Here is a 57,671-nt window from a genome sequence, read left to right as displayed (position 1 = left end):
GACCTCGCCGGGCGCGGGGGTGAGAAAGGCTGAAAAATATTGATGTGGCGGGTTCAGGCTGGCCACAGTCTCGATTGCTTGCCTCACTTCGTCTTTTTGCGCGGCGCGATCAACATGCCGAAGCCATTTGGTAAAAGCAGGATCGCCCTGTCTCCGTAACACCTGACTGCTTAACGCAATCTCCCAGAGCAGATCTGGTTGGTCTATGAAATGTGTGCGGGCGAAATCGGCTGCCTCGAAGTGGATTCTGAGCATAACGCGTTCCCCCCATGCGTTGATCAGATGCGGATGTATCCCAGCCAGCCCGGCGATCGGTCCGCTGTAGGCGGGCCGTCACCGAGACGCGTGCCGTCGGTCGCTCTCGAATCCTTGCTATTTGTCTGCGCGAGCAACTTCCGTAGCCAACTGGATAGACTATTGGACCTAGTCTTATGGTGGTGCGATAGCTGCGAATTGAATCGATGGTGTACCGACCCGAACGTTGGTCCAGGTGGGGTGCTGCCCGTCTATATTGACGTAATAGCCGAGGGGGTTTAATTCAAGGTTGCCGGAAATGCCGCCTTGCGCAGGGGTGAATGTCAGCCCGCCGTCCTTGCTGATCATCGGGGGGATCTGGCTGGTCGACGTACTGATGATGCTTGTGCCAGGACCTGGCAGGATCTCGCCGCTAGGCGGATTGGCGCTGTGCCGTGTAATGAGGGACCAGTTGGTCCCTCCGTCGCGGGTGCCGAAGATTGCCCACTCGTTTGACTCGTCGCTGGTGACTATATAGCCGGTGCGTCCGTCGGTGCTGGCGATGCCCGTGACGTCGGCTGCCTCGAACGGCTTTGGCAGGATGACCGGATGCCAGGTGTCGCCGCGGTCACGGCTGATGCGGGCACTGCCATAGTCGAGGTTAGAACGATCGATTAGCCACACAGATCCGTCGCTGGCCATTGTTCTGCCGGTAGCTGAGGTGAAACTGCCAAAGCGGGCTTGGTGTGCAAGGGGCGCTTCTTGCCCGGTAACCGGATTGATAGCTGTGAGCACCGAATAGTTTTGATCAGCCGGCCTTGTCGTCAGCAACCAACCGGGTGGTATGGCCCCAACCGGGGTCTGCGCTGCCGGTCGGCGAGCCCATGTGCGGCCGTCGTCGTGGGTGATCAATTCACACGCCACAACGGCATGGGCGCCAACTGGCGTAATGTCCACGCAGGCACGAATGGGCATGCTGTAGTAGCGCCAGGTGCGGCCCGCGTCGGTGGTGACCGCGTAGGTCGTTGTCGGCTTGCCGCCCTCGCCGCACGGACCGTCAAAGTAGGTGTAGTACGCCACTTTGTCGGTCGCGTAGTTCAATCCACACACTGACAGCTGGGTCGGCTTGCTCGAGTGCTCGGCAACAATCGGACCGTGCAGCCTTACGTGGCCGTCGGGCGCGATCGGATCGTTGTGATGGACCGTCAGGAAACCGAGGGCGGCGACTATCACGGAGGCAGCCGTGACGACGGCGGCGACGGTGAGGATGCGGTCGCGGATCGAGCGACGCTGGCCTGCACCTCGCACGGCCGTCCAGTCAGGAAGCGTCATCTCCTGGAAGAGCGCGGACCGACCCGCGGAAGCCTGAACATGTACGGATTCGGAGTCAGTCATTCCTGGCCTCCGTCATTGAGACACTTTCCTCGCTCAGCAGGACTGATAGCGCGGCTCGTCCACGTCGGAGCCGCGACTTGGCAGTGTTGACGGATACGCTTGTCAGCTCCGCGATCTCATCTACCGCGAGGTCGAGGAGATAGTGCAGCGCGACTGTCTCCCGCTGCCCGGCCGGCAGGACACGAATGGCGGTGAGAATCGCGACCCTATCCGGCGTCGCCGCAGGTACCGGGTCGGGTGTGGTCGCCAGGAGCCGATGCAGAACCGCAAATCGACGCTTGCGCCGCATCCGGTCACGGGCGATGTTCACGGTCACGATCCGCATCCACCCGACAGGATTTTCGGTCTGCAGAATCCGCCCGGGGTGTGCGTACGCGCGCACGAACGCCTCCTGCATGCACTCCTGCGCCTCACCGAGGTCACCGGTGAACGCATATGCCGCCACGACCAACCTCGGCGCGGCAGCTCGATACAGCTGCTCAAGCACCATCCGCGGGTCGCCCGCCGTGGCCGGATCTGTAGACGCCATGGTTCCTCTCGTCCTCGAGGGCCCGATACCTATTCTTGACGAACGAACAGGCCCTCAGGGTGCATCGCGCATACCCAAGCCGCGCGCACATATACCGGACGTGCACCTCTCAGCCCTACGAACCGGCATGACCAGCACTCACCTCGGCATGAGACTGCGCTCACTCCACAACGGCGACGAATAGATGCAGGCTTCCAATAGGTGCCCACACCGCCGTACGTCCCTCGGCGCCGCCCTAATTGGCACCGACGACCATTCACGAGAGTGACTGGGGCGGAAATCGACTACCAAACCTCGATCACGGAGATACGCTTTTCGGCTGACGCCGAAAAGCGTTGCTATCCGGTGGCACGTCCGAGAGCATGACCACCCTGAACCAACGCTCGCGGGCGGTACTGTTCGGATCCGGGAGACAAGGCCGGTCTCTGCGGACAACCTCAAGAATCGAGTCCAACGATGGGGAAAACCGGCGTGTCACAAATACGACGACTAACGTCCGCGTCTGTGTGCGCGGTAGCTCTGATGGCAGCGTCAGGCTTTGTCATAGCGACGGCGTCGCCTGCTTCCGCAGGCATAGCCGCCACAACAAGCGCTACCAATACGATCATCAATGGCACGACCATCAATATCGGTGTCATCCATGTCAAGGATGGCTCATACGCACACGGTCAGTACGATGTCGCCCTCCCGCCAGACGACGACACCGCTGGAAATCTCGGCTGGTCGACGACCGCCGGATGGTATACAGGGCCCGGATACTGCACCGTGCAGTACCGCTGGGACGCGAACTACCCTATTTGGCGTGTACAGAAACCCGATCTTGGTCCAGGGCAGCACTTCATCGGCCCTGACACGTCCTACCAAATAACAGCGGTATACAAGGCCGCGCATTGTTCCACCACATGAGCACGTCGGCTCCCATCCGGACGTATGGGAGCTGTTCCGCTTTTGTCCTCCCGGTTCCTCTTACCATCCGGACTGGTGCAGTCCTACTAAACCGAATTCACTGGTCCACCTGCGATTGCCGGCCGACCGCAATCTCAGCTCTGGTTGGATCGGGTTTTCTGCGCCGCTGCCTGGAATCTACGATTACAAGGGGGTGTAAAATGGGGATGAAATCAACATTTGCCACGATCGCGGTGGCATTGACGGTTGCTGCCTTGGTCATGCCGGTGCCCGCCGAAGCCGCTCCTCGGATGCTGTATGTCGACAATACCGATGGATCCGGGTGCAGTGACGTCGGGCGAGGCACTCAACAGCAGCCGTTCTGCACAATTCAGGTGGCCGCGGACACAGTGGTGCCGGGCACCACGGTCGACATCACCGGCGAATACCAGGAGAGCGTGACGGTCGGGAGGTCGGGCACACCCCGAGCACCGATCGTGTTCCAAAGCGAAAACCGCAACTTCACCTGGGTGGATGGAACATCGGGCGGGCCTGCCTTCACCATGCACGGCGTGCATGACGTGGTCATCCGAGCGCTCAGCATCGCCGGCGGATCGGTGGACCATGACGCCATCTTCATCACTGGGTCTCAGCGCGTCATCGTTGACAGCAATGCGCTGAGCATTCCGTCACCGGAAGCCCAGGGCTCCGTCGTTCGGGTGACCGGGGCGTCGCGCTCGATCACGGTAAGCAGGAACCTTATTGATTCTTCGTACGGATACGCGGCGATCAGGATCGACTCCGCCGGTGTTGGCAACGTCGTCTCAGCCAACGATATTTCCGGTGGCGGAAACACTGGAGTACGGGTTGCCGACTCGCCAGCCGCGGCGGTCACGGGCAACACGGTGATCCATTCCTGCAACCGGGGGGTGGAGGTGACGGGCCGATCCTCGGGAGCCAGTGTCCAGAACAACATCTTCGCGTACGTCTTCGGCAGTGAAGTCTATTATCACTGCCCTCCGTCCACAGAGATCACCGAGATCAGCGTCGACAGCGCGGCTGTCGCGTCGGGGATAACCGTCGACTTCAACATCGTCTTTCCGTACTCGGAGAATCCACCCTATCGATGGGCCGGTCGCGGCTTCCAGAGCACCGCTGACTTCACGGCGGCGACTGGCCAGGGACGGCACGACCTGAACGTCGACCCGGGTTTCACGTTCGGCGGCGGACCGGCCCTTGCGGAAGGCTCGCCGGCCATCGACTCGGCGAATGCCCAGGCACCCGGCCAACTGCAGACCGATGTTTACTACTGGGACACCCGCGTGGATGATCCTCTCGTCGCCAACACCGGGACAAACCCTGGATACCACGACCGGGGAGCGTGGGAGTTCCAGGATCCGTTCTCGCTCTGGTTCGAGGCCAGCGATCCCACCGGCCCGCGGCTGAACATGATCACGATGACGGCACACCTGGAGGAGAACGCCTGGTCCAGCGGGCTGACGTACACGTACGACTTCGGCGACGGCTCCCCGCCCGTGAGCACTCCCGCGACAACGTACCTGCACACGTACACGGCCCCGGGCGAGTACGTCATCAATGTCTCCTACGCTGCCACCTCTGGCCGCAAGGGAACCACCTCGCTCCCGGTGACGATCGGCCCGCACTCCTAGCGTCCGCGTACGACCTGATGTCCATAGCGGGTACGACCTCATGTCCAGAGATCTCGGCGCGTTGGGTACGTGTCGGTGTGAGTAGGGATCACCCTTCGGTTCGTGAGCAACCCATGCCAATGATCACCCGAAGACCTTGGACGTGAGGTTGTACGCGCCTCTGCATCTGAAGTCGTACGCGGACACCTAGAAGTACCTTGTTGGGTCGAGTCGGCATATCGTGACGGCTTTTCTGTTTGTTTCCGTGGTAAGTTGCTTTTGAGTCTGGTGGCGCGATACTCGCGAGGATCTTGAGCGACGTGTGTTGGATCGGCGGCGTCGATCATGATCGTTGACGCACCTGGTGGTCGAGCCGCGGCGAGCGTACACGCGGCGGTTGGTCGTTCGGCGTTAGCGGCGGCGGCGTCTTCGCAGTCGTATTTGCCGTTGCCCGACCCGGCATGTACGAATCCTGACGTGAGGCAGTCGACGATCGTCAGCACCATCTGCACGTCAGGATGGACAGCGACGATCCGCCCATCGACACCTACACCAATGCCTTGAAAAACAAGGAATCGTTGACCACGGGTGCAGCGACACCAACATGTCCGAGTACGACGAAGACCACTTCCTCCCGCTGGAAGTCGGTGGCGCGCCGAAGGATCCGAACGAATCCCGGAACCTACCGTCGAGCGGGCCATCAGGTGAGTATCGGGACGAGCGAACGGAGCATCCTGATTTGGCGCTGTAGAGACACAACAGGCTTGCAGCGAACTCCGTTGAGGCGCCTCGCGGCGGTCGCCCGGGAGCGACACAGGCGCGTTCAACCCACCTGTTGAGCAGAGAGCGTACGGCGCTGGCAGCATCGGCCGCTCGATCGCCGAGCAGTGAGCCATCTGAGTATCGACGAACTCTGCAACATCGAATACGTACGCTTCACCGGTAAAGCGAGCGACGTTGTCCCCACGTAGCGGCAGAAACAGCTTCTTCGGCCTCTACCTGAGCGGCTTGCGAAGAAATTATCCAGCTGGCAGCGCCTCGTAGGGCGGCGCCTTCGGTGTCTTGGGTGCGAATGAGGGCGAGCTTTGCTGTGGAGGTGGCCGCGATGCCGTGCTGTAGTGGAGTCGACACCTGGTCCCAGGCCGTGCTTATGCCTCCGCCGAGGACGACGATGGTCGCTTCGAAGAGCTGGAGCCACGGGCCGAGCGTGGTGCCGAGGAGGTGGTAGGACCGCTCGACGACGGACTTGGCTCTGTGGTCGCCAGCATCGGCGCGTGCCATCACGTCGGCGGCGTTTGTGGCTTTGCCGCCGGCTGTACGGTAGGCGGCCACCAGAGCGCGTGCGGAGACCACGTCTTCGAGTGGTACGCCGTTGATCGACAACAGGTCGACACGTCCCTCGGGTGGGACCTTGCCGGCGGTGGTCACCGGGTGGCCGGCGTCCAGGAATGACGATCCGATGCCGGTGCCCAGGGTGATGCCGACCGCTCGGGTGTGACCGGCCGCTGCGCCCCATTTCCATTCGCCGAGACCAAAAGCCGCCGCGTCGTTGAGGAAACGGATCGCGTTTGGGGCAGGGGTGATCCTGGCTAGCAGCTCGGCCCCGACGTCGACGCCGTTTAGCGCGGTGAATTTGCCGACGCCGTGGAAGCGGCCGATTCCGGTGTCGTAGTCGAACGGGCCGGGAACGGCGGCGCCCCAGACCGCGCCGGCGGTGGCGATCTCGCTGGCCGCCTCGGCGATTGTCGCCAACAGTTCTCTTGCCGTGGCATCGGCGATGAGTGGTCGGCGTGCGCGGCGGTTGATCCCGCCGGTGGCTGGGTCCACTAGGGCCGCGGTCACGTGTGAGCCGCCGATTTCCAGTGCCGGTAGGGAATTCACGTCGGCCGCGGGTAGTCGATGACTCGTGTCGGGATGATGACCTGTTGGCGGCCGGCCTTGTGATCGCTGGGTTCGTCGATGCGGCTGAACAGCAATCGTGCCGCCTGCCGGCCCACGTCGACCGCGTCGTACGCGACCACACTGAGCGGCAGCTGCAGCAGGTCGGCCAGCTCGATGTCGTCGAACCCGGCCAGCGCCACCGGGGTGGGGCTGTGTCGCAGGCTGCGCAGTGCGCCGACGGTGTTGCGATTGTTGGCGGTGATCAGCGCGGTCGGGGGCACTGGGAGGGCGAGCATCTGCTGGGTCGCTTGCTCGGCGAGTTCGATGTTCCCGCGGTGGCGGCTCACGTGCTGTTCGTCGACATGCAACCCGGCGTCCTCCATCGCGGCCGCATAGCCGCGATAGCGTTCCGAGCCGGTCCACAGCGACAGCGGCAGTCCGAGAAAACCGATGCGGGTGTGCCCTCGGGCGATGAGCTGCTGGCAGGCCTCGTACGTGCCGTTGAAATCGTCGACGAACACGCAGTCGACCTCGATGCCGCGGGGTGGGGTGGCGGCCAGCACCACGGGCGCGCCATCGAGTTGGTCCGGCGCGAGGTGGCTGTGGTCGTTGCTGGCGGGTACGACGACCAGTCCGGCGATCCGGCGTCCGGCCATGTCGAGGACGAGCTGCCGCTCGCGGTCCACGTCTGCGTCCGTGCTGGCAACGACGACACCGACACCGTGTTCGGTGGCCACTTCCTCCACGCCGACCGCGAGCTGGGAGTAGAACGGGTTCGCCAAGTTGGTGACGACCAGCCCGACCAGCTCGTGCGCCGCGCCGGTACGCAGTTGCCGCGCCAGGTCGTTGCGGCGGTAGCCGAGAGCGGCGACCTCGGCGAGTACGCGTTCTCTCGTCGGCTCGGCGATGCCGCTGTCGCCGCGAAGGGCCCGGGATACGGTCATCGCGCTGACCCCGAGCCGCTGCGCGACGTCGCGCATCGTCACCGCGGCCGGTCGCTTCGGTTTGGCGTTCGTCATATCCCCGTCACGTTTGCTTTCACCACCCGTGCTGGGCTGCCGCCGAGGCCGCGTACGTCGTACGGGCCGACGGAGGCTGGTACGACGATGGTCTCGGCGTACCCGAGCTCATGCTCGTCCCCGTTCTCGGTAACGAGTATCACGCGTTCGCCGTCCACCACGTTCAGTACGTGGAACCGGCCATTCGTGTCTTGTGGTGCGCTCGCGCCCGGTTCGACGTGCAGCCTGCGTACCTCGAAGAACATCTCGGGCAGCTGCCCGATGAGTTCCTCGTGCCAGCCGTTGCCAGCGGCCACGCGTCGTGGCTGCTGGACGAGGTTGTCGGCCACTGCCGCGCCGGCGCGTTCGGGGTCGAGGTTGTGAAAGGCGTGCTCGACGTGCACTGGCCGTTGCCGGTCGGAGCTGTCGCGGCGCAGCCAGTCGTAGAAGCGCAGCGAATACAGGTACGGGGTCGCGCTGACCTCCAGAACGACGTTGCCGCGGCCGCTGCCGTGTGGGGTGCCGCCGGGGATGAGGAACAGTTGGTGTGGGGTCGCGGGGAAGGTTTGGACGAACCGTTCGATCTCGAACTCGACGCCGTCGTGATCTGCTCGGTGGGCGCTCTGGTGGAACTCGGCGATGGACGTTTCTTCCCGTAGGCCGAGGAAAATCGTGTTCTGTTCGCTTCCGACCATCACGTAGTAGGTCTCGTGCTGGGTGTACGGCCACCCGAACACCTCGCGCATGTACCTGGACTGGGGATGGCAGTGTACGGACAGGTTTCCGCCGTCGACGGTGTCCAGGTAGTCGAACCGGATGGGGAACGAGGTGCCGAACCGGTCGTACACGTGCGTACCGAGCAGGTCCACCGGGGCGAGCGTCGCGAGCAGCTGGAACGGGACTTCGACGGCGACCTCCGGCGACGTGCCAACCAGCACGCCGCTCTCCGGGGCGATCAGTTCGTAGCCGAGCGCGCTGTTGTGGGCTTGCGGGTTGTGTCCCAGTTCCCGCTTGCCCCACTGGCCGCCCCACGGGGTGGTGTTGAACGTCGGGCGGGTCCGGTGTGGCCGCCGCGCGAGGGCGGCGCAGGTGGCGCGCAGCGCGTGGCCGTCCAGCCAGGCCGGGTTCTCGGCGTCACGGGTGTCCAGCCACAGGTCGACCCGGTTCACGTACGTGTCCCGGTGCCGGTCCAGCAGCGGCCAGTCGACGTAGAACAGCCGGCGGGTGGTCGGGCGGTGGTTGGCGGGGGCGAACAGGTTGCGCCCGGTGCCGGCCACCACGGCCGCCTCGGCGTGGCGCTTGGGCAGGTCGGCCCACCACAGCACGTCCGGGTTGCCCACGGCGGCCGCGCCCGGTCCAATGAGTACGCGCAGGCCCGCGGCCGGACCCGGCTCCTTCTGATCGTCGAGCAGGTCGGCCAGGGTCCCGTCGGCGAGCATCTCAAAATGCGGGTCGTCAGCGAGTGCCGCCGACTGGGTACGGCGTTCCACTTCGTCCCACGGCAGACCGGCTTCGCGCAGGTCGACCACGTCGACGGGACCGCGCGCGGACAGTTCGGTGGCCACCGCTTTGGCCGCACGGTCCCAGTCGAGCACCGCTGGACCGTCGATCGCGAGGACTCGGGTGGTGGCCGGCAGGGTCGCGGCGGCGGCGGCCCAGCCGAGCCGGACCGAGCCGGTGGCGGGTGGGTAATGCGGCTGGGGGTCGTACGCGGACGAAGTCGACACGGCTCAGAACCTTATCGAAAGTTACCGATAACGCCAAGGCTACCTGTAAGTATTGCGTACCTTTCGTGTTACCGATAACGTGCGTGCGGCGAGCCAGTCGGTGAGGTCATGAGGTGGACTGCCATGAACGATCGGAACGACGAGCCCACGTCGGTGTCCCGGCGCGGCCTGCTCGCCGGCTCGCTGGCCACCGCCGCCTTCGCGTTTCTCGTGGCAAACGGCGGCCCGGCTTTCGCCGCGACCACCGTTTCGCCGGAAACCCCTGACGTCGGTGGGATCACGGTCAGCCCGGCGTCGTACGGGTCGGTGTTTGTCGGCGTACGCACCCAGCGCTTCGCTGTCTCGGTCCAGGCCGACGCGATCGGGTGGACGGTGAGGGACGTTTGGGGTGGCATCGCGCAGACCGGAAGCGCCCGGGGCCATGGCGGCCGCGCGACCGTGGAGGTCAACGCTGGCAACGGTTACTACACCCTCGAGGTGGTGGCGAGTCGCGGGAGGCGGCACACCAGCTCGTTCGCGGTGTTGGCGCCGTACCGGCTGCCGGCCGACTCGCCGTTCGGCGCCAACACCCACCTGCCGCCGCTGGCGTCGGTGCCGCTGATGGTCGCGCTCGGCATCACCTGGGCGCGTACGGACCTGACCTGGACCGAGATCGAGCCACCGCCGCTGGCTGGCTGGACGCCCGACACCTATCAGGCCGACGCGACCGTCGAGCTGGATCCGACCGTCGCGCACTCGGGCCGCGCATCGGTGAAGATCGTCAACCGTTCGCCCATCAAGGACAACTTCTACGCGACGATCTCCCAGCAGGTGACTGTCCGCGCCAACACGACTTATGTGTTCGACGCGTGGGTGAAGGGCGAAAACGTCAAGGCGCTGCAGTTCACCGTACGGCCGGACTGGGGCGCGCGGGTCGACGCGCCAACGGGCACGTTCGACTGGACGCGGGTCACGTTCCGGTACACCACCGGGTCCGAGTCGGTTGTGACGTTCCGACTGCTTTCCAGTGATGTCACCGGTGCCGCGTGGTTGGACGACGCGCGGGTCACGGTTGAGGGTTCGAGCCTGAACCTGCTGACCAACCCGAGCTTCGAGCGCGGGCTGATCACCGGGTACACCTTCGACACGTACTCGCCGTTTTTCGCAGCGCTAGCCCGAAACGGTATTCATCCGCTGCCGATTTTGGACTACGCCAACGCCAAATACGACGGCGGCCGCACGCCATACACGGACGCGGGCCGAGCGGCCTTCGCCGCGTACGCCACCGCTGTGGTCCGGCGTTTCGGCCAGCAGTTCACCGCGGTCGAGGTCTTCAACGAATTCAACGCCGGCTGGTTCACCACCGGCCCAGCCAGTGGTGACCCGAAATATTACGCGGCACTGCTGGAAAAGACGTACACGGCGGTCAAGGCCGTCGCCCCGTCGATCGTGGTCGTCGGCGGCGTCACGTACGGCACCGCCGTCGACTGGATGAAGGCCGTGTTCGACGCCGGCGGGATGGCGCACCTGGACGCGGTGTCGAATCACCCGTATGTCGGTGTCCCAGAGTCGCCGGACCCGATCGACGGGTCCGAACGCGAGGTCGCCGCGCTCACGGCGCAGTACAACGGCGGCAAGGCCAAGCCGGTGTGGATATCCGAGCTGGGCTGGTCGCTGCGGGACGGGCTGACGGCCGCCGGTTATCTGGTCCGCGGTCTAGTCCTCGGATTTGCCGGCGGTGTCGAGAAATTCTTCTGGTACGACCTCATCGGCGACCAGAACTTCGGGCTGCTCAACGAAATCGGCGCCGACTCGTACACTCCGCGGCCGGTCTACGCGGCGTACGCGGTCGCCATCCGGATGCTGACCGGACGTACGCTGCACAGCCAAAACGCCACCGGCGCGATCCGCGATTACGTGTTCGCCGACCGGCGCGACAGCGTCTCGGTCCTGTGGAGCACCGACCCGCGTACGGCGGTCGCGTTGCCGAGCGACACGCCGATCGACGTCGTCGACGTCACGGGCGGCAGGACGCGGCTCACGCCACTCGACGGCAGGGTCCACCTGACTCTCACGGGTGCTCCGGTGTACGTGCGTACGGGCGCGGCGGCTGTGGCCAGCGGCCGCTTCGACGTGACCGCACCGGCGGTGGTCCGTACCGCCGACGAGACTGTGACCCTCGCGTACGTCGTGGACAACACCGCGGGCATCGCGCCGGTCAATGCGGTGTTCACCAGCCTGGGCAAGGAAACCCGCGTCACAGCGGCCCGCGGCCAGCGAGTCGACAAAGTCACCGCCGTACCGCTCGGCTCGCTGGTTGCCGGTCGCAACACCATCATCACTGCGGTGACCGTAGGTAAGGGGCAAGTAGCCCGGCTCGTGACAGCCGTCGTCGTACTGGACGTGCCCGCGGATGCGCTGGCCACTGTCGGGGTCGCGGACTGGACCGACCACGAGTTCGCTCTCGCGCCCGCCGGCTATGCCGACTACTCGATCCGGTTCCCGAACGACGTGACCGTCACTGCCGGCACCGACGACCCGGCGCAGTCGTGGTCGTACATTCACCCCGGTCCGGACGACGGCTGGGCCGGCAGCCGCGTACACCGATGCACCCTGGCCTTCGCTCTCACGGCTGTCCCGGCCGCGGACCTGCGGCTGGTCGTGTTCCTGCTGGACACCCACAACACCGCGCCCGGCACGGTCGCCGTCGCACTCAACGGGGGAGCGGCCACGACCGTCGTGTTGCCCAGCGGCAGCGGCGCCGGCTATTCGGCCGGCAGCGCGCTCGACTCGGGCGTCCAGCCCACCCAGTTCACCGTGACACTGCCGGCCGCGCGGCTGGTGGCCGGCCGGAACACGATCACGATCGACAAGACCAGCGGCTCCTGGATGGTGTACGACGCCGTCGGCATCTATCCGGCCTAGCTCTCCCTCACCTCGTTTTGAAAGGTCCTGGCATGCGCAAACTCCGTCGTCCACTCGGCCTGGCGGTGGCCGCACTCGCCGTCGCCGCGTCCCTTGCCCCGTCCCTGGCCGCGTGCGGTTCGGGCGCCAGCTCCGACGGCACCACGACCCTGCACGTGGTGGGCTGGAAGGGCGGCGGCGCCGAGCCGGCCAACGTGGCGCAGATCAACGCGGCATTCCAGAAGTCCCACCCGAAGATCAAGCTCGACTTCAGTTATGTCCCACCCAACGACGTCTATCAGCAGAAGATCCAGTCGCAGCTGCTCGCCGGCAACGCTGCGGACGTGGTCATGGTCGACCCGCAGAAGGTGCAGATCTGGGGCAAGTCCGGCTACTTCGCCGACCTCGGGCAGCGCAGCTGGGCCGCCAGCATCTCGCCGGCGGTGAAGTCGTTTGTCAGCTACCAGGACAAGGTCCTCGCCTCGCCGATGGAACTGAGCCCGGTCGGCGTCTACGTGAACCTGGACATCCTCGCGAAGGCCGGCGTCACCGCACCGCCCACCGACTTCCCGGCGTTCCTGGCGGCTCTCGGCAAGCTCAAGGCGGCCGGCCAGCCCGGCTATTCGTTCCCAGACGCGCAGGGCTACATGGCCGAGTTCGTGATGCTGATGTCCGCCGCGACCACCGTCTACCAGGACAACCCGAACTGGGATCAGCAGTTCCTGCAGGGCAAAGTGACCTTCCCACAGTCATTCAGGGAGCCGCTCCAGCAGATCCAGCAGCTCGGTACGAACGGATACGTCGACTTCAAGAACGCCGTCGGGACCGACGAGGCGACCACCGGCCAGCCGGACTTCCTCGCCGGCAAGTCCGCGTTTTTCGCGGGCGGCTCGTGGTCCGCGGCCGCGCTCAAGAAGGCGCCGTTCAAGCTGGCGTTCGTCCCGTGGCCAGGCGGCAAAGTGGGCGTCAAGCCGAGCGCACTGCTGTTCCCTGGCACGATGTGGGCGGTCAACGCGCGCAGCTCGCAACAGGACGCGGCCAAGCAGTACGTCGACTTCTGGTCGAGCTCGCAGAACCTCGCGCCGTACCTGTCCGCGGAGGTCGCCATCAGCCCGTTCGGAGCCAGCACCGCCGGGGCCGATCCGCTGCTGGCCACCATGGCCGACGCGTACGCCACCAAGCGGTTCGCGCTCTTTCCGACGAACACCTGGAACCTGGCCGCGCCGGAGACCAAGATCCGGTCGATCCTGCAGAACTTCCTGCTCGGCAAGGCCGACGTGACGGCCACCCTGACCGCCATCCAGAACGCGGCAAAACCCGCCAACTCCTAAGAACGGAAAACACACGTGTTCCGCCGACGCGGTCGACTCACGGCGATCCTGTTCCTGCTGCCGGCGCTTGCCGTGTACGGGGTGTTCGTGCTGTATCCCCTGGTTCGCGGGGTGCTGCTCAGCTTTACCGACAACCTGGGCGGCCCGGTCAGCAATTTCGTCGGGCTCAAGCAATACAAGACGCTGTTTCAGGACGCGACGGCGATGCACGCGCTCGCGCACACCGTCATTTATGCGGCGGTGGTCCTTGTCGTTCAACTGACCCTCGGCCTGCTCGCCGCGTCGGCGCTCGCCTATCGGGTCCGCATCCGACGTACGGTCAGCAGCCTGCTGTTGCTGCCCGCGCTGATCTCGCCGGTGATGGCGTCGTTCATCTGGTCGTACCTCTACCGGCCGGACGGCGGCATCAACACCGCACTCGGTGAGCTCGGGCTGCAGGCGCTCCAGAAGATCTGGCTCGGTGACCCGTCAATCGCGCTCTACGCGGTCGCCGCGGTCAACATCTGGATGTTCGTCGGCTACTCGTGCGTGATCTTCCTGGCCGGCTATGCAGGCATTCCCAGCGAACTACTGGACGCGGCCGTCATCGACGGCGCGAACCGGTGGCAGCGTTTTCGCCGGGTGGAATGGCCGATGCTCGCACCGGCGCTGACCGTGAACGTCACCCTCAGCCTGATCGGCTCGCTCGGCGTCTTCGACTTCCCGCTCGTGCTCACTGGCGGCGGACCCGTGGACTCGACCAACACCCTTGCTCTGGTGATCTACCGGGACATCTTCAACAACAGCGACTTCGCGATGGGTGCTGCGACAGCGATGCTGCTGCTGGTGCTCGTGATGGTCGTGTCGACGGCCGCAAGTGTACTGCTGCGGCGACGGGAGCGTGCGCTGTGACCGAGATATCCGTCCGTGCAGCGGAGAAAGTCGACTCGGTCCGCAATGGACGCAAGCGCCGCGGCAGGCCGCGTGGCGTGGTGTTCGATGTGGTGGTCGTGCTCGCCGCGGTCGCGTTCACCTCGCCTTTCCTGTTCACGCTGCTCGCGTCTTTCCGTACGGCCGCTGACCTTGCCCGCGCGCCGCTGGGGTGGCCAAGGGCGTTCACGATCGAGAACTACGTGATCTCGATCAACCAGATCCACTACGTCAGCAGCGTGCTGAACACCGTCGTGCTCACCGCCGGGTCGTGCGCCGTGGTGTCGATTATCGGGGCGATGGCGAGCTATCCACTTGGCCGGCTGACCTCGCATCTCAGCTCGCTGGTCTACCGGCTTTTTGCGGTCGGCCTGACAATTCCGCTGTTCGTCCTCATCTCGCCACTGTATTTGCTGATGCGCGACCTCGGCCTGCTGAACACCCACCTCGGGCTGATTTTCATCTACACCGCGCTCAACCTGCCGGTGTCGGTGTTCTTCTACACCAGCTTCGTCCGGCAGATCCCGCTCGACCTGGAGGAGGCCGCGGCGCTCGACGGATGCGGCCCGTTCCGTACGTTTTTCGTCATCGTGTTCCCGCTGATGCGGCCGATCACCGGCACACTTCTAACCTTCGTGTCACTACAGGTGTGGAACAACCTGGTGGTGCCACTGGTGTTCCTGCAGGACCCGGGCAAAAGCACGGTCATGGCCAACGCGTACTCGTTCGCCGACCCGCACACCCTGCAGCCGACCCAGCTGTTCCCGGCGGCGCTGCTGGGCGCCCTGCCGCTTTTCCTGCTGTTCCTGATCTTCCAACGCCAGGTGGTACAGGGAATGACGCAGGGAGCGGTGAAATGAGAGTGCTGGTCACCGGCGCGAGCGGCGGCATCGGTCAAGCCGCCGTACGCCACCTGGTCGGCCAAGGCGACACGGTGCGGACGCTGGACCGTGCCGGGTCCGTGGCGGTGGACGCGACGGACGAAGCCGCGGTCGGCGCGGCGGTCCAAGACTGCGACGCCGTGGTGCACCTGGCCGCACTGCCCCATCCCACGCTGGGCACACCCCGCCGGGTGTTCAGCAACAACGTCGTGTCCACGTTCACCGTGCTCGCGCAGGCTGCCGAACACGGCGTGTCTCGCGTGGTGCTGGCATCGAGCATCAACGCGCCCGGCATCGCCCTGAACCCGCACGGCCCGCTCCCAGCGTACTTCCCGCTGGACGAGGACCTGCCGACCTACATCGGCGACGCGTACTCACTGTCCAAACAGGTCGACGAGCTGTCCGCCGAGATGGCCGCGCGCACCTGGGGCCTGGACGTGGTTGCACTGCGGTTCCCGCTGGTCAAACCGCGTACCGAGCTGATCAACATCGCCAAGTCTGTCGCACGGCACCCGGCTCAGATGATGCGCACGGGCTGGGCGTACCTGACGGCCGACGACGCCGCGCGGGCAATCGCCGCCGCGCTGGTCGCCCAGATCAAAGGCGCATACGTCATCGGACTCAGCGCCCAGGACACCCTCCTCGACATGCCGACCCAGCAACTCGTGGACACGTACGCTCCCAGAGTCCCGTGTCGCTGGCCATTCACCGGCACGGAGCCGTTGGTTTACACCTTGCGGGCCCGAGAGCTGCTGGGCTTCCAGCCGCGAGAGTCGATCCACACCGGGAGGCGGGACTGATGCGGATCACCGCCGTCGAGACGTTCGTGCTCACCAACCGGCACGCACTGGTGAAGGTCTCCACGGACGAGGGGGTGGCGGGCTGGGGCGAGTGCACACTCGAGAACTGGGTCCGGACCGTCGCCGCCGCCGTAGAACGCATGACCGACCATCTCCTCGGCGCGAACCCACTCCGGATCACCGCCCTGTGGCAGACCCTCGCCCGCGGCGGCTTCTACCGCGGCGGACCAGTGCTCTCATCCGCGGTCGCCGGCCTCGACCAAGCACTATGGGACATCAAGGGCCGCTGGCACGGTGTCCCGGTCCACGAACTGCTCGGCGGCCCGACCCGCGACAGCGCCCGAATCTACGCCCATGCGAACGCGTCCGACCGGACCGGCGACCCGCGACGGGCACGCGAACACGCCGCCGCCGGCATCACCCTGATCAAGGTCGCGCCCCAGCACCAGATCGGTTTCCTGGAGTCGCCAGACCCGATGCTGGCGGACCTGGCCGCCGTACGCGAGGCCGTGGGCGGCAGCGTCGACATTGGCCTGGACCTGCACGGACGCAGCTCGGTCCCGCAGTCTCGGCGGCTGCTCCCGCTGCTGGCGCCGCTGGGCATCGCCTTTGTGGAGGAACCGCTGCGCCCCGAGCACAGCGACCAGCTCGGCTCACTGGTCAACTGCTCGCCGGTCCCACTCGCCGTCGGCGAACGGCTCTACTCCAGAACGGACTTCCGCCGCGTACTGGAAGCAGGCGTGGCCATCGTCCAACCGGACCTCAGCCACGCCGGCGGCATCACCGAATGCTTCCGCATCGCCACCCAGGCCGAGACGTACGACGCCCAGATCGCCCCGCATTCACCAATCGGCCCGGTGGCGCTGGCCGCGTGCCTGCAACTCGCCTTCGCCGTACCGAACTTCTACGCCCAGGAACAGTCCCTGAACCTGCACCTCGGCCCGAACGCCACCACCTCGATCCTCACCGACTCCGGCCCGCTCACACCAGTCGACGGCCACCTACCCCGACTGACCGGCCCAGGCCTCGGCATCGAGGTGAACGAGGACGCCGTACGCTCCGCCGTCAACCACGGCCCACTCGAACCAGGGTCACCGACCTGGAACTACCCAGACGGCAGTTTCGCAGAATGGTAAGAAAACACCGCGTCTCCGTGTCGGATTTCCATCTACAGCCACAACACCGCCGCCAAAGTACGGATCCGTCACGGGACGAGTAACGCCTCTGGCAAACGCGGCGCGACCACTGCTCGATGTACGCGATAGTCCACACCTCCCACGCCGCAGGCCCAGTGCTGTGGGAGATGGCCAACGGAAACAACTGGTCGAGCAGGGCGGGCACCTCGTCCGGAAAGGTGGTGAGAAACTCCAACCCGACGCTGCACTGCAAGCCATCGGAAGAGGTCAAAGCCTGCTTCAGCCACTCAGCGCGCCCTGGCGCGTGTAACACCTCGGCACGGGCCAGCGCGGGGGCTTTGGCCATTGGTGCCTTTGACCGCTCCCAGGTCTGGTTCGCGCCGATAGCGGCTGCGGACTGGAGCCGGTGCACCAGTTCGGTCAGCGTGTGGCCGTCCATGCCGGTCAGCGACACGGGCGTGGCGGCCAGTTGTGTGTCTACGAGCTTTTTGATCTCCCGTAGCGCATGCACGGCTTGCCTGGCCCAACACCACGCGGCCTGGTCGGTCTGTTCAGTGATGGCCTGCCATTCTCGCAAGACGTGGGCGCCACACAGTGCGTGCACCGCGCTGGTGTGGGTGTCATACGGCGCCCACGCGTCGTGCACGGCGACTCCGGTGAACGTGGGTAGCACGCCAGCGGCGTCCATCGCTTGGACTCCGCGCCGGTCGTGCGCGGTAATCAGTGAGTACATACCGGTGGACGCCGAATGTGGAAGCCGGGCGCCATCGCCGTTACACAACACGAGACCTGCAGGCGCTGCAACACATGCAAAGCCTGGTCGCCGCTGGTACGCCACCGGCGATGGCAGCGGCCACCGTACGCGCCGCCCAACAGTCAGCACCCCAGACCTCTGACAGCGCCGATCAACTCATGGTTCCCTATGACTGGCGGGCCTTGGTCACCGTCGTCTCGACTGCCCCACGACGGGTGGACACGGCCACTGCCGTCGACCTTCTGCAGGATGCTTTCGAGCAGCACGGGGTGGTACGTACCTGGCAACAACTGTGCCTTCCGGCGATGGCCGCCATCAGCGAGCCATCGGCTGACGACGCGGAGTGCATCGAGGCTGAACATCTGCTGTCGTGGGCGATTCAGGCAAGCCTGCACCAGGCGGTGCCGGTCGCACCGCCCCGCGAAAACCAGGCGGCAGCGGTCCTACTTGCCTGCCCGGCCGGCGAGCAACACACCCTGGCCATGGAAGCGGTCCGCGCGGCCTTGACGGAGATCGGGACAGCCAGCCGCGTGTTGGGGGCCAATGTGCCCACCGACGCCCTCGTCTCGGCGGCCGCCCGCGTGGAGATTTCGGCTGCATTGCTCTGGGCACAGACCAGTCGTACGGCACGAGTCGGCGCGTTGCGCGCGCTGCGCGCTCACCTGGACACCCTTGTCGCCGCCGGTCCCGGATGGGACCCCGAGCGACTACCGAACGGCGTCCAACAAGCCACGAACCTGCCCGACGCCATCGACCTGCTCACGCGGGGCCACCAATGAGAAGAACGGCCTAATCGGTAAAAGCGACATATAAAAGGTACGCGTTGAGCGCGATGATCAGGGCCGCGATGACAGCTGCCGCGACGGTGGTGATCCTCCGGTTGACCAGCGCACCCATGATGTCGGCTCTGCGGGTCAATAGCACCATGGGCACCAGCGCGAACGGGATGCCGAAAGACAAGACGACCTGAGACGCCACCAGGCTTCCCGTCGTGGGCAAGCCGACCCCAAGCACTACCAGGGCTGGCAGCATGGTCAGCGCGCGACGCAAGAACAGCGGGATGCGACGACGCACGAATCCCTGCATCACCACCTGGCCGGCATAAGTTCCCACACTTGACGACGACAGCCCGGACGCAAGCAGCGAAACCGAGAACGCCAGCGCGGCGCCGCCGCCGACCAATCGACCAAGCCCGGCGTGGGCCGCCTCAATCGAATCGATATTCGGATGGCCGGAGGCGTGAAAAAGCGAAGCGGCGACCAGCAGCATGCTCAGATTGATCACGCCCGCCGCGCCCAGGCCAATGAATACGTCCAACCGTTGGAAACGCAGGACCTGGCGGCGCTCATTGTCATCGCGCGCCCAGATCCTGTTCTTCGTCAACGCCGAGTGCAGATAGACCACATGCGGCATCACCGTCGCGCCGATAATTCCGCTCGCCAGAAGGACACTGTCTGGCCCTGCTAGCTCCGGGACCAAGCCACGGACTGTCCCGCTCACCGACGCTCCAACATTGAGCAGGTCGTACGCGAACCCCAGAAACACAATCCCCAACAGACCAGCTATCGCCAGCTCAAAACGACGATAGCCCCGCCGCTGCAACGCAAGAATCGCGAACGCAATCACCGCAGTCATCAGCCCGGCGGGGAACAACGGGACACCAAAAAGCAGATTCAGGCCGACCGCCGCACCAACGAACTCGGCCAGGTCGGTTGCCATCGCGATCAGCTCAGCCTGCACCCACAGTCCGACCGAAATCGAACGGCCAAAATGTTCCCGACACAGTTCCGGCAGGTCCCGCCCGGTGGCCACTCCCACTTTCGCCGATAGATACTGCACCAACATCGCCATCGCGTTGGCCACTACGATGACCCACACCAGCGTGTAGCCGTATTTCGTGCCAGCGGCGATATTGGTCGCGAAATTTCCCGGATCGATATATGCGACTGCGGCCACAAAAGCCGGCCCCAACAAAGCCACCGATCCACGCATACGCCCGCGGGCCCGGACCTCGCGTAAGTCGCTCCCGAAGACAGCCGGCCGGACGTCATGGGCAATGTCCAATGACCGCTCCCTTACAACAGCACGTTGGGCGAGCAAAGCTGTCCGTGCTACCCGACCAAATCAGCCAGACCGTCTTACCCAACAGGTCGGCGCCCGACGTAGCGCCGATGCTGGTCCAAGGAAGCCACACCCGATATTCGCGGCTGCGAACATCACGGTTCAGTCGATCGCCGCTCGGAGCCCAATGACGGCTCATCCGCGGCTCTTGAGCGAACAAGCAGCGGAGTTGCACGCTGTGTCCGGTCCCACCGGGAATGAGAATCGACAGGCCATTCCCTGGCAAAACCCGTTCTCTCCAGCCACAACATCGATCTTCCCCCTTGGGCCTCCCGACATGTTGGGTTGCTCCGTCTTGCGCGTGGTGCTACAACTGCTGGAGAGGCGGTGTGCGCGTATCGTTGCCTTCCACCCCAGAACCCGGTGGTCTCTCACCATCTTGGGAAGGCCGGGTGATGGCCAGATCTAGCATCGGCTCACTGGCGGGGAAGCCGACGCACTGGGAGTCACGGGTATTGGGCCGGGCCCAGATGGGCGACCGGGCAGCACAAGGTGAGCTGATCGACCAGTTCTTGCCTATGGTGTACGGACTCGCCCTCACCATCACTGGTGATCGACGCGGGGCCGAATCGGTTGCAACGACAGCCTTCCTGACCGTGACCACACGAACCTCGTATCGGGGCAGGAGTATTCAGCACCCGGGCGACCTACGCGCGCACGTCGCGCTGACGACCCGAAATGCGGCGCTGGCTTGGCGACGCGCACACACTGCCGGGAACGATCGCCACCCCGGCGCAGGTGCGCACCGACGTCACCATCACGGAGTATGTCCCGATCCTATCGAATCAACCCAGGCCGAGCGGGTACGGATTCACCTCACGAATGAGCTCAACCACCTGACCGTTGCCGAGCGCTCACTGATCGAAGAAACATTCCTGAGCACAAGCACCATCCGGCAGATCGCCGCCGAACGCGGCGTGGCGGTCGATGCGGTGGCGGACGAGGTTTCACACGCTGTCCAACACCTCTGGCAGTTGGGTGGCATGCTCCGCGCAGCCGATGTTGACGCCTGACCTACTGTCCGGAAAGCCTTCGTGTTCTATGAAAGAGACCGCCGTGTCACAGTCATCATCGCAGTTCCAGTCTTTCCCGCATGTCTCCTTTGCCGTCCAGCATCTCCGGGGCGATGTGACTGTGTTGTCAGTGAGCGGCGAGCTCGACATGCTCACCGCGCCACGCTTGGGAGAAGCTATCACCCAAGCTCGCGCGGACGGGCCTCACGTTCTGATTACAGATCTGACCGAAGTTGCCTTTCTGGCCTCTCCGGGACTCACCGTCCTGATCGAAGGACATGTCGATACACCTGAGAACAGCCGATTTGGGGTCGTCGCCGTCGGCGCAGCCTTGCGATCCTTGGAAATGACGGGGGTCTGCGAGGTAGTCCCTGTCTTCCGCGACGTTCCATCAGCGATCGAGACGTTAGAACCTCGCAGTAAGCAAAAAGATGCCAGTCCAGCTGCCTAGTGCTCCGTGACAGCCCGAACAGGGTCTGTCGACGACCCAGCGAGCAGAATTGGAGCTGTGAATAATGCCGGTAAATACGGTAGATCAGTCCGCCACACTTCCGGTCGGTGACTTGCTGCACCACGGATCGACTGCGAAAGCGGATCTCACTCGACTGCGCCATAATCTTTCTGACTGGGCCAGCCAAGCAGGAATGACAGAGCGACAGGCCAACGCCGTCGCCCAAGCCAGCTACGAAGCCATGGCGAACGTCAAAGCACACGCTTACGACGGTAAGAGCGGCCTCTTGGACATCCACGCCACGTGTACCCGCGAAGGCAAGGTGACGGTGACCATTGCCGATCAGGGCCGTTGGAGACCGATGACGCGTCAACTCCATCCATCCCGTGAGCACGGCCTGCTCATTATCCAGGGTTTCGCTCCACAGGCGCATATCACGACCACACAGGACGGGACGACCGTACGGCTGAACTGGCAGATTCTTCACCTCGTCCCGACGGACGGGCAGGATTCGCGGACCCAGGATCTAAAAGCGCGTATCCTATTTCGGCAGATCGCCGGGGGATCGACACAGCAGCGACGACCTGGACGGACGTGGACGCCCATCGCGCCGCGTTCAATAGACTGTTGCGCTTCCCAACGAAGAACCCCACCACCATCGACAGGTCGGTCATAAACCGGCGTCATTGGTGTGGGTATCTGTGGCACAGAGCCAGTACGTCCACTTTCAATGCCTCCGACACCGCCTCAACGAAATGTTCCGTCGGTGCTCGTACTCCCTGCTCCACCTTACGAAGAAGCCACACACTCACGTTGGCACGTCGCGCCAACGCCTCCTGGCTCAGTCCACGTTCCCAACGGGCGCGGGCCACACACTTACCAACCGCAGGCATGAATTCGTTCGTCAACGGTGTCCAACTCCCGTCAGGATGGTGCACGACGTCCAGGTACGCGCGCCGCGACATCCACAGGTCGAGGCTGAGCGACGCAGCGGGACAGAGTCATTTAATTCAACATTACATCCCATCCGACCGCTAGTGCCCACCAGCGGAAACATGAATATGACGCATATCTGAAACATCAGAACGTGACCCGTGAATGCAAGGATGGCGAGGCCATACGTCCTGCCATCAGGGCCTGGTCTGCGGCACGCCCGACATGGATGAGGGCCGTTCTGTGTTCGGTAAACCGTTTGTGCGTGACTAAATCAACCGCAGCGCCGAGAACAGTCCGGATCGTCGAAGATTCCTCGCCGCTGCTGGCGCCGCAGGCTTAGGCCTGGTCGGAACCAGCTTGGTCGCGACCGCAGGCGCTCCATTCGCCGCAGCCGCAGTGAAACCGGCGACAGCCACCACAGCGATGTCGGTGGCGATCAGCGACTCGGCTATCCTCAATTTCGCACTCAATCTGGAATACCTCGAGGCCGAGCTTTACTCCTACGCCGTGCACGGGTGCGGCTTGGTTGACAAACTCACCACCGGCACGCAAAGCGGGGTAACCGGTGGCCGAGTGGTCCCGTTCCGGTCCCGGATTGTACGAGCTTTCGCTACCGAGATCGCCGGCGACGAACTCGCACACGTGAAATTCCTGCGCACGGCGCTGGGCGGCGCCGCGGTGGCTCGGCCGGCGATCGACATCAAGACCAGTTTCACCGCAGCCGCCCGCGCCGCAGGTCTGATCGGCGCGCACCAAACATTTGATCCGTACGGAAATGAGAACAATTTCCTGCTCGCGGCGTTCATCTTCGACGACGTCGGCGTCTCCGCATACAAAGGCACCGCCCCAGCCGCGGTGCCTCGTCCGTAATCTGTGGCGGGTCACCGCGTCCGACTCCGGCACGGACGTACGAACAAGACTCAAGGATCGTGGATTTGGATGCTATTCACCTTCGCGTACGGCAGGGCGATCCAGGATGGCGTTGATGTCAGCGCTGCCGTCGGTGACCGCGACGGCGAGCTCGGTGAGTCGTCGGTTGTTGCGCCGGGCGTAGCCTCGTAGCGCGCGGAAGGCTTGTTCCATGTCCAGGTTGCCGCGTTCGGCGAGTATTCCTTTAGCCTGTTCAATACTGATCCTGCTGGTCAGGGCTGCTTGCAACTGCCCTGCTATCAGATCGCCACGGCTGATGGCACGCTCCTGCAGAATCCCGATAGTGGCGACATCCGCGAGTGCTTGCGCGAGGTCCGAGCTGAGTGGATCGACACCGTTGGGTTCGGTTTTAAACATAGCGAGCACGCCGATCACGTCTCGGCGCAGCCGCATGGGAACGGCGTGCGATGCGTGGAACCCCGTGACCAGAGCGGCAGCCGTGAATCTGGGCCACCGATTTTTGTCCGCCTGCAGATCGTGGCTGACCACGGGTTGCCCCGTACGAATGCACTCCACGCACGGCCCCTCATGGGCCTGGACCGCGAACAGCTCCAATAATTGCGCGTTCTCCGACGAAGCAGCGGCCACCTGCAGTTTGCCGTGCCTGTCGGACAAGACCACACCCGCCGCGGAGACGTCCAAGAGTTCGACGCACCGTTCGGTCAGCATCCTCAGGTAGTCCAGCACATCGAAGTCATCCACGAGGGTGTCGGCCAGCGCCACCAGCACACGCGCCACCCGGTCTGAGCTGATCGAGGTTACGCTGTCGTCGTTAGATGCCGGGTCTGGGACCACCCGGGTCTGGCGGACCATATCGATCACACTCCGGTTGCTGACAACTGTTGTTGCCAGTTCGTTCGTCCGCAACCGGCAAACGGTTGGGTCTGCCACGGTTAGCGGTTTGGCCGTGACGCTGCGCTGAGGGTGAGGCCAACTCTTTCTACGATTTCAGGTCTAGGTGATGTTGGTGGGAGAGCTGAGCAGCTCATGAGGATCGCGGACGCCCTTGGCGACATCCCGGGCAACGTCGGACATCCGCAAACCGTGCGCGCGGGCGTAGCCTCGAAGCACCGTGTATGCCTCGTGCATCTGCAGGCCACCGAGTTCAGCAAGGACGCCTTTCGCCTGCTCGATGACCGTGCGGTGATGCAGAGTGACCTGCAGTTGCTCGTAAATGACCGCGTCTCGGTGCGCGGCCCGCTGTTGCAGAATCCCGATGGTCGCAATGTCGGCCAACGCCTGTCCCAACTCGACGCTGGGAGCATCGATCGGGACGGATTGGGTATTGAGCAGCGTCAGCGCGCCGATGACCTCGTCACGCAGCCGCATCGGTACCGAACACACCGCGCGGAACCCCGCGCTGACCGCGGTCTCGACGAACCGCGGCCACCGCGCAGCGTCAGCGACCAAGTTCGTACTGGCCACAGTGACCCCTGTACGAACGCAGTCCATCGACGGACCATGCGTGGTCTGGGAGTCGAACACCCCAATCAGCTCGGCGCGCTCAGAAGATCCGGCCGCCGGGCGCCACCCGCCCCTCTGATCCGACAGAATCACTCCTGCCGCCGACACGTCGAGCAACTCCACCGCCCGTTCAGCGAGCAGCGCAAGGAAGTCGAGCACATCGAAGTCGGCGACCAACGTGTCGGCCAAGGACACGAACGTGCTGGCCAGGCGCTGCTCTCGGGTTGTGCTCATCGCGACCACGACCTTTCCTCAACCTGCATCATTCCGCGTCCTTGTCCTCGGTGAATCGAAGTGAACGCGACACGACCTGCCTAGCGACCTCGGCCAGCGGAACGTCGTGAGTAAACGCGTAACCGCGCAGGCGCATCAACGCCACGTCGGTACTCACATCTAACTGTGCCTGCACCATGCCGGCGGCTTGATGCACCTCGACGTGCGGATCAGACAACCAGCTCACGTCCGCGGTGGCGTGCCCGTCGAGATCCTCCACGACGCCCTGCGCGGCCACATCGGTCAGGATCAACGCGTCGGTAAGCTCCGTCCGGGTCAGCGGCCCTGGGGTGTCGCGGTAGAGATCCAGCGATCCCAGCCGTACGACACCGATATGCAAAGGAAAAGAAAACACCGCCGCCGCACCCAGCGCACGGGCTGCAGGGGTAAACGCCGGCCATCGACCGCCCTCTGCCGCAAGATCGGCGATCAACACCGGACCACCTAATGCGAACGTGTCCAGACACGGCCCCTCCCCCACGGTGAGCTGCAAATCCTCCAGACCCGCACTGATCTCGTTCGTCGCGTACACCAGACCACGGCTCGGATGACGATCGCCGTTTCCCTTGCCCAGATGGGCAAGGACAGTCGCTCCAGCCCCGGCAATCGATAGCTCCAGGACGCAGCGAGCACACGCCAGGCCGACACTCGACGTTGCCCGTGCCGCGCGGTCGGTGGCCAGCAGAGCGAGCATCCGCTGCCGCCGGTTCTCCGCCATCAGTCCTCCGTGACCACTCTTGGTGAATCGGCCAACTCTAGGCCCTCGCAGCGATCGTCACATCCTGCCCGTAAGCGGCAGTTGTCGTCTGTGCCGACGAGCCTGGGATTTTCTGTCCGTATGTTGCCGCCGCCCCTGGCCAGTTGCCGACTCGTAGGCGTAGGCCTAGTGTGGTTGCTGGTTGCCTCCCCAGACTCCCGGCGGCTCGTTTCGTCCCTGGGAGCTGGTGATGAGATCCGGTCATCTGAGTTACCGAATTCTACTGAGCGACCCACACATCAATCCTGTGTGGCTGGCTAGCTCGCGCTGGTCGCAGCCTAGCCGTGAGGACCTGAGATTGTCTCGGCATAGCCGACTGTTCCCGGTGAGGTCCACGTGACTGACGCCAGGTTCAGCCCCGGTACGCGATCGAACGTTGTTTCGCCATGTCCGATGGACGACAAACCGAGGCCAAAACCAGCCGCATCGAGCGCGACACGAGATAGAGAACTGATCGCGTTAATCTCTGCCGGAAACAGTCAGGCATTCGACCAGCTCTACAACGCATATGCTGATGTTGCTTGGCGGTTTGCTTACCAGATCACCGGTATTGCTGAAACAGCCGAGGAAGTGGTGCAGGATGTCCTGCTCGCCGTATGGCGACATCCGGAACGGTTCAACGGCGCCCGTGGCACAGTTCGAGGCTGGATGATGGGCGCGGTGCACCACAAAGCAGTCGACTACGTGCGCCGATCGGCCGCACGCCAACGGCTACACGGCATCCTCGTCGCAGCTCATCCCCATCCTGTCGCGAAAAGTGTGGAGGAACAGGTTTTCTCGCAATTCCGAGAGCAGCAGGTTTGGCAGATCTTGCGGCAGCTTTCCAGTAAGCAACGTGTGGTCTTGATACTCGCCTACTACCGCGGCCATACCCAAGGCGAGATCGCCCTTATACTTGGCATTCCGCTGGGAACAGTAAAGACCCGGACCCATGCGGCCATGCACCGGCTGGCCGACGTACTACGCGAAGCTCAGGTCGATAACCGACTGACCTGACTCTAGTGACTGCGTACCCGTCGCGTCGTCCGGTGCCTCAAGTGGCAGATTCGCATTTCGCTGCACAATTTTGGCTCTCGTCTTGGTAGCCGCTCGGCGCTGGACATGGGTTGCATCCAGACATACGCGATCCTGTTCAAGACTAAATCTTATTTGCTGGACCCGCGAATCGACTAGGCATGCCTGCGGCTAATCCCCTGCGAAGGGCCATACGACGCGCAAACCCACGAATACCTTGACAACATCGTGATCTTTGCCTGGCCAGGCTCCACCAACCGCGCCACATCCTGAAACGCCGACCACAGTGCATCGGCGCCTCGAACTACAGCGGCCGCCAGAAACAGATACACACGGGAACCGAGTTAAGAGAATATCGTCAACTGAGCATGGAGCGCGGGCATTAACAATAGCGGCGCGGGACCTGTTCATTCATGATCCCAACAGTCGCGTTCCGAGCGCGACCGCAGGTCATCAGTGTCAGGTCATCAAAATTCTATTTGTCTGAGATGCGAATCTGTCACAACCGCGATTTGCGTCGGAACACCACGTACAGGGTGCCCGCAAAGAGGACGATGAGGACGCTGGATGTGATCCTCGCACCAATCAAGCTTAGGACGCTGCCCGAAATGCACTGCATCCTCCACCGCCAGCTCGTGCAGGCCCCAGTTCGCGGGCGCCAATCTCAAAGGTCCGCATCATCCGGAGCACACCAATCAACCTAGATGAATATGTCCCTCTCACCGACGTGGTCCGAGATTGTCCGCCAGGCGAGAAGTCCTCTTTCTCCAGCCACCCAACCCGATACGTACGGGTCCGTGCGACTTTGTCGGTCGCCGTCTCAGCTTTCATGCCACCTCAATGCCAGGAATAGAGCAATCTTTTTACGGGTCGACTCCAGTTGCGTCGGCCGGGGTTGACGTGCCCGCTGGACGATCAGACTCCCCTGTCTGTGGGAGGTTGGCGCGGCCTCTTTCCTTGCCGTCATGGTCAATCATGTCCTCACCTCGACGATGGGAACTTTCACCCACACCCAACGCCCCCGCACCCGTAGTGTCAGTCGGCGGGACGCCATCCTCCTCCTCCGGGGAAGGTTCACGCCCACGGCCCGGGGCCGGGGCATTGCTCGCATCGAAAGCTTTGTCACCGCCTTCGCTCGAGCCAGATTGGCCGGTGGGAGCCCAACCAGCCTGATCCGGGTTGTTCCCGTTTTCACTCATGATCTCGCCTTTCTGTATGCCTTGGTTCTGGTGATACTCGGGTGCGCTGGTCGCGGTAACGATGTTCCACTGTTGGCGCCGGAAAAAATGCCGAAGCTGTCATGAGAAGTGCGGTCCCGCACCAAGACAGGAATCGACCGATCAGGGTCACGACGGCGACTTATTCTCCCAGGTGAACCAGATCGGATATGAGTCATTTTCAGCAGTCAGCCTAAAAAGTGAACGAGAAGCGCCGGATCCGCTCATCAGCTGACCTACTTACCGTCGGTCAAGGCCACCGGGTTCTGGAGTGGGAGGCAACGCCAAAAACACGATGCGCTCATACCCGTTGTAGCACTCGGAGCCAGGTTGGGCAACCGCTGCGGCTGTCGTACTCCTAGAAATGGGCAGGTAAATCCACGGGGCACAACGAAACCTCATCACCGACGACGGTCGCGGCGAGCTGCAGATCTGACAGCCATAACCAGGCAGGTCAGGCGGTCGCGCTCGGCAGCTTGAGCGGATCGTGTGGCGCGTCGGACTTGGCGTCGAGCATTCGCTGACCAATTTCCTGAAGCTCCTTTCGGCCCATCGCCTTGCGGACCTTAGGGAACCATTCCTGCTCTTCTTCCTCGACGTGGTGGCGAACGTTCTCCGTCAGTACAGTCACTTTTGCATCGAATGTCTCATCGGATGGATCGAGTTTCTGGAGTTCGGAAAGCATCCATACCACCATGTGATGTTCCTCCAAACTCTCCAGGACGTGATCCTTAGTCTCCGGCACTGCTTTGCGGGCTTCCGGATAGAAGATTTCCTCCTCGATGTACGCGTGAACCGTCAACTCCTTGATAATTGACTCGACAATGCCACGCTTGGTGACCAGCGCATTGTCGCCGGCCTCTTCGAACTTCTTGAAGAGTTGCTCAACAGTTTTGTGGTCGTCTTTCAACAGTACGATCGCATCAGTGGACATGGTGTCTCCTCATCTCGTCATCAAGTGGTACCCGCTGAATGACCGCGCTAATCGCCGCCAGCTCCACAAGGGATGGCAAATTCGGCTGACCGATCCACCGCAGTTGGTCGCAAGCGGCGCCGGCGGCCCACACAGGGTTGCCTCATGTTGATCGTGGTGCTTAAAAATGAGCCAGCGCAACGCGAGGTGTGTTGGCTGCCCCACCCAGCTCGAGCGCTGGCATGGTGGACCCGCCCTATCGAAGGGGGTAGGGCGGATCCATCCGTCACGTTAACTGGGTGCGGGGTATTGCCTGTCGTTGAGGAGGCGAGCGAGGTGCACGGTATTGGCCGCGAGAACGGCGGTCGCTGCGCCTGTGGTGTCCGTTTTGGGGTCAGTCTTGTTGTAGTCGACCTTTTTCATCGCCTCACCCACCCAGTAAGTAGATGCTGCAGCGGCGATGGTGAAGCCGACGTCATTCAAGGCTTGGAAAACTTCAGCAGTGACGTGGTGCGCGCCGTCCTCGTTGCCAACAACCGCTACCGCGGCCACTTTGCCGTAAACCCGCGGTCGGCCTTGTCCGTCGGTTTCTGCCAGCTCGGCGTCCAGCCTCTCCAGCACCATCTTGCAGACACTGGACGGCTGTCCCATCCAGATCGGAGTCGCAATGACCAGGATCTGAGACTCGAGGATCTTCGCGCGAATCGCCGGCCAACCGTCGTCGTCGCCTTCGTCGATGGACACCCCAAAACTCACGTCGTGGTCGACAATCCGGATGAACTCGCCGTCAACCTCGCGCTCCGCCAAGGCCGCGAGTACCTGCCTACCCAGCAGCTCCGAGCTTGACGACGCCGGTGAACGTTTGAGAGAACAGCCAAGAATGATGGCTCGCAGATTCGTCACGGAAACTCCTCGAAGATCAGTCAGCCCGGGTCTGTCACGCTCGTCGTACGGCAGTCCTATGGCCGCCTGCATCGTGCGCCGACGGCGAATGGCGGGCGGGTGACACTCTGGTGTCACCGCTCGCGGGGAGCTGGATCACCACCACGACATGCCGGTCAGGATCACACAGTTCGATCCGACCGTGTGGAGCTGCAGCCGGATATGTGATCGGCCCCGCTTCGATCCCCAGCTCGTACAACCTGCAGCACACTTCGGCCAGGTCCACGGTTGTCACCTGCAGAGTCTGAGCCACCGATGCCGCGACCGGGCCAGGCGAGTACGCGAGGATAAACCTGGTGTTGTTGTTGTGAAGATATACCCGACCGTCAGCAACCTTACGCACCTCGCAGCCAATCGCTAAGTAGAAATCCAACGCTGTCGTGATTTCCCGCGCCCACACACAGAGTGGCTGACCAAATGTCACCGCACGTAGCGGACTAATCCCCGCGACGGCAGCTCTGGCGTTGCTCACAGCGAACCTCCCAGGGCGATCAACCATGCTGAAAAGCACGGCCGCCGAAGTCTGGAGCCGCAACCTCGTGTAGGTACGGCGCGAAGTCGCCGATGACCGAGTCGCCTATGTATTCGCGGGCGACGTTCTCACGGTTCAGACAGGCGTCACATTCGTAGTTGGGGGTGGTGGGCACCGGGCAGCGCGGGTAAGTGTCAACGACACTTGTGTCTGACTCCAAATGCAGGATTTCGCTGCCTTCGGACGGCTGCGTTGCCGCTATCTCGACTCGGGGCGTTTACCTCTGTTGATCTCGGGTATTCCCAGGTTGACTGATTGCCCAGTGCGAAGGAATTTCATGCGAGCGACTGTCATCTACGGTGCCGGCGACGTGCGGGTTGAGGACGTGGCCGATCCCAAGATCAAGGAGCCGACCGATGCCGTGGTGAGAGTGGTCCGTTCGTGTATCTGCGGCAGCGACCTGTGGCCGTACGCCAGCATGCCGGCCACCGAAAAAGGTAACCGGATCGGACACGAGTTCCTGGGCATCGTTGAGGACACCGGTTCGGAGGTGGTCACGGTCAAGGCCGGCGACCTCGTTGTCGCCCCGTTCGTCATCTCCGACAACACCTGCCAGTTTTGCCGGGAGGGCCTACAAACCTCATGCGAACATGGCGGCGGGTGGGGCACCAACGGCGTCGACGGCGGACAGGGCGAGTTCGTCTGCAGCCCGCTGGCTGACGGCACCCTTGTCAAAGTCCCCGCCACCAGAGACGACGCGTTGCTCGCGTCGCTGCTGACGCTGTCCGACGTCTATTGCACCGGTCACCACGCGGCCACCGCCGCCCGAGTGGATAAGCGCACCACGGTCACCGTGATCGGCGACGGCGCAGTGGGGCTGTGCGCTGTACTGGCGGCGAAACGACTCGGCGCCGAACGGATCATTCTGATGGGCCGTCACACCGACCGCACCGATCTCGGCCTCGAATTCGGCGCCACCGAAGTTGTCGCCGAACGCGGCGACGAGGGTGTCGAAAAGGTCCGCGAACGTACGGCCGGCGCAGGCACCCACATTGTTCTGGAATGCGTCGGGACCGAGCCAGCGCTCGAGATGGCCCTCGGGCTCGTACGGGCCGGCGGTACGGTCAGCCGGGTCGGCGCTCCGCAGTACCAGGCAGCCCCTCTGACGAGGCAGCAGTTCATGCGCAACGTGACTCTCACCGGTGGCGTGGCACCAGCTCGACACTATATTGACCAACTACTTCCCGAGATTCTGGACGGCACACTGCAGCCTGGAAAAGTCTTCGATCGCACCATCGGCATCAACGAAGTGCCGGCAGGGTACCAAGCGATGGCTGACCGAAAAGCACTCAAGGTCGCAATTGCCTTCGGATAAATCGCGGCCGAGGCGGGGCCGTTGTTGCCGGTCCTGAGGGTTGAATGCGCGGCAGCTGGGTATCCCAATCTCGACAGAGGGAGATGACATTCACGTCTTGGTGGCAGGTGCGTCGGGTTTCATCGGTCGACGACTGTGCGCAGCGTTGGCGACGGCTGGGCACGGCGTGTTCGCGATGACCAGAAATCCGCAGAACTACGACGGCGCCGGCTCACCTGTGTACGGAGACGTCAGCGACCAGGATTCGTTGCGTACGGCGATGAAAAACGTGGACGCCACCTATTACCTCGTGCACTCGTTGGACGAGCGCGACTTCGTCGAGCGAGACGCTGAAGCCGCGAAGCGATTCGCCAACGCCGCCAACGAAACGGGCCTGGAACGCATCGTCTACCTCGGCGGGCTGGGTGACGACACTGACAACCTGTCGCCGCACCTGCGCAGTCGGCGGGAGGTGGAGCACCTGCTGGCCTCGACCGACGTACCGGTGACCGCGCTGCGGGCCGGGATCATCGTCGGCCACGGCGGGATTTCCTGGGAGATCACCAGGCAACTGGTCGAGCATCTGCCAGCGATGGTGACCCCGCTGTGGGTCCGTACGCGTACGCAGCCCATTGCCGTCGCGGACGTCGTCCGTTACCTCGTAAGGGTCCTGGAGTCTCCCGAGGCGCGCGGCCGGACTTTCGACATCGGCGGACCCGACGTGATGTCCTATCTGGACATGATGCGCAGAGTCGCGATCATCGAAGGCCGACAGTTTTTGGCCCTGCCGGTCCCGTTACTGTCACCCCAGCTGTCATCGTACTGGCTGGCACTGGTCACCAACGTGGACGTACAGGCCGGCCGGACACTGATCGACTCGATGACCAACGAGGTGCTCGTACGCGACGACAGCATCCGGCAGCTCGTCGACTTCGCGCCGATGGGCTACGACGACGCGGTGCTGGAAGCGCTCAAAGAACGCGCAAAGGACAAGGGAACCGCGTGGTGATGGGCTGGTCGCGAGCCCGGAGCCTGTCCTGGCGACGCCGGGTGGTCGCCGGTACAGCCATCGCCGGCACCACACTGCTGGGCGTCTCACTGTCCACCAAACCTGGATCGCCGCGGTTCTACGGCCTGACCGGCGCGGTGGCCGCGGTCTGGCTGGCAGGCGGACTGGCGTCCGGCCCGCTGCACCGAGGCCGCACCGTACGCGGCGGCGGGCGGCCAGTCGTTGGACCCGTGTTGCTCGGCGTAGGCGCCTTCGGGGCATTTTATGCAGCCGCCCTGGTGGCAAGGCCCATTCCACCGCTGCGCGATGCAATCGCCGGCATTCTGCAGTACGCGCACGAGGGCACGTCCCCACTGGTGCTGTTCACGACCTTGGCCAATGGCGCGGCCGAGGAGACCTTTTTTCGTGGCGCCGTCTTCGCAGCGGCCGGCGACCGAGCTCCGGTGACCGTGACCACCGCCGTTTACACACTGGCGACCACCGCGACCGGCAACCCCGCCCTCGTCCTCGCCTCAATCCCGATGGGGGCACTGTTCGCGCTCCAACGTCGTGGGACCGGCGGCATCCAAGCGCCACTGATCACACACCTGACCTGGTCCACACTGATGCTCACGTTCCTGCCACCACTGTTCGCCAAGCGGTCGACCTGTTCTTCGCACGAGCCTCGAAGCGGGCAGCCCGGGTGCCTGTCGAAATCTCGAACGCAGCGCCCACTTTCTTGATGCCGCGGTTTCTACCTCTGTGACGGCCGACTCAGCCAACGAAGGAGAAACGACGTGGGAAAGCTCGCGGCGACTGGTTCGACTGGATCGGGAACAAGGACCGCCAGGAGTGGGCGGACGCGTTACTGGCAGAGGCGCTGCAAGCCGAGGCGGTGCTGCTGGGACGGCGCAGCTTCGAGTATTCCGAAGAAAACCTGACGTCCGGCGCGTTGGTATACCGATGATCAATGGTGGCCGCAGCTGCCAGCGCCAGCAGGTCGGACCGGCTCGTCGAAGGAGACGCAGTGCTGGGATTGTTGGGCTTCTACGACGAATTCGACGCCTGTTCCAACCAGCCGAACGGATCGGTAAACGATGCCGTCCGACCTGTCAGCGAGCCGGACGAGGCAGCCCTGGTGGCATACCTCGACGCCGCCATGTCCTGATCGACGTCATGGAAGCTGGACACGACGTCATCACCGGCAGCGCCCACCGGCACTCGCCGGGATGCTCATCACTGATGACTGACGGCACCTGGTTGTGGCGCCAGGATTTCCCGCACTACCTGGAGACACACCATGTCTGGCTGCCCGAGAGGTTCCTCGAACACGTCCGAGGCCTGAACTACCGAATGCCCACCATCACCGTCGCACAGTTCGCTCCGCACTACGACGAGACCATGCCCCTGGTCGGCTGGGCCTCGGCTGTCCCGTGGGATCGGCGGCGATCACGCTCGTGCCCGAAGCGAGAGCCATGATCAGCAAGGCCCAGTTCGACGCGACGATGCTGGACCAAGAGCGAAACCGGCCGCAAGACAGCTGGGGGAAGCCGCGGAAAGCGTAGGCACCAGCAACCCGGGGGCGATCTACTGCTGGAGTACTGGGCCCCAGGTACCCCGTACAGCATCTCCTCAGCTACCGATTGTCGGCGAACCGCAATCGCCCAGGAACAGCTTGTTCTGACCGCTATTCCTTTGCCTCGACGGCGTAGTTTCGCATTGCGGTGATGACGTGGTCGAGGAAGTCGAGCACGGTGTCGGCTTGGTCGTCGTTGAGCTGGCGGGTGTAGCCGGCGATGTCGGTCAGCAGCGGCTCCAGCGCCTGTCTGACCTGCGCACGGGCGTGTTCGGTGACCGCGAGCGACACGCGGCGGCCGTCGGTGGGATGGGGTTCCCGGCGTAGGTGGTCGGTCTCGACCAGTCTGTCGACCAAGGCCGCTGCAGACGCCGAGCGGATGCCCAGGCGGTCCCCCAGTTCTACCGTTCCCATCGGCTCGTCTGCCGAAATGACGTGATCGATCGCCTGGACATCCGTCGTCCGAACGCCCATCCCCGCAGCCACCGCCGCCTGCATCTCCCGACCTGCCTGCAGTACGCGCCGGACGGCGAGATTGACCTCCCTGGACCTGTCGTTGCCCACCACTCCGCAATTGTAGCTAGATAAGCTACCGACCGTGGTAAAGTCCCGACATGACTAGAAGTTCTAGCGAGTTAGCCAACGCTGACCTGAAGGACAAACTGTTGTCCAGTGAGCCGCAGCCACTAGTCGAGGGCGGTTACGCGCTGCGGGTCGTCAGCACCCACGGGCGCCGGACTGGGCGGGTCCGCAGTACACCTCTTGGCGTCCTGCAGGTCGGCGAAAGGTGGTATCTGGTTTCGCCCGACGCTGGCCGAGATTGGGTACGCAACCTGCGGACCGACCCCATCTGCACTCTGACCGCAGGCCGGCGCATCTGGCGCCGGCGCGGTGTCGGGGTCAACGGCGACGAGGCGGTCAGGGTGATCGTTGCTTACCTGGGCGCAGTTACAGCTCCCTGGGCACTTGCTGCCTTCCCTGTCTCCGCTGGCCAGCCACCTGATCAGATACGGCAAAAGCTGCCAGCGATGGCGGTTTTTCGGCTCGATCAGCCCACTGACGTATGACCGAGCGATGCCTGGTGGTCGGCGGTGGTCCTGCCGGCATGATGCTGGGATACCTGCTGGCCTCGGCCGACTGTCCTGTCACGGTCCTGGAGTCACGTCAGGACTTCGACCGCGACTTTCGCGGCGACTCCCTGCACCCGTACACACTCGATCTGCTTGGCCAACTCGGCTTGGCGGACAGGCTGCTAGCTCTACCGCACCACAAGGCGCGGTCGTTTTTCCTGCAAACCCCGTCCGCGACCATCACCGCGGCCGACTATGGGTTGCTCCCAGAACCGTTCAACTATGTGGCACTGATGCCGCAGGCGCGGTTCCTGACCTTCATGGCCGCCGAGGCTGCGAAACTACCGGCGTTCGAGATCCGGATGGGCGCCAAGGTCACCGACCTGGTGAACACCGGCAACCGGACCACCGGAGTGCGATATCGCGACAGCGACAGGCGTACACATGACCTCGGCGCCGCGATCGTAGTCGCGTGTGACGGCCGGTTCTCCAAGGTCCGGCACCTGGCCGCAATGACGCCGACATCGCTGGGTGCGACCACCGATCTGCTCTGGTTCAAGCTGCCCCGCTACCATTTGGACCCTCCCGACGCGGACGCTGGGGTGTATTTCGGCGCTGACCGGTACGTAGCGCTTCTCGGTGGCGACCACGACTGGCAGGTCGGATACACCCTGCCCAAAGGCGGGTATCCAGCGGTACGAGAGTCCGGCCTAGAGCCAATCCGCCGGTTCGTCGCCGAGCGGGTGCCATGGCTGTCCGACCGGCTACACCTTCTGGCCGACTTCGCCGACACCACGCTTTTGTCCATCGACATCTCCCGCCTCACACTCTGGCACCAGCCCGGGCTGCTGCTCATCGGCGACGCTGCGCACGTCATCTCCCCAGTAGGAGGCAACGGAATCCTGATGGCGATCCAGGACGCCGTCGCCGCGGCGAACCATCTCGCACCCGCGCTGCGTACCAGCCAGCCGATCAACGACGAGGTACTAGCAGCCATCCAGACCGAGCGGGAGCCGACCATCCGTGCCGTACAGGCCGACCAAGTCCGCATCGAGCAGCAAGCTGCCGCCGCGCGAGAAACCGGCCGCGCGATCAGCCCACCAACTTTTCTCCGGTATCTCAGCAAAATCCCGGCCATCCGCCGCCGCGCCGCCCGCTCCAACGCGTACGGCCCACGGCCACCCCGACTTCAGCTCTAGTGTCGTGCGCCCGAGGCATCGTTCCGCAGACATCCCGGATCTGCGCAACGACACCAGACTGGTCAGTGGCCGCTCAAGTGCCTGGTGACAAGCGCCAACTGAGGGACACGAAAGCCGACGCGATCAAAACACCCATGACGCTACAGTCCGCTGGAAGCAATCAGTATCGATCACAGGCGACGTCGGACTCGACGATATATCTACCCTACCGATGAACTCGCGGAGATCGCGGTGGGCGAGCAGGAACAGAGTAGACCTCCGGAAGTGCCGGAGGCATCTGTGTACGAGGGGCGATCTCGCGCAGTAAGCGGGATGTTCGCAGGGATGTTGGGCTGCACGCCTTTGGCTGACCGGCGCTTCTCGCCCTGGCGCTGGATAACAGAGACGCCGAACTCGCTCGTCTGGCCGAGGGGGTGGAGCGGTGTCGTCCGGCTTTGGATCGTGGACCGGTTGGTCGTTGCCCCTGACATCGCAAACCTGTTTCAAGCACCCAGCCGAGGACCGTCGCGTGACAAAGTTGGCCATTCTGCTGTTGTCCGGCAGCCTGATGGGTCTGACTGCGCGGCGACCAGCTCGACACGCCACTTGACTGTCGGTTCTTTCTATGTACCCGAGGTCGCATTTTTGTTACTACTGCTCACCAACTGGCTCTTTGCGCGGATCGGCGCGACACACGTAGTCGTTCGTATTCTGATCCCGCCGCCAAGCGTGAGTTGTTCAGGAGAAAGATAGCAAACCTGCCTTGAACGCCGGAACATCAACCACGTGTTTCGGTCAGACTCGACCTCATCGCCGCATATCCGGTTTCAGATCCTCGTCTATGCCCGCGCTGAAGGGGACATTTCTGGCGGATGGTGTCCGACGGCTTGTTGCACCTGGGGTCCCGTGCATAGCGGAGCCATCGCCGATTTCGCGTTTTGCTCCCGTGCGGAAAATGGGGCAGCGCGCGAAGACGGCCGAACGGCCTATCTGAACTCGTCAGGAATGCAGACCCTATGATCTCATGATGACGTCGCAGTTTAGCCGTAAGACTATATTAAAGGGTTAACGCTTGTCCGAGCGTTCAATATGTTCACCTTCGAGGGATAACTCATGGCTTCGGAATCTGTTTGGGACTATCCAAGGCCACCGCGCGCCGAGCGGATCCAGCGACGTGCCGTGCTGACCTACGCAGGCGTAATCGTTGCCGACACCGATGATGTGGTCCGTGTGCTGGAGACCTCGCATCCGCCGACGTACTATCTGCCGCGGACGGCGTTTGGCGACCAGATCGTGCCGGTCCAACGACAGACTTTCTGCGAGTGGAAGGGAATGGCCAGCTACGTCGACCTCGTCACGCCCGACGCGACGGCGCTACGGGAGGTGGGCTGGTGGTACGCGGATCCGTCGGCCGACTACCGCGAACTGACCGACCGGGTCGCCGTTTACGCGACCCCGTTCGACGAGGTGACCTTGGACGGTGTGGAAGTCATCCCACAGCCGGGCGATTTCTACGGCGGCTGGATTACGCCCGACATCATCGGGCCATTCAAAGGTGGACCCGGCACTTGGGGATGGTGATCCACCCGCTGCGGCCTCTCCCGCTGATGAGCCTTAGGCGATCGCATAGTTGCCGTGGATAGCATCGCTGGCGTTGTCACTGTCGGCGGTCGCCAAGACGAACGAATGCGTCGACTTGCAGAGTTCACCGGTACCTCACCTCCGTCAGGCATGACCCGCCGCAACCTGCTGGTGTTGCCAGAGCCCCACTCGCGACAGTCACAGATACAATCCAGCGTAGGTGAAAGGTACCGACGGTGTAGGTCTCGATGACCCGAAAGAATGCATCGTTGACCGCTTCGGCCGCATCGGGAGCGTCCTTATTTTATCCCGGGCGAGCGCCCGATTGTTTGCCTCTGTGCCCCGCAGCCGAGCTCGGCGGATTGGTACCCGGCAACCAACTGCCCTAGTGGCCTTGATCAACAAAATTCAGAGTGTCTGGGCGACCGCGCGGGCTGTGTCGACGAAGTGCTGGACTGCTGGGGAGATGTTGTTGCGGTGCCAGGCGAGTTGGAGGGACACCACCGGTGGTGAGCCGGTCAGTGGCCGGAACTGGATGCCGACCATCCGGAGGTTGGAGTAATACGCCGGCTGCAGAGAGATCCCCAGCCCACTCGCGACGAGCCCCAGCTGGGTCTCGATGTCGGCGCCTTCGGCGACGATGTCCGGGCTGAATCCGTGTTCGCGGCAGTAGCCGATGATGATGTCGTAGAACTCGGCGCCCAGCTGTCGCGGCCAGAGGATGAAATGTTCGCGCGCGAGGTCGCCGGGCCGGATCTGTGCCTGGTTGGCGTAGCGGTGATCATCAGGCAGGACCACGACGAGCGGTTCGGACACCAGTTGTTCAAGGCAAAGCGCGGGATGTGGCCTCGCCTCGCGGACGATGGCGACATCGAGCCTACGGTCCGCGAGTGCGAGCAACTGTGCGTCGGTGTCCAGCTGGGTGACCTCGAACCGCAGATCGGGGGCCTCTTGCCGCAGTGCTCGCATGATGCGTGGGGCGATGCTGGTCAGGGCCGTTCCGACGGACCCGATCGCCAAGGTGCCCGCAGTGCCGTCCGCTGCCTTGCGGACGCGGTCGACGGCACGGTCGACTTCGAACAGGATCCGTGGAGCCGCCTCAAGCAGCGCTTCGCCGGCCGGTGTCAGCTCAACCATCCTGCTGGTCCGGACGAATAGTGGTACGCCGAGACTGTCCTCGAGTGCCTTGATCTGCTGGCTCAACGCGGACTGGCTGACGTGAAGTCGTTTCGCGGTACGGCTGAAATGCAGTTCCGTGGCAGTGACGATGAACGAACGCAGCGAGCGCAGCTCCAGAGCCATAAGTGGATCCTTATCGAAGGTCCACCTCTGCGCAATGCCGCCTTGTTGTTTTGGCATCTTCTGCGGCCGCAAGATGGAGGCGGAGGTCTTCCCAGCACCGGACGGAATGGAGTTGTACGCGCATGTCTGTCCACTCTCCGCCTCGGACCGAGCTGATTGACCAGGCGTATCGCGAAGGATATTCGCTGCCACAGGTCGCATACACGAACGAGAACATTTTTGCCGCAGAAATGGCAAATGTATTCCTGGCGAACTGGTTGTTCGCCGCTCCGTCGAGCGCGATCCCCACCGAAGGTCAGCTGACCTGGAGTGTGGCGGGCGAGTCGGTGGTCCTCAGCCGAACCGCTGACGACGTGCTGCACGCACACCACAATGTCTGCCGGCACCGGGGTTCCCGGCTATTGCCTGACGGCCGCAGGCGTTCCCGGGCCATCGTGTGTGGCTATCACGCCTGGTCCTACGGCCTCGACGGTGCATTTCGGGCGGCGGGCAACATGGGCGACCATTTCCGTAGCCGATGTGGACCGAATCTCGGATTGCAGCCGGTGCACGTACGGGAATGCTCGGGTTTCGTTTTTGTGTGTTTCGCCGTTGATCCACCACCGTTCGACGGAGCCGCCTCAGCTATCAGGCAGCACGTGTCAGCGTACGAGATCGAGCGGACCCAGGAAGTCGCGCGTTATCACTACCGAGTGGCTGCGAACTGGAAAATTCTGGTCGAAAACAACCGCGAATGCTATCACTGCCGGCCGAATCATCCGGAATTCTGCTTGTCGAATTTCGACCTCGGCATGAATGGCGACCGCAGGACCAATGCCGCGTACGACGCTCAGGTGTCCCTTCAACGCCAACGATGGCACGAACAAGAACTGCCCTCGCAGGCGTTTGACTTCCCGGACGGTTCGTTTTACCGGGTGGCCCGGTTGCCGCTTCGGGACGGGTTCGAGACGGAAAGCATGTCTGGGCGTCTGGTCGCACCGCCGCTTGGCCGGTTGGCGGGCACATCCGGCGGCGGAATGTACGCGGGCAGCGTCCGTATCGTGACTTTGCCGAACTCGTGGAACCACGTGAACGCCGACTATGTGGTCACCAGCCGCCTCACACCCGTACGCGTCGATGTGACCGATGTCGAGGTCACCTTCCTGGTCCGCGACGACGCGCGCGCGGGGGCCGACTTCGCCCTTGATGACGTGGTGACGGTGTGGAAGGAGACCTCAGAGCAGGACTGGGGCCTCTGTGAACGGAACTTCGCCGGTGTCCGGTCGCGCGGCTATCTGCCCGGCCCCCTCTCGCCGGTCACCGAGCAATCGGTGATGGAGTTCCACCAATGGTGGCTGCGCCCCTCCGCGCCGCGGCATCATCCCCCATCCTTGCACCAAAAGGAGGCTAGATGTCCGACCTTCCATCTTCCGCCGAGTTCGTTGTCGTCGGTGCGGGCATCCACGGCCTTTCCACCGCGTGGCACCTAGCCAAGGCGCTGAATGCGCGCGGCGTGACCGATCCGGACATCGTCGTACTCGACAAGACTGGCACCGGCGCGGGCGCGTCTGGGATCGCGTGTGGTGTGGTGCGAAACAACTATTACCAGCCGGCCATGCGCGAACTCATGGCTCACTCAGTGCGCATCTGGGAGGAGAACGCCCAGGATTTCTCCTACCATGATGTGGGTTACCTGCAGATCTCACCGGCGCGCATGACCGCCGACGTAGCCGAGATATATGAGCAACAACGCGCGATCGGCTACGCGTCCACGTTCGTGGATGGCACGGCGGACACCGGCCGATACCTCCGCAACCTGTTTCCCGACTGGCGAGCGCAGAACATTTGCAGTGTCCTACATGAGAAACACGGCGGATACGCCAACAACATGGCGTCCGTACGTGGGCTGGCTCGCAAAGCTTTGGCTGCCGGTGTACGCATCATCGACCACACAACGGTGCAGGATTTCGACATCGATGGCGGCGCGGTGACCGTCGTACGTACCAACCTCGGCACCGTACGATGCGGCCAGGTGGTCATCGCCGTCGGACCCTGGATCCGGGACCTGTGGCGCATGCTCGACCTCCCCGAGACGGTCACCATCCCAACCCCGGACGGCGGCTGCGTCGAGCGGGCAATGTGGCGATACTGGCTGCTCCAAGAGGGCACCCTGAAAGTCGAGCCCGGGTTTCTGACCGACCGCAACGGCGCCATGCCGCCCGTGGTGCATGTGGACAGCGACGCCGTTCTCCACGACGAAGACGGCGCACTCGTGACCGACTCGCTGTGGGGTATCTACTTCAAGCCGGACTCCCATTTCGGCGGCGTCCAAGGTGGCGCCACACCGACACCGGTCCATCGCCCTGCGGACGAGGTCGCAGTGGATCCTTATGGTCCGGCGAGCCCGGATTACGTGACAGGCGAAGGATTCACGCAGATGTGGCCCGCCGCGCTTGCCCATTGCCTGGGACGGTTCGAGGGCACGGCGCACCTGCTGTCCCGGGAACCGTCCGGAGGACTTGGTTGCTTCACCCCGGACAGCTTTCCGGTTTTCGACAGGTTCCACGACAATGTGACCGTTATAGCCGACTCCAACCACGGCTACAAAATGATCGGGGTAGGCGACCTCGTCGCACGTGACCTGCTCGGTACGCCGCAGCCGCTGCTGGCTCCGTTTCGATTGTCCCGCTTTGCCAATGGTCTGCCGCACCCAGTGAGCAACTCGCCCTTCCCCTGGAGCTGAAGGGACCGCGTTATGGACACTGCGCAAGTCGTCATCGTCGGCGGCGGCCTGGAGGGACTGGCCATCGCATGGGCACTGGCCGAGCGAGGCGTCACCGACATTGTCGTGCTGGAACGCAACACCCTTTGTTCCGGCGGCACGGCGAAGTCCAGCAGCGTCGTACGCTGCCACTACGGCGTACCCTCCCTTGCCGCCATGGCGTGGCACGGCATTGAGGTCTTCGCCCATGCCGAGGACGTGCTCGGCGCCGATGTCGGCTACCGCGACGTCGGCTATGCCGTAGGTGTCGGTGAGCAGAACCTGGCCGCCCTGCGCGACAACCTCGCTATGCAACGATCGTTGGGCATTCAGGTCGAAGAGATCACACCGGCTGACATGAGTGCGCTATGGCCCACCATGTTCGTCGGCGACTTCAGTGCCTTCGCGCTCGAACCCCGAGGCGGCGTAGGCGACGCCTACCGGACCGGCATGGCGTACGCCGCAGCCGCGCGCCGCCATGGCGTACGCATCATGCAGCACGCAACGGCCGTCACGTTGGCAACCGGCGCCGATGACCGCGTGAAGGGGGTCGAGACCGCCGCCGGTCACCGCATCGAAACGGACACCATCGTACTCGCCAACGGTGCCTGGGCCACCGCGCTGACCACCCCACTCGGCATCGACCTACCGGTACGGGCACAACGGGCGCAGATCGTGATGGTCACCTCCGGCGAACAACTCGGCGCCGCCCCGGTCGTGTCGGACCTGGTTGGCCTGCAGTACTTCCGCGTTGAACATTCGGGTGAGGTACTCGTGGGCAACAGCGATCACAGCTCGCCCGAGTACACCGACCCCGACACGTACCGCGACCACGCCGACGCCGGCACCGTTGAGGTCGTCGCGCAGAAGCTGACACACCGATTCCCTGCCTGGTCGCAGCCAGGCGTCGTCAACTCGTACGCCGGCTGCTACGACGTGACACCCGACTACAATCCCGTCATTGGTCCGGCACCCGTACCGGGGTTGTTCCTGGCCGTCGGGTTCAGCGGCCACGGCTTCAAGCTGGCCCCGGCAGTGGGTCGCCTGGTCGCCGACCTGCTCCTGGACGGCGCGAGCAGCGACCCGGCCGTCGACCACCAGGACTTCCGCTTCAGCCGGTTCGCGGACGGACGCCCACTGCTCAGTACGCATCGCTACGTCGGCGCCACCGAGATGCGGTGACGGCACCGACCCTGTCGGCACGGCTCGTGAGTGGGGTGGGCATCATGCGGGTCCTGCTCGGTCAGCTGGCATCGGCGCTCGGCGATGTCGACGCGAACCTGAACACCGCGACCAAAGTTGTGGCCGAAGCGGCCGCCCAGGACGTCGATCTCGTCGTATTCCCCGAACTCTTCCTGCACGGCTACGCCCTCGGCCGCATCGGAGACGACCGGTCGATCCCGGCAACCGACGAGCGCCTGCGCGAGCTCTCCACATTAGGCCCAGACGTGTTGATCGGCTATCACGAAGACGGCGGCTCCCGTACGTACAACACGGCCAGCTACCTCTGCGCCGGCCGCACCGTGCACCCACACCGCAAGCTATTCCTGCCGACGTACCTCACCTGGGAGGAACGTAAGCACGTCAACCCCGGCCAGTCCATGCGCAGCTACGACACCCCCTTCGGCCGCATGGCCACATTGCTCTGCAACGACGCATGGCAAGCCGTACTCCCCTGGCTCGCCGTCCAAGACGGCGCCGAGGTGCTACTCGTACCGACCAACAGCGCCACCTCGCCGGACCCAGCACGTACCGAACCGGTGTCACTGGACACCGTCATCTATTGGCAACAACTGCTCATTTCCATCGCACGTATGCAGCAATGCTGGGTCGTTTTTGTCAACCGGGTCGGCATCGAGGCAGGAGTGACCTTCTGGGGCGGATCCCAGGTCATCAACCCATCCGGTGAGATCATCGGTGCAGCTCCGAAATGGCACCAGGCCATGCATGTCGTGGACATCGACGTCCACGCCGCAAAACGACGTCGACGATCTATGCCACTGGTAAACGAGGCGCGCCTCGGCCTGATCGGTCGTGAGATCGACCGCCTGATCAAAGAAGGCGGTGACGCCTGATGTACATGCCCGCTGGCCCGCGCACGCTGAGCCCCGATGTGGGTTTCACATGATCGAGCCGGGGACCAACGCCACGTAGAAGGACCGATGCGGCGCAGGCGTTGCCAACCTCACGACCCCGTACCTGGCTTACTTGCCTCAGCGACTGCCGGCGCCGGCGGCCGAAGCGTCACTTCCAGGACGCCGTGTTTGACGGTCGGCCGTGCTGCTGATGGATATCCCATGCTCGCCAGAGGAGGGCACATTCACGTCTTAGTGGCGGTGCATCGGGTTTCATTGGCCAACGATTATGCGCAGCGTTGGAAAAGGCAGGGCACAACGTATACGCGATGACCCGACGTCCGAAGCATTACGACGGCGCAGGCTCACCGATTTTCGGGGACGTCAGTGATCAGCACTCGTTGCGTACGGCGAGGAGAAACGCCGAGACTGCCTATTACTTCGTACATTCGCTGGGCAAGAGCGACTTCATTGAGCGCGATGCTGAAGCGGTGAAGGCCTCCGCCTGCGGTGCTGCCGACAAGAATCTGGAACGCGTCATCTACCTCGGTAGGCTGGCGATAACACCGATGACCTGTCGGCGCACTTACGCAGCCGGCGAGAGGTCGAGTACTTGCTCGCGTCAACCGGCTTACCAGTGACCGTGCTACGGGCTGGGCTCATAGTCGGCCACGGAGGGGATCTCATGGGAGATCACCCTCAACTGGTGGAGCACCAACGGCGGTGGTGACCCCGCCGTGGGTCCGCACCCATACGCAGCCCACCGTGGTCGCGGACGTCGTCCGCTGTCTCGTCGGAGTCCTGGACCAGGCCGACGCGCGGGGCCGGACCTTCGACATCGGAGGTCCAGACGTGATGTCCGACCTGGACATGATGCGAAGGGTCGCGGTCATCGAGGCCGGCAGTTTTTCGTGTTGCCGGTCCCGCCGTTGTCACCGCAGCTTTCGTCGTAACTGGCTGGCGCTGGTTACCGACGTGGACGTTCAGGCCGCCCGGGCGCTGATCGACTCGATGACCAACGAGGGGCTCGTACGCGACGACACATCAGACATGTCGTCAAGTTCAGCCCGATGGAGTACGACGACGCAGTATTGCAAGCGCTCCGACAAACGCGCGAAAACGAGGGAACGCATGGTAAAGCCGTGGTGGCGAGGTCAGGGAATGCCCCGCCGCCGCAGGGTGGTCGCTGGTACGGCCGTCGCTGGGACAACTCTGCTGGGTCTGTCACTATCGACCAAACCCGGATCGTCCAAGTTCTACGGCATCACCAGTGTGGTGGCCGGCATCTGGTTGGCAGGCGGACTTGCATCCGGTCCCCTGCACCGCGGCCACACCGTACGCGGCAACCGCCGACCAGTCATGGGACCGGTCCCGGTCGGCGTGGGCGCCTTTGGTGCCTTTGCCGCCACCACGGTAGTGGCCAGATGAATCCCGCCGCCGTGCAACGCCATCGCCGGCATCCTGCAGTACGCACACCAAGGCAGGTCGCCACTTGTACCCGTTGATTACCTTGGCCAACGGCGCGGCGAAGGAGATTCTCTTCCGCGGCGCGGTATATGTGGCCGCTGGTGACGGTGCGCCAGTGACAGTCTCGACCGCTATTTACGCGGTGGCCACCACCGCGACCGGCAATCTCGCCCTAGTTCTCGCCTCGCTTCCGATGGGTACGCTGTTCGCGCTACAGCGCCGTACGACCGGCGGCGTCCAAGCCCCTTAATCACCCACCTGACCTGGTCAGCTCTGATTCTCACCTTCCTGCCATCACTGTTCGCAAACCCCATCTGCCCGAGCGCTTAGCCCTCCCCCACTGGATGAGAACGAACAGACGCGAATATGGGTGAGCCATGCCACGCCCACCACAAAACGGTTTCAGCCGAATCGAGCCCTCCGCCAGGGGTGACGATCTTCGCCCAGGCGACGGTGAGAGCCGCGATTGCCGAGCCGGTAACAATCGCAGCACTGCCAACGGAGTACGCGCTCCCCGCCAACAGTTTGGCGTATTGCACAAGCCACCGAGCCACGAGCTCAGGATGCTCGACGCAGTTCCAGCCTGAGTCGACCAGGCAGAGCCTGATGTTCCGTCTACCTCAGGGAAGCGTCGCGCACGAATGACACTCGTACGGCTGAGTCTCAAACTGGGACTCCGTGACCGTTCCAGGACAGGCGTGTGACCTTTGTTGTCCGGAACCCGTTGCATTCCACGCACACATCGAGCGGTGAGGTGGTCGTATGCCTAGTCTCGGACGCCTTACGACGGAGAGGGCTCGAACTATCCGCGGTCAGCTGTGCCCGAACCCACTCGACATGGAGTACAGGTGAAACGCACCCTCGCACTGATCATCGCGATCGCGGCGGCCATGCCGGTAATGGCAGCTCCTCAGGGCGCATCAGCTAATGCCGTAAGTCCCATGCCCTCGGTGTACACGCACCAAGACTTTATGTCGCCTACCTTGTGCGATCTGCCGGACACCAAGGCGAGATTAAGAGGCGCTGGCGCGCCCACTATTGCGAACAACGACCTGACATCTACATGAGGGAATCGTACGCGGACTACGCCTGATCAGAACAATTCACAACATTATGTGGGATTAGCACAGCGATCACGATACACACCTGGTCAGGTGCCTGCGATTCGTGGCTTGGCCTTCTGCGGCTGCCTGCGCCATGTCGCTGTGGTAGACACCAGTCACCAGATGCTCCATCTCGCTCCCTTACCCCCCGGGCACCTTTGCCGCAGCGCCTTACTCCGATCACCGCGGAATCGAACCTTTGCACCAGTTAGGCCAACATCTCGACGTTCATCCCCAGCATTTCGCGAGCGTAACCCGACCGGACCGGCGATTTCACCGATGCGACCGGCGTGCCCACGCTCGTACGGTCGCCTCATGACTATTGAAGAGTTTCTCGCCAAATGGACCACCGCCGAGCGTGACGGCGACACAACCGCCGTCGAGCCTTGGCTGACCGACGACTGTTAACGACTCGGTTGTGCGGGCCAACTGCATGTCAACGATCGCGATGTCCGGTAGCCCCGCAGCGGCGCAGGCTCTCGGGACAGAAGAATCGCCTGTCCACCGACAGCATCCCGACTCTTTTAGCCGCAGTGAACCGACTTTTGTTGGTGACAAACTTTTATTGAGCCACGAGCGCGTCTGGTCACCAACACAACGTCCAGGATTTATGAAAGAGTTGTCATGGATGTCGAGCGTACCTTCGCCGTTCGCCAGCCAGTCCGCCACCTGTTTGAGTGTCTGAAGGATTTCGCCAACACCGAAGCCTGGGATCCTGGTACGGCGATTTGTACCAGGGTTGACGCCAGGCCCATCGAGACTGCCGTCAACCCTGGTACAATAAATCGGAATTCCGGAGCCGTCGCGCTGAACTCACCTACCGGCTCTTCCATGTGGAAGAGACCAGACTGGCTTTTGTAGGAAAAAACAGGATCGCGACAGCGACGGTCGATCTCAGTTTTACTGCTGACCCCAACGCACCACGATCACCTATCACGCGACGATCTTGTTCAATGGCATCGGCAGGCTGGCCGACCCGTTCCTCAAACCTGGCTTCAACTCCGTGGCCCAGATGGTCAAGGTACTGAACGCATTCTGACACCTTCACCCCGATCCAAGAGGTACCGCGACCGACAAAGTTTCACCCGCACATGCCGATGGTCGCGACGATCGACAAGTAGCCAGATCGGACAAGGTCCTGTATGTCGACCTGGCCACATTGCACCATCGCGATGCTGCAAATCGCAGCTCGCGCACCACCTCTCTGAGCTTGGGTCAAACAACAGAACCGATTGCAGTTCGCAGGATGTCAAAAATCTAGAAGCAGCCGCTGGATCTGAGTGCCGCCCTGGACTAGGAACACGCCGATTGCTGACCTGGCTACCCTGCCCTGACCGTCGCCTTCACGCCGCCCGTGCTGCTCAAGGTCCAGCCCGCGGCGCTCTCGAAGCCGGGATTGTGTACGTCCAGTCCGACCGTCTCGATGGTGTCTACGCCAACGTCGACGGGGAAATCTGTGACGGCCTTTTCCTCGCATAGTAGGAACGTCAGCGTCACGGCGCGTTTTCCACGTACCAGCTCGGAAATATCTATCGGCCCCTGCCAGTCTTGTCCGTTGATCCAGAGATACTGCCAGGGATCGAGGGTGTCGCGGGCGAATACGTTCTGACCGTCAACGCGCAGATATTTGATCTGAGTGTCACGCCGCGACGGCGGGCCGTCCCATTGGTCAATGTGCCAGAACGAAATCTCGTAGCGGGCTGACCGCGGGTCGACCCCTACGACCTGGCTCGCCGACGCGCACGCGCCTGCCGTTGTCGTCGTGTGCGGTGCGACCGCAAGGGAAAGCCGGCCCCGGCCGTACATGGCGTCGTTGCCGGCCGCGGCCGGTGGAATGGGCTCGGGCACGCAGCGGCGGCTGGCGTAGTTCGCGGCGATGGCGCGGCGGATCCGAGCTGGCCGGTCCGCCGCGTACAGGTCGATCAGGGGGTGTAGCTGCTGACTGTCGCCGGAAAGCACCCAGGCCGAGGTGTTCTCAAAACCAGGGTTGCGTACGGCAAAGCCGCTGCCGCGTACGTCGTCGATGCCGACATTCAGTGGAAAGCTGCCGACGCCGTTTCGTTCGTACAGCCGGAAGGCCAGTGCCACCTTGGCCTTTCCGCGCAGCGCCGCGGTCAGGTCGACCGATCGGTGTTGCCAACTGAATCCACCGTCGTCCTCCACATCGGATTCCCAGACCACTGCCCCGTCTACGAGCACCTGTTTGAAGTGATAGCCGGAACCCTCCGGCACGTTTGCGTAGCGGTCGAGGTCTGAAAAGTCCAGTCGGTAGGCCGAAACGTTCGGCTCGACAGTAACCACCTGGGTCGCCTGTGCGTAGTTTCCGGCCCTCGTACCCGATCCCGGCGACAGCGTGAATGCCAGTCGACCGGCCCCACGTTCCGCGTGGTTGTCCGAGCTCATCGCCGGTTTGTCGTCGACCTGCATGCCGTACGCCAGTAAGCCCTGGATCCGCCCATCAGCCGCATACGATCCGGCCGCACGCATGGTGTCATCGACATAGGACTCCGTCGGCGACACCGAGGCGTCGAGGAAACGGCCGCTATAAACCAGGAAAACGAGCCCGAGGCCGCGCGGCTGGGTTTGCGCCAGGATGGCGTCGATGGTCGTGCCGACCTCGGTCGCGTCTTGGGTGCCCGCGCCGCCGAGATAGGGGTGGATGATGCCGTCGATGTACGGGCCATACTTGTCGTAAAAACCGGCCCCGGTGGCGTCGCCGTAATAAGCCGTCGTGTAAAAGCCGAGATCGGGGTTGACCGCGTCCGCCGCGTCGACGATCTGCTGCATGTATTCCGGTGTGAACAGTTTTGCGTTGTCGCCAACGGTGAAGTCGTCGACGGCCCATGCCACCACATTCGGGTACTGGCGCGAAAGCAGAGCGATTTCCTTCGCCCATGCGACAAAGTCGAGCAGATACGGCCGCGAACAGCGACCGCGTGCGGCAAGTGGGCTGGAGTTGAAGCACTCCGACGGCGGCACCAGGTAGACCATCACCCTGATGCCGGCACGCTGGGCCGCAGGTGCGAACTCGCCGACCAGGTCGGCCCAGTCGGTCGGGGAATCCCAGACGCCGTACGTATACATGTTGGCGTTGACCGATCGCAGCCGCTGGATCAGCCGAGGGGTGTCGATGTGCCGATAGCCGTCCATGCGCGGCTTCAGCTCCCGCAGCGCCCCACCGACGGTGTTTCCACCGGTCATCGCGGACTTGATCCCGCCCGCTGGCACGACATGCGCGGCCACCTCGGCGGCAGAATGCGCGCGGTGGCGAGGATAGTCAGCGTGGGCCGGGGCAGGCCCGGCGAATAGGGCCAGTGCCGCGACCGTGGTGACAACGCGTGAACTAAGCCGGAGCACACCCACCTCGACCCTCCGAAATATCGAAGATAAATCCTGTAGACTGAAAATCGTGTCAGGTGTCCGTACGCTCGGACAAGCGTCCGGCCGGATCAGGCCACCGGAGTTCGAGGAATCCGAAAAAATCCGCAAGAAATTCAAGTGGCGCCAGCTCGACCAGGTTGTATCTCTGCAAGTCGCCAGCACGATTAGCGTTCGAGTGCGGTAGCCGCCATTTCACCGAGGGTGTTGAGGACGGTCCTGGTCGCCGGGTCAGGATTGTTGTTCTTCTTTCGATAAAAGGCGGCAATCTGCCGCCCGCCGATCCGGGCGCGGGTACGTGTCACGGCATCGCCGATCACAGATGCGGCGAGGGTGGAGTTCGGAACGATCGCGGCCCCGCGGCCGGCTGCGACCAGGGCGAGCACCGAAGGAAACTCAACGCAGACATCCTGAACCATCGGTGCGACGCCGGATTCGGTAGCGAGTCGGTCAAGAGCCTGGTCACAGGCGGTGCCCGGCGGCCCCGCGACCCACGACCGATCGGCCAGGTCAGCTACAGACTCGACGACCGCCGGCCAGCCCGGTGGCACGATCAGTTGATATGGATCGAACATCAGCCGACGCAACCCGCAGCCTTTAACAACGGGTTCCGCGGTTTGCGTATCGTATTCGGTCATCACGATGTCGAGATCACCCAATCGAAGAGCCGTCTCGACAGCGGGACCGTACCGTTCCACGACCACCGGGCGTACGGCCGGATGCGTGACGGCCAGCTGGCGCAATGCGGGCGCGACCAGCACACCGATAACGCTCTGAAACGCAGCTATCCGGACCCGCCCAGTCACTCGACCGGTCAGTCCGGCTAGGTCGCTTTCGGCTTGGCGCAATTGAGCGGAAATGCGTTCCGCGTGCACGGCCAGCAGCCGTCCGGCAGCGGTCAATGCCAGCTGCCGCCCAGCCCGATCCACCAGAGGCGTGCCGACTTCCCGCTCCAGCGCCTGAAGCTGTTGGGAGACAGCCGGCGGTGTCAGATGCAACGAGGCTGCTGCCGCCACCACACTCCCGCTGGTAGCCAACGCCTGCAGCACACGGAGCCTGCGCGGATCGATCATACGAAAGCTCCTCTTCCGTGTACGTGTAGTTAATTCACCTTTACTTTACTAGAACGCCGTGAACAGACTGGTCATATGATGAAAGAGGAACCCGTGATTATCAGGACTTGGTCCGCCCGTGCCACCGCTGCCGGCGCGAGCGATTACTGCGACTACTTCGCCCATACATTGCTGCCCGAACTGCGTAAACTCGCCGGCTTCGCAGGCGCGACCCTGCTCTCCCGCGACGTTGACGGCGAGGTCGAACTCACGGCACATACTCGATGGGAAACTGAGGACGCCATCCACGCATTCGCCGGCGATGACATCACCATCTCCATTGTCGAAACACAGGCACGAGCTTTTCTCCTGCACTTCGATCCTACGGCCAGTCGCCGCACAGTCTTAATTGAAACTCGCTGATGAACAAACGTCAGACAAGAACAAACCTTATAGCGACTGCACACCTCGACCGTACGCACTACGCCGTTGTTCGCTCTAGAATCCGCTGCGACTGAACTCGTGGCGATCAGACGACCACTGCCCTCGTCCACGAAATGAACAGAAGATGATCACGGAATGCTCAGCTTGGCCGGATACTCTGGGAGAACCAGGGGTATCTAACCGGCCCTCCTCCCAGGGCTCGACCAGCCGGAGTAGATGGAATCGCCCATCCGTTAGCTCACCACGAGCCGGCGTACTCGACGAGACGGCGACGGGCGCTAGGAATGAGCGAGGCCTGCGCCAGTTGGTCTCGTGGCACGGCATCAGCGCTTGTCGGCTTCTGCGAGCAGCCGGCGGATCACGTTCTGGATACGGTGGTTGGAAGGAAGTGGAAGGCCCGTGACGGCGGTGAGGTAAAGGCCGTCACCGGTGAATCGGATGATGTCGGCCAGGATGGGATCGGAGATCGCGGCACGCAGTCGGGTTGACCAGTCCTCGAACACAGCCGCCAACAGACTTCGGGTTCGGTCGGTGGTGGAGCCTGGGTCCGCCTGGACAGCGCTGATAACGGCCCAATAGTGGCGGGCCTCGTTACTATCCGGGCTGGATGTTTCCAGGAAGGTTCGTACGACGCCGTGCTTATCGGCTCGGGCGAGGTTTGCATCGGTAAAGGCGCGTAGTCGATCAGCCAAGCCTTCGACGAGTGCCGGCTTTGCGGGGAAGTGATAGAGCAGGCCTCCCTTGGACACGCCCGCGCGTTCGGCCACCTTCTCGATGGTGACCGTAGCGATTCCGTGTTCGATCAACTGGTCAACAAATGCGTCAAGGATGCGGTCTCTGGTGCCTGGCATGCCGAGTACTGTACCGTCTGGACGGTACATAATCTAGCATGGAGGTAGCACCTGATGGCAGACCTTCTGTTTCAATCGGCAACCCACGTCGCAGGCATGATCAAACGTGGCGAGATAACTTCTCGCGAGCTGACCGAACGACTACTCAGCCGAATCGATGAACACAACCCCAGAATCAACGCACTTGTCGAACTTCGCCGAGAACGTGCCCTGCGCGATGCGGACGCAGCCGACCGCGCACTGATGGATGGGACAGATGTAGGACCACTGCACGGCGTACCGATCACAATCAAGGACGCCTTCAATGTCGCCGACATGCACACCACGTGGGGCAACGCGCAATTCAGCGAGTATGTAGCGGAAACCGACGCTGCCGTAGTGGCACGACTGACAAAGTCTGGCGCGATCATCGTCGGCAAAGACAACCTCGCCTTCATGCTCGCCGACTTCGGTCAAACCAGTAATGATCTATACGGCACGACCGTCAACCCTTGGGATAGCCAGATGAGCCCTGGCGGGTCGTCTGGGGGTGCTGCGGCGGCGGTCGCGGCAGGAATAAGCTTCCTCGGCTACGGGTCCGACCTTGCCGGGTCGATCCGGATCCCTGCGAGTATGTGCGGTGTGTACGGACTGAAACCGTCGGCGGGAATTGTCCCGTTGGCTGGGTTTCAACCACCGGGGCCTCCGCCGAAACCCAACAGCCTCACGTTTATGTCAGCACTTGGGCCCATCGCGCGTTCGGCGGCCGACCTGCGTACAGCACTAGCCGTGACCGCAGGGCCAGACGGTGCGACTGGGGACGCATGGTCTTGGTCATTGCCCACGCCGCGACGATCCCGGCTGAGTGACTTCCGCGTCGGCGTGGTCTACGACGATCCGACCTGCCCGACCACGGCCGAGGTGGGCGATCGACTGTCCGACGTCGTTGACACGATAGCTCGCAGCGGAGCTCACGTCGCCGAGGGCTGGCCCACAGGCGTTGATCCTGCAGCAGTGTACGAAAGCTTCGGATTCCACGTTCAAGCGTTTTTCGCGTTCCAGGAACCCGGCTCAAGCACAACAAAACTCAGTGAATTTATCGAACATGACCACCGTCGTGCGAGCGTCGAGGCGGCGTGGGAACGGTACTTCGCCGACTTTGACGTTTTCCTGTGTCCAACATCCTTCACAACCGCGTTCGCGCACGATTTTCGCCCATTCCCCGAGCGCACCATTGCCACCGACAAAGGTGAGCGGCCATACACGGATCTGTCATTCTGGACTGCACATGCGTCGCTGCCGGGCCTGCCCGCTGTCTCGGCCCCTGTCGGACTGACACCAGGCGGCCTCCCGGTCGGATGTCAGATCATTGGACCTCGCCTCCACGACGACACACCCATCACCTTCGCCGAACTCCTGGCAGATCACCTCGGCGGCTATCAGCCACCACCGCTATGACAGACCCGGCCAGTCCCAGGAGATCCGATGGCTCGCCGGAGCGGGGGCTCACGTCAGTGGTATTGCGGTCGCCGTCGCGAGCGCGTGTACACCGGCGCGAGTTCGCGATGTGGTCTTGCGCTGCTCGGACTCGAGGTAGTCGAGGACGTCGGCGCGCATGGCAGTGAACACGATATGGGCAAGGTATTCGGGGTCTGGGACATCGTGAGCGTCTTGGATACGGCGAGCCAGTTCACCAATCCAGAATTGGCTCGCGGGGTTGGCGTAGTAGGCGTCCGGGCGACGGTGTTCGATCGCGCGGATCAGGATGCGGTTGTCCAGGACGAAGTCGAATCAGGGCGTCGAGAATGCGTGTAGCCGGTCATGTGCGGTGCCGCCAGGCCCACGTGGTGGATCCCCGCCCGGCCGGAGGCAACCTTTCCACGGATGTGAAGCGTCCACTAGGCGTGGGAGTGGCGGGAACGATGTCAGGGGTGTCCGAATGGTGATCGAGGATTCCACCGATGTGGACTTCACGACCTTCGTGGACGTGCATGGGCAACAGTTGCTACGGACCGCGTTTCTGTTGGTGGGGGACGCTCACCGGGCCGAGGACATGCTGCAGACGGCGTTGGTCAAGGCGTACGAACATTGGGGGCGAATCCGGGAGCCGACGGCAGCCTATGCGTACGTACGCAAATGCCTCGCGAACACAGTCGTCTCATGGCGGCGTCTGCGGATGACGCACGAGCGCCCAACCGAGATCCTCCCCGATACCTCGACGCCCGACGTTTCACACAGCCATGCCGAGTCGATGGCGATGGGGCATTACTTGCGGCTGTTGCCGCGCAGGCAGCGTGCCGTGCTGGTGCTCCGGTTCTACGAGGACCTGTCCGAGGCTGAGGTGGCACGCACCCTGGGTGTCAGCACCGGAACGGTGAAAAGTACAACTTCTCGTGGACTTGCTCGGTTGCGGGATCTGATGGGTGAGTCGCAGACAATTGAGGTGAACCGATGAATCCGCAGATTCACGACCGGCTCCGGGAGAGCCTCACTCACGAGGCCAACACCGCACCCTTGCTAGCTCTAAGAGCCAGCTCCATTATTAAAAAAGGGCGCCGCCACAGGCGGGTCAAACGCGTCGCCGTCGTCGCCACCGCTGTCGTCGCCGTACTCGCGGTAACCGGAGCTTCCCTACTGGCCGGCAACTTTATTGGCGGGCAGGGCAAACCACCGCCACCGCCGGCCGCCTCTGGCAAGGCCATAGGCGCCGACCAGCCGCAGGTCGCCATTCTCGACAGCCACGGCATTCACCTTCCCGGCGGTCGTACGGTCCCGGTTCGGACGCCCAAGTACGGGGTTGAGTGGTTGACGATCGACCCTGTGAGCGGTGGATGGGTGATAGACAATACTCTGGAGGTGGAAATGGTCCGGTCGGACGGGACCGCGAAGACGCTGGTGTCAGAAAACCCGGCCGGGCGGTTGGTGAGAGTCACGGCCCTCGCGTCCCCCGATGGGCGACAGATAGCGGTGAGCACAACCGTCGAGCAAGGCCCTGGCACCGTGAAGGTCTTTGATACAGCAACCGGCTCCGTCACAGCATCGACGGCATCAGGTTCCTCGACTGCCTATCGCTGGTTCAAGAACAAAATAGTCCTGCGCACCCAGACTCCGCAGGCTGACGAAACGGCAACAACTCCAGTATCTCTTTGGGACCCTGCCGCGGGTCCGTGGGATCAAAAGATGACCACTGCCTCTCTGGGGTTGTTCGGTGCCACCGCGGATGGCACAAGAATGGCCGCATACGCCACGACCTCGTCCTCGCTCTGTCTGGGATTGGTCGACCCTGCCAATAACTTTACAATGAGGGCGAAACAGTGCAGCTCAAAACGTGAGGACATCGTCTATGCTGCCATGTCGCCGGACCGCACGCGGCTGATTCTGAGCGTTCTTCTCAGCGGCGACCTGGAAAGTAGGCGAATAATGCGAGTGACCGGCCAAGGGCTTAAACTTGAGCACGAACTGTCTAATCCAACGAATATCGATGACAATGTCGCGGTGTGGGAAACGAACAATCTCGTCGACCTGTTCTCGGTGGAATCGATACCCACGCCTACGCAGGTACGCTTGCTCCAGTGCCACACAGACATCGGGACCTGCCGCGAAGTGGCTGGTGGCTACTCAACAGCCGGCTTGGGCCTCATCACCAATCTGGCTCCGGAGTCCTGATGTCCACGACGGGCTGCGTGCGCCAATCTGTATCAATCCACCCACCGATTCGCGCCGAGCGAAATCCTTGCCCTGCGGTGAGTACAGCCGGCGCCTCTCGGAATCTGTCGACCACTGCCACTACCACGCTCGCGCGGGGCCTGCTCGTTCCTTGTCGGTGGCCGTCCGCAGGTAGTCGAGTAGCGTCGAGCGGAGGCGTCGGCGTCCGAAGCCGTTCAAGACCGGCTTGACGAACTGACGGTTGAAGCTCGGATCCGGGCCGTAGACAGGCGCCTTGATCAGCATGTCGAAGGACGCATCAGACAGTGTCAGTCCTTGGCCGCACGCATCTCCCAGCGCCGCACGCGCCAGCAGTTCCCAGCGCTGCTGATCGCCAGGCTCTGTTCAGGGTCGATGTCGATCCCTAGCGTATGGACGACGTCTACCAGGCGTCGTAGGAATGGAGCCGTTCCGTCGTCCGTTCGCGCTGGCAGTGGCATCAACCTCCGTACAGCACTCACCGCGTCATTGCGGCCGGTGTGTCCACACCTGCAGTCAACTTGTCCTGCCTTGTTCCTCGTCGGAGGCCGCCGGATCAATGGCCGGGATGTCGGCGATCCTGCCACGGAGGATGTTGAATGCGTCCTTGCATGACACAGTGACGCCAATCCATCTGTGATCGACGAACTTGATCAGCGGGAAGCCGGTGATACGGCCGCGGACAACACCAGAAGCGGTCGGCACGGCGATGACGTCGCCGACCTTGGGGTTGTAGCCAGTCGCCAGCAGCTCGCCCGCGAGGAGGACGTCCCCGGAGCCACTCCAGTCTCGTTCCACCTGATCAATGCGGAATTGGAAGCTGGTCATAACTACAATCATCGACCAAGCGACGCGTGCGTAGGATCAAACATGGCAAAGGCTGTAGCTCTGGTCGTGCGGTCTGCACCATAGCGCATGGTCGAACACGGTGCCCTCAGTGTCACCCGGGAGGCTTACGACACTGTTGCCCCCCACTTATGCCGAACTGTTCCGCGACACGCTGCGTAACAGTCCCCTGGACCGCGCCATCCTGGGTGCCTTCGCCGAGGTCGTCAACTCGTGAAGTCCGCATGATAGCCATCCCCACCCGAACCCGCCTCCGCTGGGCGCGAATCACAAATTCGGCGCAACTCTAGTGAAAAATTGAACAGATCCACGATCGGTGGCCTACACATGGGCTCATCGCGGCGTCGTGGCCGAGCTATCTCTTACTCAGAAAGAAATAGCAATCCGCTCAGGTCTCGTTTGTCGAACGGATACATGAGTCGCTCAAAGGACTCGAGTGTCTCCTGACCTTCGGCTATACGAGCGGAGGTGGTCTCAACGTCGCGCGACAACAGCTCCCGAGGCACCG

General features: G+C 63.2%; 52 protein-coding genes. 33 read left to right on the top strand and 19 right to left on the bottom strand.

Features of this window, described 5'->3' with window-relative positions; genetic code table 11:
- Window positions 1-429 precede the first annotated feature (429 nt).
- Both ABD301_RS11240 and ABD301_RS11235 read right to left on the bottom strand, forming a co-directional pair.
- A complete protein-coding gene (locus ABD301_RS11240; protein ID WP_344309600.1) occupies window positions 430-1,629 on the bottom strand; it encodes a WD40/YVTN/BNR-like repeat-containing protein in 1,200 nt (399 codons plus the stop codon).
- On the bottom strand, window positions 1,622-2,158 hold the full coding sequence (locus ABD301_RS11235) for a sigma-70 family RNA polymerase sigma factor (RefSeq protein ID WP_163568785.1): 537 nt from the start codon (window positions 2,156-2,158) through the stop codon (window positions 1,622-1,624). Before ABD301_RS11235 ends, ABD301_RS11240 begins: the two co-directional genes overlap by 8 nt.
- Before the next feature lie 1,112 nt (window positions 2,159-3,270).
- On the opposite strand from ABD301_RS11235, the gene ABD301_RS11230 reads away from it, so the two are divergent.
- Window positions 3,271-4,713: a right-handed parallel beta-helix repeat-containing protein gene (locus ABD301_RS11230; RefSeq protein WP_344309596.1), complete on the top strand. Its 1,443-nt coding sequence runs from the start codon at window positions 3,271-3,273 to the stop codon at window positions 4,711-4,713.
- A 915-nt stretch (window positions 4,714-5,628) separates the two neighbouring features.
- Here the strand turns inward: ABD301_RS11230 and ABD301_RS11225 are convergent.
- From ABD301_RS11225 to ABD301_RS11215, 3 genes are read right to left on the bottom strand one after another with little or no spacing between them, the layout of a single operon-like run.
- The gene (locus ABD301_RS11225; RefSeq protein WP_344309594.1) at window positions 5,629-6,573 is read right to left on the bottom strand and encodes an ROK family protein; all 945 of its coding nucleotides are present in this window, start codon (window positions 6,571-6,573) and stop codon (window positions 5,629-5,631) included.
- Window positions 6,570-7,592: a LacI family DNA-binding transcriptional regulator gene (locus ABD301_RS11220; RefSeq protein ID WP_344309591.1), complete on the bottom strand. Its 1,023-nt coding sequence runs from the start codon at window positions 7,590-7,592 to the stop codon at window positions 6,570-6,572. Before ABD301_RS11220 ends, ABD301_RS11225 begins: the two co-directional genes overlap by 4 nt.
- On the bottom strand, window positions 7,589-9,298 hold the full coding sequence (locus ABD301_RS11215) for a class I mannose-6-phosphate isomerase (protein WP_344309589.1): 1,710 nt from the start codon (window positions 9,296-9,298) through the stop codon (window positions 7,589-7,591). The genes ABD301_RS11220 and ABD301_RS11215 overlap by 4 nt, the downstream gene beginning before the upstream one ends.
- A 123-nt stretch (window positions 9,299-9,421) precedes the next feature.
- On the opposite strand from ABD301_RS11215, the gene ABD301_RS11210 reads away from it, so the two are divergent.
- The 6 genes from ABD301_RS11210 to dgoD are packed head-to-tail and all read left to right on the top strand — an operon-like array spanning window position 9,422 to window position 17,238.
- A complete protein-coding gene (locus ABD301_RS11210; RefSeq protein ID WP_344309586.1) occupies window positions 9,422-12,202 on the top strand; it encodes a polysaccharide lyase family protein in 2,781 nt (926 codons plus the stop codon).
- 32 nt (window positions 12,203-12,234) lie between these two features.
- On the top strand, window positions 12,235-13,512 hold the full coding sequence (locus ABD301_RS11205) for an ABC transporter substrate-binding protein (protein ID WP_344309584.1): 1,278 nt from the start codon (window positions 12,235-12,237) through the stop codon (window positions 13,510-13,512).
- 15 nt (window positions 13,513-13,527) lie between these two features.
- Window positions 13,528-14,403 carry a carbohydrate ABC transporter permease gene (locus tag ABD301_RS11200; RefSeq protein ID WP_344309581.1) on the top strand — a complete coding sequence of 292 codons (876 nt, stop codon included), beginning with the start codon at window positions 13,528-13,530 and terminating at the stop codon, window positions 14,401-14,403.
- On the top strand, window positions 14,400-15,281 hold the full coding sequence (locus tag ABD301_RS11195; protein WP_344309578.1) for a carbohydrate ABC transporter permease: 882 nt from the start codon (window positions 14,400-14,402) through the stop codon (window positions 15,279-15,281). Before ABD301_RS11200 ends, ABD301_RS11195 begins: the two co-directional genes overlap by 4 nt.
- Window positions 15,278-16,102, top strand: a complete 825-nt coding sequence (locus ABD301_RS11190) for an NAD-dependent epimerase/dehydratase family protein (RefSeq protein ID WP_344309576.1) — start codon at window positions 15,278-15,280, stop codon at window positions 16,100-16,102. The genes ABD301_RS11195 and ABD301_RS11190 overlap by 4 nt, the downstream gene beginning before the upstream one ends.
- On the top strand, window positions 16,102-17,238 hold the full coding sequence (dgoD, locus tag ABD301_RS11185) for a galactonate dehydratase (protein WP_344309573.1): 1,137 nt from the start codon (window positions 16,102-16,104) through the stop codon (window positions 17,236-17,238). Before ABD301_RS11190 ends, dgoD begins: the two co-directional genes overlap by 1 nt.
- Here the strand turns inward: dgoD and ABD301_RS11180 are convergent.
- Window positions 17,168-17,971: an IS66 family transposase gene (locus tag ABD301_RS11180; protein WP_163568779.1), complete on the bottom strand. Its 804-nt coding sequence runs from the start codon at window positions 17,969-17,971 to the stop codon at window positions 17,168-17,170. The two genes, dgoD and ABD301_RS11180, sit on opposite strands and share 71 nt — an antisense overlap.
- A gap of 74 nt (window positions 17,972-18,045) precedes the next feature.
- On the opposite strand from ABD301_RS11180, the gene ABD301_RS11175 reads away from it, so the two are divergent.
- Window positions 18,046-18,771, top strand: a complete 726-nt coding sequence (locus ABD301_RS11175) for a hypothetical protein (protein WP_344309571.1) — start codon at window positions 18,046-18,048, stop codon at window positions 18,769-18,771.
- Window positions 18,772-18,781: 10 nt separating this feature from the next.
- Here ABD301_RS11175 and ABD301_RS11170 read toward each other — a convergent pair whose 3' ends face one another.
- Entirely contained in the window at window positions 18,782-19,984 is a 1,203-nt protein-coding gene (locus ABD301_RS11170; RefSeq protein WP_163568777.1) for an Nramp family divalent metal transporter, read from the bottom strand.
- Between the two features lie 524 nt (window positions 19,985-20,508).
- Between ABD301_RS11170 and ABD301_RS11165 the strand changes: the two genes are divergently transcribed.
- The 3 genes from ABD301_RS11165 to ABD301_RS42385 all read left to right on the top strand — a co-directional run bounded on the left by ABD301_RS11165 (window position 20,509) and on the right by ABD301_RS42385 (window position 22,253).
- Window positions 20,509-21,126: an RNA polymerase sigma factor gene (locus tag ABD301_RS11165; RefSeq protein ID WP_344309568.1), complete on the top strand. Its 618-nt coding sequence runs from the start codon at window positions 20,509-20,511 to the stop codon at window positions 21,124-21,126.
- Between the two features lie 28 nt (window positions 21,127-21,154).
- Entirely contained in the window at window positions 21,155-21,577 is a 423-nt protein-coding gene (locus ABD301_RS11160; protein ID WP_163568775.1) for an STAS domain-containing protein, read from the top strand.
- Between the two features lie 64 nt (window positions 21,578-21,641).
- Window positions 21,642-22,253, top strand: a complete 612-nt coding sequence (locus tag ABD301_RS42385) for an ATP-binding protein (protein WP_390624031.1) — start codon at window positions 21,642-21,644, stop codon at window positions 22,251-22,253.
- A 7-nt stretch (window positions 22,254-22,260) separates the two neighbouring features.
- Here the strand turns inward: ABD301_RS42385 and ABD301_RS42380 are convergent, their stop codons facing one another.
- A complete protein-coding gene (locus ABD301_RS42380; RefSeq protein WP_390624034.1) occupies window positions 22,261-22,470 on the bottom strand; it encodes a helix-turn-helix domain-containing protein in 210 nt (69 codons plus the stop codon).
- A 439-nt stretch (window positions 22,471-22,909) separates the two neighbouring features.
- Between ABD301_RS42380 and ABD301_RS11155 the strand changes: the two genes are divergently transcribed.
- The gene (locus ABD301_RS11155) at window positions 22,910-23,383 is read left to right on the top strand and encodes a ferritin-like domain-containing protein (protein ID WP_279580557.1); all 474 of its coding nucleotides are present in this window, start codon (window positions 22,910-22,912) and stop codon (window positions 23,381-23,383) included.
- 72 nt (window positions 23,384-23,455) lie between these two features.
- On the opposite strand, the gene ABD301_RS11150 is transcribed toward ABD301_RS11155, so the two are convergent.
- The 3 genes from ABD301_RS11150 to ABD301_RS11140 all read right to left on the bottom strand — a co-directional run bounded on the left by ABD301_RS11150 (window position 23,456) and on the right by ABD301_RS11140 (window position 25,898).
- On the bottom strand, window positions 23,456-24,310 hold the full coding sequence (locus ABD301_RS11150; RefSeq protein ID WP_344309563.1) for a GAF and ANTAR domain-containing protein: 855 nt from the start codon (window positions 24,308-24,310) through the stop codon (window positions 23,456-23,458).
- An 87-nt stretch (window positions 24,311-24,397) separates the two neighbouring features.
- A complete protein-coding gene (locus ABD301_RS11145; RefSeq protein WP_344309561.1) occupies window positions 24,398-25,141 on the bottom strand; it encodes a GAF and ANTAR domain-containing protein in 744 nt (247 codons plus the stop codon).
- A 28-nt stretch (window positions 25,142-25,169) separates the two neighbouring features.
- On the bottom strand, window positions 25,170-25,898 hold the full coding sequence (locus ABD301_RS11140) for an ANTAR domain-containing protein (protein ID WP_344309559.1): 729 nt from the start codon (window positions 25,896-25,898) through the stop codon (window positions 25,170-25,172).
- A gap of 432 nt (window positions 25,899-26,330) precedes the next feature.
- On the opposite strand from ABD301_RS11140, the gene ABD301_RS11135 reads away from it, so the two are divergent.
- Window positions 26,331-26,933 (top strand): RNA polymerase sigma factor, encoded by a 603-nt coding sequence (locus ABD301_RS11135; protein ID WP_163568772.1) that lies wholly within the window; start codon window positions 26,331-26,333, stop codon window positions 26,931-26,933.
- A gap of 1,689 nt (window positions 26,934-28,622) precedes the next feature.
- Here ABD301_RS11135 and ABD301_RS11130 read toward each other — a convergent pair.
- Complete coding sequence (locus ABD301_RS11130) at window positions 28,623-29,102, bottom strand: hemerythrin domain-containing protein (RefSeq protein WP_163568771.1); 480 nt, start codon at window positions 29,100-29,102, stop codon at window positions 28,623-28,625.
- Between the two features lie 270 nt (window positions 29,103-29,372).
- Window positions 29,373-29,984: a flavodoxin family protein gene (locus ABD301_RS11125; protein ID WP_344309555.1), complete on the bottom strand. Its 612-nt coding sequence runs from the start codon at window positions 29,982-29,984 to the stop codon at window positions 29,373-29,375.
- A gap of 848 nt (window positions 29,985-30,832) precedes the next feature.
- Between ABD301_RS11125 and ABD301_RS11120 the strand changes: the two genes are divergently transcribed.
- From ABD301_RS11120 to ABD301_RS11100, 5 genes are all read left to right on the top strand, one after another.
- Window positions 30,833-31,870 carry a zinc-binding dehydrogenase gene (locus ABD301_RS11120; protein ID WP_163568769.1) on the top strand — a complete coding sequence of 346 codons (1,038 nt, stop codon included), beginning with the start codon at window positions 30,833-30,835 and terminating at the stop codon, window positions 31,868-31,870.
- A gap of 100 nt (window positions 31,871-31,970) precedes the next feature.
- Complete coding sequence (locus ABD301_RS11115) at window positions 31,971-32,858, top strand: NAD(P)H-binding protein (RefSeq protein ID WP_279580553.1); 888 nt, start codon at window positions 31,971-31,973, stop codon at window positions 32,856-32,858.
- Window positions 32,858-33,580, top strand: a complete 723-nt coding sequence (locus tag ABD301_RS11110; RefSeq protein WP_344310021.1) for a CPBP family glutamic-type intramembrane protease — start codon at window positions 32,858-32,860, stop codon at window positions 33,578-33,580. The genes ABD301_RS11115 and ABD301_RS11110 overlap by 1 nt, the downstream gene beginning before the upstream one ends.
- Before the next feature lie 227 nt (window positions 33,581-33,807).
- Complete coding sequence (locus ABD301_RS11105; RefSeq protein WP_344309552.1) at window positions 33,808-34,005, top strand: hypothetical protein; 198 nt, start codon at window positions 33,808-33,810, stop codon at window positions 34,003-34,005.
- Between the two features lie 74 nt (window positions 34,006-34,079).
- Window positions 34,080-34,316 carry a hypothetical protein gene (locus ABD301_RS11100; RefSeq protein ID WP_344309550.1) on the top strand — a complete coding sequence of 79 codons (237 nt, stop codon included), beginning with the start codon at window positions 34,080-34,082 and terminating at the stop codon, window positions 34,314-34,316.
- A gap of 208 nt (window positions 34,317-34,524) precedes the next feature.
- On the opposite strand, the gene ABD301_RS11095 is transcribed toward ABD301_RS11100, so the two are convergent.
- Window positions 34,525-34,980: a MarR family winged helix-turn-helix transcriptional regulator gene (locus tag ABD301_RS11095; protein WP_279580549.1), complete on the bottom strand. Its 456-nt coding sequence runs from the start codon at window positions 34,978-34,980 to the stop codon at window positions 34,525-34,527.
- Between the two features lie 47 nt (window positions 34,981-35,027).
- Here ABD301_RS11095 and ABD301_RS11090 point away from each other — a divergent pair, with 47 nt between their 5' ends.
- The 3 genes from ABD301_RS11090 to ABD301_RS11080 all read left to right on the top strand — a co-directional run bounded on the left by ABD301_RS11090 (window position 35,028) and on the right by ABD301_RS11080 (window position 38,242).
- Window positions 35,028-35,480 carry a nitroreductase/quinone reductase family protein gene (locus ABD301_RS11090; protein WP_163568767.1) on the top strand — a complete coding sequence of 151 codons (453 nt, stop codon included), beginning with the start codon at window positions 35,028-35,030 and terminating at the stop codon, window positions 35,478-35,480.
- On the top strand, window positions 35,477-36,682 hold the full coding sequence (locus ABD301_RS11085) for an FAD-dependent oxidoreductase (RefSeq protein WP_344309543.1): 1,206 nt from the start codon (window positions 35,477-35,479) through the stop codon (window positions 36,680-36,682). The genes ABD301_RS11090 and ABD301_RS11085 overlap by 4 nt, the downstream gene beginning before the upstream one ends.
- A 1,092-nt stretch (window positions 36,683-37,774) precedes the next feature.
- Window positions 37,775-38,242 carry a DUF427 domain-containing protein gene (locus tag ABD301_RS11080; protein ID WP_344309541.1) on the top strand — a complete coding sequence of 156 codons (468 nt, stop codon included), beginning with the start codon at window positions 37,775-37,777 and terminating at the stop codon, window positions 38,240-38,242.
- Between the two features lie 408 nt (window positions 38,243-38,650).
- On the opposite strand, the gene ABD301_RS11075 is transcribed toward ABD301_RS11080, so the two are convergent.
- Window positions 38,651-39,544 carry a LysR family transcriptional regulator gene (locus ABD301_RS11075; protein ID WP_344309539.1) on the bottom strand — a complete coding sequence of 298 codons (894 nt, stop codon included), beginning with the start codon at window positions 39,542-39,544 and terminating at the stop codon, window positions 38,651-38,653.
- A gap of 230 nt (window positions 39,545-39,774) precedes the next feature.
- On the opposite strand from ABD301_RS11075, the gene ABD301_RS11070 reads away from it, so the two are divergent.
- From ABD301_RS11070 to ABD301_RS11040, 7 genes are all read left to right on the top strand, one after another.
- A complete protein-coding gene (locus ABD301_RS11070) occupies window positions 39,775-41,013 on the top strand; it encodes an aromatic ring-hydroxylating oxygenase subunit alpha (RefSeq protein ID WP_344309537.1) in 1,239 nt (412 codons plus the stop codon).
- The gene (locus ABD301_RS11065; RefSeq protein WP_344309535.1) at window positions 40,935-42,266 is read left to right on the top strand and encodes an NAD(P)/FAD-dependent oxidoreductase; all 1,332 of its coding nucleotides are present in this window, start codon (window positions 40,935-40,937) and stop codon (window positions 42,264-42,266) included. The genes ABD301_RS11070 and ABD301_RS11065 overlap by 79 nt, the downstream gene beginning before the upstream one ends.
- A gap of 12 nt (window positions 42,267-42,278) precedes the next feature.
- Complete coding sequence (locus tag ABD301_RS11060) at window positions 42,279-43,466, top strand: NAD(P)/FAD-dependent oxidoreductase (protein WP_344309533.1); 1,188 nt, start codon at window positions 42,279-42,281, stop codon at window positions 43,464-43,466.
- Between the two features lie 44 nt (window positions 43,467-43,510).
- Window positions 43,511-44,359 carry a nitrilase-related carbon-nitrogen hydrolase gene (locus tag ABD301_RS11055; protein ID WP_344309531.1) on the top strand — a complete coding sequence of 283 codons (849 nt, stop codon included), beginning with the start codon at window positions 43,511-43,513 and terminating at the stop codon, window positions 44,357-44,359.
- A gap of 215 nt (window positions 44,360-44,574) precedes the next feature.
- Window positions 44,575-45,000, top strand: coding sequence for an NAD(P)H-binding protein (locus ABD301_RS11050; RefSeq protein WP_279582344.1), 426 nt, complete (start codon window positions 44,575-44,577; stop codon window positions 44,998-45,000).
- Between the two features lie 124 nt (window positions 45,001-45,124).
- Complete coding sequence (locus tag ABD301_RS11045) at window positions 45,125-45,787, top strand: Rossmann-fold NAD(P)-binding domain-containing protein (protein WP_344309529.1); 663 nt, start codon at window positions 45,125-45,127, stop codon at window positions 45,785-45,787.
- Between the two features lie 64 nt (window positions 45,788-45,851).
- Window positions 45,852-46,076, top strand: coding sequence for a type II CAAX prenyl endopeptidase Rce1 family protein (locus ABD301_RS11040; protein WP_279582338.1), 225 nt, complete (start codon window positions 45,852-45,854; stop codon window positions 46,074-46,076).
- Between the two features lie 2,173 nt (window positions 46,077-48,249).
- On the opposite strand, the gene ABD301_RS11035 is transcribed toward ABD301_RS11040, so the two are convergent.
- Both ABD301_RS11035 and ABD301_RS11030 read right to left on the bottom strand, forming a co-directional pair.
- Window positions 48,250-50,172: a hypothetical protein gene (locus ABD301_RS11035; protein WP_344309526.1), complete on the bottom strand. Its 1,923-nt coding sequence runs from the start codon at window positions 50,170-50,172 to the stop codon at window positions 48,250-48,252.
- 302 nt (window positions 50,173-50,474) lie between these two features.
- Entirely contained in the window at window positions 50,475-51,380 is a 906-nt protein-coding gene (locus ABD301_RS11030) for a LysR family transcriptional regulator (protein WP_163572266.1), read from the bottom strand.
- A gap of 75 nt (window positions 51,381-51,455) precedes the next feature.
- On the opposite strand from ABD301_RS11030, the gene ABD301_RS11025 reads away from it, so the two are divergent.
- Window positions 51,456-51,782, top strand: a complete 327-nt coding sequence (locus ABD301_RS11025; protein WP_163572265.1) for a hypothetical protein — start codon at window positions 51,456-51,458, stop codon at window positions 51,780-51,782.
- Between the two features lie 344 nt (window positions 51,783-52,126).
- Here ABD301_RS11025 and ABD301_RS11020 read toward each other — a convergent pair whose 3' ends face one another.
- Window positions 52,127-52,654 carry a TetR family transcriptional regulator gene (locus tag ABD301_RS11020; protein ID WP_163572277.1) on the bottom strand — a complete coding sequence of 176 codons (528 nt, stop codon included), beginning with the start codon at window positions 52,652-52,654 and terminating at the stop codon, window positions 52,127-52,129.
- 54 nt (window positions 52,655-52,708) lie between these two features.
- On the opposite strand from ABD301_RS11020, the gene ABD301_RS11015 reads away from it, so the two are divergent.
- The 3 genes from ABD301_RS11015 to ABD301_RS11005 all read left to right on the top strand — a co-directional run bounded on the left by ABD301_RS11015 (window position 52,709) and on the right by ABD301_RS11005 (window position 56,299).
- Window positions 52,709-54,091, top strand: a complete 1,383-nt coding sequence (locus tag ABD301_RS11015; protein WP_163572264.1) for an amidase family protein — start codon at window positions 52,709-52,711, stop codon at window positions 54,089-54,091.
- Window positions 54,092-54,572: 481 nt separating this feature from the next.
- Window positions 54,573-55,088, top strand: coding sequence for a SigE family RNA polymerase sigma factor (locus tag ABD301_RS11010; RefSeq protein ID WP_344309520.1), 516 nt, complete (start codon window positions 54,573-54,575; stop codon window positions 55,086-55,088).
- Complete coding sequence (locus ABD301_RS11005; RefSeq protein ID WP_344309517.1) at window positions 55,085-56,299, top strand: hypothetical protein; 1,215 nt, start codon at window positions 55,085-55,087, stop codon at window positions 56,297-56,299. Before ABD301_RS11010 ends, ABD301_RS11005 begins: the two co-directional genes overlap by 4 nt.
- A 534-nt stretch (window positions 56,300-56,833) precedes the next feature.
- Here the strand turns inward: ABD301_RS11005 and ABD301_RS11000 are convergent.
- Window positions 56,834-57,145, bottom strand: a complete 312-nt coding sequence (locus ABD301_RS11000; RefSeq protein WP_163572260.1) for a hypothetical protein — start codon at window positions 57,143-57,145, stop codon at window positions 56,834-56,836.
- A 109-nt stretch (window positions 57,146-57,254) separates the two neighbouring features.
- On the opposite strand from ABD301_RS11000, the gene ABD301_RS10995 reads away from it, so the two are divergent.
- Window positions 57,255-57,380: a hypothetical protein gene (locus ABD301_RS10995; RefSeq protein WP_279582332.1), complete on the top strand. Its 126-nt coding sequence runs from the start codon at window positions 57,255-57,257 to the stop codon at window positions 57,378-57,380.
- The last annotated feature ends 291 nt before the right edge of the window (window positions 57,381-57,671 follow it).

The organism is Fodinicola feengrottensis (genome assembly GCF_039530045.1).
Classification (GTDB): domain Bacteria; phylum Actinomycetota; class Actinomycetes; order Mycobacteriales; family HKI-0501; genus Fodinicola; species Fodinicola feengrottensis.
This window is presented reverse-complemented; position numbering and strand designations above follow the sequence as displayed.

Bases quoted from the DNA above. Each gene is read 5' to 3' on its own strand.
- ABD301_RS11010 (WP_344309520.1), top strand. From the start codon at position 54,573: ATGGTGATCGAGGATTCCACCGATGTGGACTTCACGACCTTCGTGGAC.
- ABD301_RS11235 (WP_163568785.1), bottom strand. From the start codon at position 2,158: ATGGCGTCTACAGATCCGGCCACGGCGGGCGACCCGCGGATGGTGCTT.
- ABD301_RS11065 (WP_344309535.1), top strand. From the start codon at position 40,935: ATGTCCGACCTTCCATCTTCCGCCGAGTTCGTTGTCGTCGGTGCGGGC.
- ABD301_RS11145 (WP_344309561.1), bottom strand. From the start codon at position 25,141: ATGAGCACAACCCGAGAGCAGCGCCTGGCCAGCACGTTCGTGTCCTTG.
- ABD301_RS11100 (WP_344309550.1), top strand. From the start codon at position 34,080: ATGACTGACGGCACCTGGTTGTGGCGCCAGGATTTCCCGCACTACCTG.
- ABD301_RS11020 (WP_163572277.1), bottom strand. From the start codon at position 52,654: ATGCCAGGCACCAGAGACCGCATCCTTGACGCATTTGTTGACCAGTTG.
- ABD301_RS11085 (WP_344309543.1), top strand. From the start codon at position 35,477: ATGACCGAGCGATGCCTGGTGGTCGGCGGTGGTCCTGCCGGCATGATG.
- ABD301_RS11205 (WP_344309584.1), top strand. From the start codon at position 12,235: ATGCGCAAACTCCGTCGTCCACTCGGCCTGGCGGTGGCCGCACTCGCC.
- ABD301_RS11055 (WP_344309531.1), top strand. From the start codon at position 43,511: ATGCGGGTCCTGCTCGGTCAGCTGGCATCGGCGCTCGGCGATGTCGAC.
- ABD301_RS11230 (WP_344309596.1), top strand. From the start codon at position 3,271: ATGAAATCAACATTTGCCACGATCGCGGTGGCATTGACGGTTGCTGCC.
- ABD301_RS11180 (WP_163568779.1), bottom strand. From the start codon at position 17,971: ATGTACTCACTGATTACCGCGCACGACCGGCGCGGAGTCCAAGCGATG.
- ABD301_RS11070 (WP_344309537.1), top strand. From the start codon at position 39,775: ATGGCAAATGTATTCCTGGCGAACTGGTTGTTCGCCGCTCCGTCGAGC.
- ABD301_RS11025 (WP_163572265.1), top strand. From the start codon at position 51,456: ATGATGAAAGAGGAACCCGTGATTATCAGGACTTGGTCCGCCCGTGCC.
- ABD301_RS11175 (WP_344309571.1), top strand. From the start codon at position 18,046: ATGCAAAGCCTGGTCGCCGCTGGTACGCCACCGGCGATGGCAGCGGCC.
- ABD301_RS11110 (WP_344310021.1), top strand. From the start codon at position 32,858: ATGGGCTGGTCGCGAGCCCGGAGCCTGTCCTGGCGACGCCGGGTGGTC.
- ABD301_RS11165 (WP_344309568.1), top strand. From the start codon at position 20,509: ATGGCCAGATCTAGCATCGGCTCACTGGCGGGGAAGCCGACGCACTGG.
- ABD301_RS11130 (WP_163568771.1), bottom strand. From the start codon at position 29,102: ATGTCCACTGATGCGATCGTACTGTTGAAAGACGACCACAAAACTGTT.
- ABD301_RS11090 (WP_163568767.1), top strand. From the start codon at position 35,028: ATGACTAGAAGTTCTAGCGAGTTAGCCAACGCTGACCTGAAGGACAAA.
- ABD301_RS11015 (WP_163572264.1), top strand. From the start codon at position 52,709: ATGGCAGACCTTCTGTTTCAATCGGCAACCCACGTCGCAGGCATGATC.
- ABD301_RS11190 (WP_344309576.1), top strand. From the start codon at position 15,278: ATGAGAGTGCTGGTCACCGGCGCGAGCGGCGGCATCGGTCAAGCCGCC.
- ABD301_RS11240 (WP_344309600.1), bottom strand. From the start codon at position 1,629: ATGACTGACTCCGAATCCGTACATGTTCAGGCTTCCGCGGGTCGGTCC.
- ABD301_RS11105 (WP_344309552.1), top strand. From the start codon at position 33,808: ATGGTGGCCGCAGCTGCCAGCGCCAGCAGGTCGGACCGGCTCGTCGAA.
- ABD301_RS42380 (WP_390624034.1), bottom strand. From the start codon at position 22,470: ATGCCTGCGGTTGGTAAGTGTGTGGCCCGCGCCCGTTGGGAACGTGGA.
- ABD301_RS11030 (WP_163572266.1), bottom strand. From the start codon at position 51,380: ATGATCGATCCGCGCAGGCTCCGTGTGCTGCAGGCGTTGGCTACCAGC.
- ABD301_RS11220 (WP_344309591.1), bottom strand. From the start codon at position 7,592: ATGACGAACGCCAAACCGAAGCGACCGGCCGCGGTGACGATGCGCGAC.
- dgoD (WP_344309573.1), top strand. From the start codon at position 16,102: ATGCGGATCACCGCCGTCGAGACGTTCGTGCTCACCAACCGGCACGCA.
- ABD301_RS11060 (WP_344309533.1), top strand. From the start codon at position 42,279: ATGGACACTGCGCAAGTCGTCATCGTCGGCGGCGGCCTGGAGGGACTG.
- ABD301_RS11120 (WP_163568769.1), top strand. From the start codon at position 30,833: ATGCGAGCGACTGTCATCTACGGTGCCGGCGACGTGCGGGTTGAGGAC.
- ABD301_RS11000 (WP_163572260.1), bottom strand. From the start codon at position 57,145: ATGACCAGCTTCCAATTCCGCATTGATCAGGTGGAACGAGACTGGAGT.
- ABD301_RS11140 (WP_344309559.1), bottom strand. From the start codon at position 25,898: ATGGCGGAGAACCGGCGGCAGCGGATGCTCGCTCTGCTGGCCACCGAC.
- ABD301_RS11170 (WP_163568777.1), bottom strand. From the start codon at position 19,984: ATGCGTGGATCGGTGGCTTTGTTGGGGCCGGCTTTTGTGGCCGCAGTC.
- ABD301_RS11135 (WP_163568772.1), top strand. From the start codon at position 26,331: ATGGACGACAAACCGAGGCCAAAACCAGCCGCATCGAGCGCGACACGA.
- ABD301_RS11210 (WP_344309586.1), top strand. From the start codon at position 9,422: ATGAACGATCGGAACGACGAGCCCACGTCGGTGTCCCGGCGCGGCCTG.
- ABD301_RS42385 (WP_390624031.1), top strand. From the start codon at position 21,642: ATGCCGGTAAATACGGTAGATCAGTCCGCCACACTTCCGGTCGGTGAC.
- ABD301_RS11080 (WP_344309541.1), top strand. From the start codon at position 37,775: ATGGCTTCGGAATCTGTTTGGGACTATCCAAGGCCACCGCGCGCCGAG.
- ABD301_RS11005 (WP_344309517.1), top strand. From the start codon at position 55,085: ATGAATCCGCAGATTCACGACCGGCTCCGGGAGAGCCTCACTCACGAG.
- ABD301_RS11160 (WP_163568775.1), top strand. From the start codon at position 21,155: ATGAAAGAGACCGCCGTGTCACAGTCATCATCGCAGTTCCAGTCTTTC.
- ABD301_RS11075 (WP_344309539.1), bottom strand. From the start codon at position 39,544: ATGGCTCTGGAGCTGCGCTCGCTGCGTTCGTTCATCGTCACTGCCACG.